The organism is Acinetobacter sp. CY73, assembly GCF_059515865.1.
In genome coordinates this window covers 1-57,671 of the sequence record NZ_JCAKMZ010000024.1, presented here as the reverse complement: position 1 = coordinate 57,671, position 57,671 = coordinate 1, and the positions used below count along the sequence as shown (strand labels likewise).

The 57,671-nt window shown below is 38.3% G+C and carries 42 protein-coding genes, 1 tRNA gene and 1 pseudogene (1 of these 44 running past the window's edge); 18 read left to right on the top strand and 26 right to left on the bottom strand.

What is annotated here, in order from left to right; all coding sequences use genetic code 11:
* Together zapE and AC5YD2_RS11800 are read right to left on the bottom strand one after the other, a co-directional pair.
* Positions 1-308 carry the 5' portion of a cell division protein ZapE gene (zapE, locus tag AC5YD2_RS11805; RefSeq protein WP_496126522.1) on the bottom strand. 853 nt of this gene lie to the left of the window's left edge, so only the first 308 of its 1,161 coding nucleotides appear in the window; its start codon is at positions 306-308; its stop codon lies beyond the left edge, outside the window.
* 115 nt (positions 309-423) lie between these two features.
* On the bottom strand, positions 424-1,434 hold the full coding sequence (locus tag AC5YD2_RS11800; protein ID WP_496126521.1) for an AraC family transcriptional regulator: 1,011 nt from the start codon (positions 1,432-1,434) through the stop codon (positions 424-426).
* Positions 1,435-1,587: 153 nt separating this feature from the next.
* On the opposite strand from AC5YD2_RS11800, the gene AC5YD2_RS11795 reads away from it, so the two are divergent.
* Together AC5YD2_RS11795 and AC5YD2_RS11790 are read left to right on the top strand one after the other, a co-directional pair.
* The gene (locus AC5YD2_RS11795; protein ID WP_496126520.1) at positions 1,588-3,108 is read left to right on the top strand and encodes a flavin-containing monooxygenase; all 1,521 of its coding nucleotides are present in this window, start codon (positions 1,588-1,590) and stop codon (positions 3,106-3,108) included.
* Between the two features lie 127 nt (positions 3,109-3,235).
* Positions 3,236-4,144, top strand: a complete 909-nt coding sequence (locus AC5YD2_RS11790) for a LysO family transporter (RefSeq protein ID WP_496126519.1) — start codon at positions 3,236-3,238, stop codon at positions 4,142-4,144.
* A gap of 81 nt (positions 4,145-4,225) precedes the next feature.
* On the opposite strand, the gene AC5YD2_RS11785 is transcribed toward AC5YD2_RS11790, so the two are convergent.
* Positions 4,226-4,708: a glutathione peroxidase gene (locus tag AC5YD2_RS11785; protein WP_496126518.1), complete on the bottom strand. Its 483-nt coding sequence runs from the start codon at positions 4,706-4,708 to the stop codon at positions 4,226-4,228.
* Complete coding sequence (msrB, locus tag AC5YD2_RS11780) at positions 4,705-5,124, bottom strand: peptide-methionine (R)-S-oxide reductase MsrB (protein ID WP_496126517.1); 420 nt, start codon at positions 5,122-5,124, stop codon at positions 4,705-4,707. The genes AC5YD2_RS11785 and msrB overlap by 4 nt, the downstream gene beginning before the upstream one ends.
* A 227-nt stretch (positions 5,125-5,351) precedes the next feature.
* On the opposite strand from msrB, the gene AC5YD2_RS11775 reads away from it, so the two are divergent.
* Entirely contained in the window at positions 5,352-6,782 is a 1,431-nt protein-coding gene (locus AC5YD2_RS11775; RefSeq protein WP_496126516.1) for a pyridoxal phosphate-dependent aminotransferase, read from the top strand.
* 209 nt (positions 6,783-6,991) lie between these two features.
* On the top strand, positions 6,992-8,050 hold the full coding sequence (locus AC5YD2_RS11770) for an asparaginase (RefSeq protein ID WP_496126515.1): 1,059 nt from the start codon (positions 6,992-6,994) through the stop codon (positions 8,048-8,050).
* Between the two features lie 69 nt (positions 8,051-8,119).
* Here AC5YD2_RS11770 and AC5YD2_RS11765 read toward each other — a convergent pair whose 3' ends face one another.
* The gene (locus AC5YD2_RS11765) at positions 8,120-8,974 is read right to left on the bottom strand and encodes a tetratricopeptide repeat protein (protein ID WP_496126514.1); all 855 of its coding nucleotides are present in this window, start codon (positions 8,972-8,974) and stop codon (positions 8,120-8,122) included.
* A 169-nt stretch (positions 8,975-9,143) separates the two neighbouring features.
* Between AC5YD2_RS11765 and dnaE the strand changes: the two genes are divergently transcribed.
* From dnaE to AC5YD2_RS11740, 5 genes are all read left to right on the top strand, one after another.
* Positions 9,144-12,713, top strand: a complete 3,570-nt coding sequence (dnaE, locus tag AC5YD2_RS11760) for a DNA polymerase III subunit alpha (RefSeq protein ID WP_496126513.1) — start codon at positions 9,144-9,146, stop codon at positions 12,711-12,713.
* Positions 12,714-12,749: 36 nt separating this feature from the next.
* Complete coding sequence (locus AC5YD2_RS11755; RefSeq protein ID WP_496126512.1) at positions 12,750-13,604, top strand: RNA methyltransferase; 855 nt, start codon at positions 12,750-12,752, stop codon at positions 13,602-13,604.
* On the top strand, positions 13,597-14,409 hold the full coding sequence (gene cysE / locus AC5YD2_RS11750; RefSeq protein WP_496126511.1) for a serine O-acetyltransferase: 813 nt from the start codon (positions 13,597-13,599) through the stop codon (positions 14,407-14,409). Before AC5YD2_RS11755 ends, cysE begins: the two co-directional genes overlap by 8 nt.
* Positions 14,410-14,519: 110 nt before the next feature.
* Positions 14,520-15,434, top strand: coding sequence for an ABUW_2363 family tetratricopeptide repeat lipoprotein (locus tag AC5YD2_RS11745; RefSeq protein WP_496126510.1), 915 nt, complete (start codon positions 14,520-14,522; stop codon positions 15,432-15,434).
* 126 nt (positions 15,435-15,560) lie between these two features.
* Positions 15,561-17,585, top strand: coding sequence for an esterase/lipase family protein (locus tag AC5YD2_RS11740; RefSeq protein WP_496126509.1), 2,025 nt, complete (start codon positions 15,561-15,563; stop codon positions 17,583-17,585).
* A 329-nt stretch (positions 17,586-17,914) separates the two neighbouring features.
* Here AC5YD2_RS11740 and AC5YD2_RS11735 read toward each other — a convergent pair.
* A pseudogene (locus AC5YD2_RS11735) lies at positions 17,915-18,193 on the bottom strand (LysR family transcriptional regulator); the annotation flags it as partial.
* An 866-nt stretch (positions 18,194-19,059) separates the two neighbouring features.
* Between AC5YD2_RS11735 and mutS the strand changes: the two are divergent.
* The 4 genes from mutS to AC5YD2_RS11715 all read left to right on the top strand — a co-directional run bounded on the left by mutS (position 19,060) and on the right by AC5YD2_RS11715 (position 24,069).
* On the top strand, positions 19,060-21,699 hold the full coding sequence (mutS, locus tag AC5YD2_RS11730; protein WP_496126508.1) for a DNA mismatch repair protein MutS: 2,640 nt from the start codon (positions 19,060-19,062) through the stop codon (positions 21,697-21,699).
* 342 nt (positions 21,700-22,041) lie between these two features.
* Positions 22,042-22,365, top strand: a complete 324-nt coding sequence (gene fdxA, locus AC5YD2_RS11725) for a ferredoxin FdxA (protein WP_496126507.1) — start codon at positions 22,042-22,044, stop codon at positions 22,363-22,365.
* Positions 22,366-22,495: 130 nt separating this feature from the next.
* Positions 22,496-23,215 (top strand): D-Ala-D-Ala carboxypeptidase family metallohydrolase, encoded by a 720-nt coding sequence (locus AC5YD2_RS11720; protein ID WP_496126506.1) that lies wholly within the window; start codon positions 22,496-22,498, stop codon positions 23,213-23,215.
* Positions 23,216-23,403: 188 nt separating this feature from the next.
* Positions 23,404-24,069 (top strand): O-methyltransferase, encoded by a 666-nt coding sequence (locus tag AC5YD2_RS11715; protein ID WP_496126505.1) that lies wholly within the window; start codon positions 23,404-23,406, stop codon positions 24,067-24,069.
* 330 nt (positions 24,070-24,399) lie between these two features.
* Here the strand turns inward: AC5YD2_RS11715 and AC5YD2_RS11710 are convergent, their stop codons facing one another.
* From AC5YD2_RS11710 to cysS, 14 genes are all read right to left on the bottom strand, one after another.
* Positions 24,400-25,242 carry a universal stress protein gene (locus tag AC5YD2_RS11710; RefSeq protein ID WP_496126504.1) on the bottom strand — a complete coding sequence of 281 codons (843 nt, stop codon included), beginning with the start codon at positions 25,240-25,242 and terminating at the stop codon, positions 24,400-24,402.
* Between the two features lie 126 nt (positions 25,243-25,368).
* Entirely contained in the window at positions 25,369-26,004 is a 636-nt protein-coding gene (locus tag AC5YD2_RS11705; RefSeq protein ID WP_496126503.1) for an acyltransferase, read from the bottom strand.
* Positions 25,997-26,593 (bottom strand): IMPACT family protein, encoded by a 597-nt coding sequence (locus AC5YD2_RS11700; protein ID WP_496126502.1) that lies wholly within the window; start codon positions 26,591-26,593, stop codon positions 25,997-25,999. Before AC5YD2_RS11700 ends, AC5YD2_RS11705 begins: the two co-directional genes overlap by 8 nt.
* A 103-nt stretch (positions 26,594-26,696) precedes the next feature.
* A complete protein-coding gene (locus AC5YD2_RS11695; RefSeq protein ID WP_496126501.1) occupies positions 26,697-32,330 on the bottom strand; it encodes a type I secretion C-terminal target domain-containing protein in 5,634 nt (1,877 codons plus the stop codon).
* A gap of 333 nt (positions 32,331-32,663) precedes the next feature.
* Positions 32,664-33,851: a beta-barrel domain-containing protein gene (locus AC5YD2_RS11690; RefSeq protein ID WP_496126500.1), complete on the bottom strand. Its 1,188-nt coding sequence runs from the start codon at positions 33,849-33,851 to the stop codon at positions 32,664-32,666.
* Positions 33,848-35,986, bottom strand: coding sequence for a type I secretion system permease/ATPase (locus AC5YD2_RS11685; protein ID WP_496126499.1), 2,139 nt, complete (start codon positions 35,984-35,986; stop codon positions 33,848-33,850). Before AC5YD2_RS11685 ends, AC5YD2_RS11690 begins: the two co-directional genes overlap by 4 nt.
* On the bottom strand, positions 35,983-37,467 hold the full coding sequence (locus AC5YD2_RS11680) for a TolC family protein (RefSeq protein WP_496126498.1): 1,485 nt from the start codon (positions 37,465-37,467) through the stop codon (positions 35,983-35,985). The genes AC5YD2_RS11685 and AC5YD2_RS11680 overlap by 4 nt, the downstream gene beginning before the upstream one ends.
* Positions 37,468-37,664: 197 nt before the next feature.
* Positions 37,665-38,411 carry an LPS export ABC transporter ATP-binding protein gene (lptB, locus tag AC5YD2_RS11675; RefSeq protein WP_496126497.1) on the bottom strand — a complete coding sequence of 249 codons (747 nt, stop codon included), beginning with the start codon at positions 38,409-38,411 and terminating at the stop codon, positions 37,665-37,667.
* The gene (gene lptA, locus AC5YD2_RS11670; protein WP_496126496.1) at positions 38,411-38,974 is read right to left on the bottom strand and encodes a lipopolysaccharide transport periplasmic protein LptA; all 564 of its coding nucleotides are present in this window, start codon (positions 38,972-38,974) and stop codon (positions 38,411-38,413) included. Before lptA ends, lptB begins: the two co-directional genes overlap by 1 nt.
* Positions 38,961-39,506 carry an LPS export ABC transporter periplasmic protein LptC gene (lptC, locus tag AC5YD2_RS11665; RefSeq protein WP_496126495.1) on the bottom strand — a complete coding sequence of 182 codons (546 nt, stop codon included), beginning with the start codon at positions 39,504-39,506 and terminating at the stop codon, positions 38,961-38,963. The genes lptA and lptC overlap by 14 nt, the downstream gene beginning before the upstream one ends.
* Positions 39,507-39,546: 40 nt before the next feature.
* Positions 39,547-40,086, bottom strand: coding sequence for a KdsC family phosphatase (locus AC5YD2_RS11660; RefSeq protein WP_496126494.1), 540 nt, complete (start codon positions 40,084-40,086; stop codon positions 39,547-39,549).
* A 3-nt stretch (positions 40,087-40,089) separates the two neighbouring features.
* Positions 40,090-41,067, bottom strand: coding sequence for a KpsF/GutQ family sugar-phosphate isomerase (locus AC5YD2_RS11655; protein WP_496126525.1), 978 nt, complete (start codon positions 41,065-41,067; stop codon positions 40,090-40,092).
* A 261-nt stretch (positions 41,068-41,328) separates the two neighbouring features.
* Positions 41,329-41,404 (bottom strand) — tRNA-Gly (locus AC5YD2_RS11650).
* 62 nt (positions 41,405-41,466) lie between these two features.
* On the bottom strand, positions 41,467-42,888 hold the full coding sequence (cysS, locus tag AC5YD2_RS11645) for a cysteine--tRNA ligase (protein WP_496126493.1): 1,422 nt from the start codon (positions 42,886-42,888) through the stop codon (positions 41,467-41,469).
* 774 nt (positions 42,889-43,662) lie between these two features.
* Between cysS and AC5YD2_RS11640 the strand changes: the two genes are divergently transcribed.
* Complete coding sequence (locus AC5YD2_RS11640; protein WP_496126492.1) at positions 43,663-44,478, top strand: M48 family metallopeptidase; 816 nt, start codon at positions 43,663-43,665, stop codon at positions 44,476-44,478.
* Between the two features lie 75 nt (positions 44,479-44,553).
* Here the strand turns inward: AC5YD2_RS11640 and AC5YD2_RS11635 are convergent, their stop codons facing one another.
* A complete protein-coding gene (locus AC5YD2_RS11635; RefSeq protein WP_496126491.1) occupies positions 44,554-45,384 on the bottom strand; it encodes an SDR family oxidoreductase in 831 nt (276 codons plus the stop codon).
* Positions 45,385-45,713: 329 nt separating this feature from the next.
* Here AC5YD2_RS11635 and AC5YD2_RS11630 point away from each other — a divergent pair, with 329 nt between their 5' ends.
* The gene (locus AC5YD2_RS11630) at positions 45,714-46,724 is read left to right on the top strand and encodes a pirin family protein (RefSeq protein ID WP_496126490.1); all 1,011 of its coding nucleotides are present in this window, start codon (positions 45,714-45,716) and stop codon (positions 46,722-46,724) included.
* Between the two features lie 194 nt (positions 46,725-46,918).
* On the opposite strand, the gene AC5YD2_RS11625 is transcribed toward AC5YD2_RS11630, so the two are convergent.
* From AC5YD2_RS11625 to hrpA, 3 genes are read right to left on the bottom strand one after another with little or no spacing between them, the layout of a single operon-like run.
* Positions 46,919-47,704 (bottom strand): lysophospholipid acyltransferase family protein, encoded by a 786-nt coding sequence (locus AC5YD2_RS11625; RefSeq protein WP_496126489.1) that lies wholly within the window; start codon positions 47,702-47,704, stop codon positions 46,919-46,921.
* A 53-nt stretch (positions 47,705-47,757) separates the two neighbouring features.
* Complete coding sequence (locus tag AC5YD2_RS11620; RefSeq protein WP_496126488.1) at positions 47,758-48,873, bottom strand: beta-ketoacyl-ACP synthase III; 1,116 nt, start codon at positions 48,871-48,873, stop codon at positions 47,758-47,760.
* A gap of 47 nt (positions 48,874-48,920) precedes the next feature.
* Complete coding sequence (hrpA, locus tag AC5YD2_RS11615) at positions 48,921-52,841, bottom strand: ATP-dependent RNA helicase HrpA (RefSeq protein ID WP_496126524.1); 3,921 nt, start codon at positions 52,839-52,841, stop codon at positions 48,921-48,923.
* Positions 52,842-53,785: 944 nt separating this feature from the next.
* On the opposite strand from hrpA, the gene ahpC reads away from it, so the two are divergent.
* On the top strand, positions 53,786-54,349 hold the full coding sequence (ahpC, locus tag AC5YD2_RS11610; RefSeq protein ID WP_496126487.1) for an alkyl hydroperoxide reductase subunit C: 564 nt from the start codon (positions 53,786-53,788) through the stop codon (positions 54,347-54,349).
* A 311-nt stretch (positions 54,350-54,660) separates the two neighbouring features.
* Positions 54,661-54,870 carry a KTSC domain-containing protein gene (locus AC5YD2_RS11605; RefSeq protein WP_496126486.1) on the top strand — a complete coding sequence of 70 codons (210 nt, stop codon included), beginning with the start codon at positions 54,661-54,663 and terminating at the stop codon, positions 54,868-54,870.
* Positions 54,871-54,951: 81 nt separating this feature from the next.
* On the opposite strand, the gene AC5YD2_RS11600 is transcribed toward AC5YD2_RS11605, so the two are convergent.
* Together AC5YD2_RS11600 and AC5YD2_RS11595 are read right to left on the bottom strand one after the other, a co-directional pair.
* Complete coding sequence (locus AC5YD2_RS11600; protein WP_496126485.1) at positions 54,952-55,542, bottom strand: O-methyltransferase; 591 nt, start codon at positions 55,540-55,542, stop codon at positions 54,952-54,954.
* Between the two features lie 36 nt (positions 55,543-55,578).
* Positions 55,579-55,800, bottom strand: coding sequence for a DUF1653 domain-containing protein (locus tag AC5YD2_RS11595; protein WP_496126484.1), 222 nt, complete (start codon positions 55,798-55,800; stop codon positions 55,579-55,581).
* Positions 55,801-56,121: 321 nt separating this feature from the next.
* Here AC5YD2_RS11595 and ahpF point away from each other — a divergent pair.
* Positions 56,122-57,671: alkyl hydroperoxide reductase subunit F (gene ahpF / locus AC5YD2_RS11590; RefSeq protein ID WP_496125072.1), on the top strand; the 1,550-nt coding region annotated here is incomplete at its 3' end.

Below are 57,671 nucleotides of genomic sequence, written 5' to 3'. Positions count from 1 at the left end.
ATACGCATCTTACGGCGGAATGGAATGGAATCATAAAACTGATCCATTAGCCATGTTTTACCACGTCCTACACCACCCCACATGTACACACCTTTAGGTGGGGTTTGACGACGAAAACGGCGAAATGCCTTTTTAGAGGCTTTGTAGCGGTTGATCAACTCTTCCCATACACGATTCAACTCATGTACTGCTTCCGCTTGAGCATCATCAGGCATAAATTGCCCTGAAGATATCGCTTGCGCATATCGTTCAGACGGTGAATAAATGGTGCTATTACTCGTGTTTGGTACTGAATTTTGATCTAACATAACATTTATATACTATTTTTTGGGCTAGTGAAATTATATAGAAATAATTAAAAAGTTAAATAAAACTTTGGGCTTAGCAAAAAAGCCAATAATATTTTAAATGATCTATATTGCGCTATTTTCTATATTGGCGTGGACTGTGACCAAACCAACGTTTAAATGCATGATTAAAAGCCGAAGGCTCCGAATAGCCAAGCATTTCCGCTATACGCTCAATCGACACACTATGATCATCAATCAACTTAAGCGCTTTATGTCGAATCAATTGTTCACGTATATCTTTATAACTGGTCTTATGTTGCTTTAATTGATGACGTAAAGTGCGCTCTGGAATATTCAAGGCTTGGGCTGTCTCAGCCATACTCGGGATATATCCACGTTGAATATCTAAAAAATCACGCACACTTTCAATCAAATGAGTTTGCAGCATGTCATCAGTTTGAAATCGAATGATTTCATTCTGACACTTATCTTCGTACAATCGAAAAGTGATTGCATCTGAAGATGGTATTCCAACCTCCAAAATGGATGGCTGAAAAACAAACCCCGCGTAATCACAGTCGAAATATAACTCTTTTCCATAGTATTGCTGGAACTTAGACAGCATATCTGCATCTTGAGGCGGGGAAAATGGCAATTCCACTCTAATTTCAGGAAAACCTAAACCCGCCATCATGTGAATTTCTTGTAGAAACTTAAGCGTTCCTGAAATTTCACAATGTGCTCTAAATAATCCAAGTGACTGATCTAAAAGCTGAGATTGATATTCTAAAGCAACATAATCAGATTTTTTTTTCAATAATAAATGCCCTGACAAATGTGTCAAAGACTGATATTGAATGGCATTTTTTAATGCTGTCTCTACAGTTGAGCTGGTCAGTAATAGCATTAACAGTGACCCATATCCTGCTAGCGCATAATGTTGACCAATGTCTAATCCTAATTCAGGTGCAATATCTTTCGCGATAGCACGCAATATATCCCATTCTAAATCTGGATGAATCACAGCAGCGGGATCGAATGAATCTGCTTTTAAACCAATTTGCTTTAATCGTTGATCCACAGGTATTCCTGCTTGACGCATTCCCTGTATCAAATACATTAAACCTAAAATTGATCGTTTCATGTTGCATGAATTAAATAGGACATGACTCGTTTTAACTTAAATCGAGACCAAACGATATTGCCGAAAATATCAATTTTAACTGTCTTGAATATCATGTTGTTTTGAGCTGAGTTTGTTTAAGATACTTTAAAAGAAAAATATGGAATAAGTTTAATGCAAGCAAGCCATGACCAAAATCAATCCGTTCAAGCTCTACAAAGTACATTAACTTCACCAGAAAAATTTAAGGTGGCCATTATAGGCTCTGGTTTTGGTGGGCTGGCAGCCGCTATCAGACTTCTACAAAGTGGTATAAATGATTTTATCATTTTAGAAAAAGCGGATGATGTCGGTGGAACTTGGCGTGAAAACCAATATCCTGGTGCTGCTTGTGATGTTCAGTCGCATATGTATTCCCTGTCCTATGCACCCAAAACGGATTGGTCGAAGCGCTATGCGGAAGCCCCTGAAATTTTTCAATACATTCAGAGTTTGATCAAAGACTTTCAACTCAAACAATATATTCGCTTCAATCACGAGGTGACATCAACACGTTATGATGAAAATCTATGCCAGTGGAGTATTGAGACGAAACAAGGTTCAAACATTCAAGCTCAATTTTTAATTTTTGCTTCTGGCCCTTTGCATGTTGCACAAATTCCTAAAATTAAAGGCATTGAAAAATTTAAGGGCAAAGTTTTCCATTCTTCACATTGGCAACATGATTATGACTTAACAGGTAAAAATGTTGCTTCGATTGGTACAGGTGGAAGTGCGATTCAATATATCCCTGAAATCGCCCCACAAACCAATCAACTCTATGTATTCCAACGTACAGCGGCATGGGTGATCCCCCGTGATGAACGTGCTTACAATCCTCTCGATAAAAAATTATTTGCAAAATTTGATTGGTTCCGTAAATTACATCGTGCTCGCCTATATTGGTCAAATGAATCCCGCGTTGTTCCGATTGTAAAACCAAAAATGATGAAGGCAGGACAAAAGCTTGCTGAACTCTTTATCAAATACCAAGTGAAAGATAAAGACATCGCGGCAAAACTTACCCCTGACTACACCATGGGCTGTAAACGAATTTTAGTGTCCAACAAGTATTTTCCTACTTTTAACCGTTTTAATGTTGAACTCATCACAGATGCCATTCAAGAGCTCACCGAAGACAGTATCATCACTAAAGATGGTCAAGAACGGAAAATTGACTGTCTCATTTACGGAACAGGCTTCATTACAGATCCTAGAATTTACCTAAAATCTTTTGAATGCATCGGCGAAAATGGACTTGAACTCAAAGATGCATGGAAAGAAGGTGCAGAAAGCTTTTATGGGATAGCAACCAAAGGTTTCCCGAATTTATTTCAATTGTTAGGGCCGAATACCGTTCTAGGTCATAATTCTGTAATTTTCATGATTGAATCCCAAGTCAATTATATTGTTCAACTGATTCAAGCTGTTGAAAAATCTCGTACGCAAGCTGTTGTGGTGAAAGACAAAGTTCAAGATGATTTTAATGCACATATTCAGAAACAATTTACTGGCACCGTATGGCAATCAGGTTGCGTGAGCTGGTATCAACAAGAGGGTGGTAAAAACTTCTCATTATGGCCCTCTTATACTTGGAAATATTGGTTAAACACTAAGAAACCTAATTTAGCGGATTATCGTTATTTGAATCCTTAAGCCTAAATTTTTAAGCCATACCAAAGCTCAATATATGCATATAAATCGCATTATTATGAATAAAAAGTCATTTTGACTTAAGCATTAGTGGTCATAATAAGCAGGAATAAACTTCCTGCTTAATGATATGCAATCTCTGTGGCTTATTTTCCAACTTTTATTTTGTTTATTTTTAGGGTTCGTTTTCGCAAGACGTTTGCCGAAATGGTTTGAAGCCCTGTGCTTTAAAGTTCTACCTTATTTTACCTACTTATTATTGATCGCTATTGCGATCGAGTTTTCGCACACATTAAATAATATTGCGAGCCCCGGATTGATCTTAACTAATGCCATAACCATTGCATTATTGACATCGATCGGCGCGTTTGGTTGTTGTTATCTGCTTTACAAAATGATTGGCGTACAACCCACTCAAGGCAAGGTTTCAACGGATTTACTTTTTAAGTCTTTAATTAACATCAGTTATGCATTTATTGCATTGGGCATTGGTTATGGCATTGCAGAGATTGGCTTAAGATTTGATTATCAAATCCTATTCAGCTCGTGGAACTTACTACTCGTTTTCATGTTCTTAATTGGTCTAGACCTCGCCTACTCTCCACTGGATCGTTCATGGCTCAATTGGAAAATTTTACTGGTGCCATTCGGCTGTATCTTGGGATCACTGCTTGGCGCATTTGCATCCATGTTACTTATTCAAAATATTAGCCTCAAAGATTTGATCATGCTGTCACAAGGTTATGGCTTTTACTCTATGACAGGCATCGTCGTCACTGAATTAAGAAATGCTGAACTAGGCAGTATCGCGTTGATGAATGATCTGTTTAGAGAAATATTTGCCATTTTATTTATGTATTTGATTGGCTGGCGCTATCCACGCTCGGCAATTTCTTCAGCAGGTGCAACTGCGATGGACGTGACTTTACCCATGGTGAAACAGTCATGTGGAAATGAGTTTATACCACATGCGATGGTCAGTGGGTTTATCCTTTCAGTACTCGCACCGATTATTGTGAGTTTATTGGCTGCATTTTAAAATCAATATGTCTTGCAAAATATCATTCAACAAAAAAAATCAGCTCATTGAGCTGATTTTTTAAATTTAAATTAATACTCATTACTTCGACAAAGCTTTTTCTATATCTTCTTCTAAAGCTTCAGGCTTGGTGGTCGGTGCGTATCGATTGAGCACTTTACCATCTTTGCCAATGAGAAATTTAGTGAAGTTCCATTTGATCCCGCTCCCCAAAACCCCTTTACTGTTATTGGTCAGGTAACGGAAAATCACATGCGCATTGGCACCCTTCACATCTACTTTGGCGAACATCGGGAAAGAAACACCATAATTTTTCTGACAAAAACTGCCGATTTGGTCATTCGATCCTGGATCTTGCCCCCCAAACTGATTACATGGAAAGCCCAAAACTTCAAACCCTTGGTCTTTATACTTCTGATACAGCTTTTCTAAACCAGCAAACTGGGGTGTAAAACCACACTTGCTTGCGGTATTCACAATCAACAACACTTTCCCAGCGTAGTCAGAAAATTGTTTATTTTGTTCATTTAACAACTCAGCTTCGAACTGATAGATGTCTGTCATGGATAGGTTTCCTCATCATTTTTTTCTTGTGTCTTGAGTTCTAATGACGCTGAATTTACACAATAACGAAGCCCTGTAGGTTCTGGACCATCTTCGAACACATGCCCCAAATGCGCATCGCAGTTATGGCAAATAATTTCAGTACGGTACATGCCTTGTGTAAAATCATCTTGTTCTTCAACCACTGTCGGTGTGATTGGTCTAAAAAAGCTTGGCCAACCGCAACCACTGTCATATTTGGTTTCAGATGAAAATAACTGTTCTCCACAGCAACGGCAAGTGTAAATTCCCGATTGTTTGGTATTCCAATATTTACCGGTAAAAGCTTGTTCAGTCCCCTTCTGACGGGTAATACGGAACTCTTCAGGTGATAACTCTCTTTGCCATTCACGGTCTGATTTATTGATCTTACCCATGATTACGTCCCTTTATATCGTGCATTAAAATAGGATAATCCTATATTTACGTCATTCATTTTCAAATTTCTAGTATTAATTTTACAAATTACAAAACATATAAAAGGATTTTAAAAGCAAAAAGGAAGCAAATTAATCTCAACAAAGTAAGCAATTCTTAGTTTGAATGCTTTTTTGTGAGCAAAATAAGTGTTAATCTAGGGGCAATTCTTGCTCAGGATTAAAAAATGTCGCAGAAAAAAAGCGTAATTTTTAAAAATCTGCTTCCTGTGATTAAACAATATCAACAGGCAGGATTTACGCATGAAAAAATCGTTGGTTTACTCAGAGATGAGCATCAACTCGATTTGGTCACCACAGAGACTTTTAAAAGCTATTTATACCGTTATGCAAAAGTGACCTCCACTCAATCAGAGAACATTAAAATGCCGAACACATTTCAATCTCCACGCAAAATAAAAAAATCGTCTAAGCTCGAGCATGTATGCTACGACATCCGTGGACCTGTGTTACGTGCCGCCAATGAGATGGAAGAAGCGGGTCATAAAATTATTAAACTGAACATTGGCAACCCTGCTCCATTTGGTTTTGAAGCACCGCAAGAAATTATTAACGATGTGGCACTCAACCTTCCAAATGCGATTGGTTACACCGATTCAAAAGGGATTTTTCCTGCACGTAAAGCCGTATGCCAGTATTATCAACAAAAAGGCATCTTTGATATGCATGTCAATGACGTGTATATCGGTAATGGCGTCTCTGAGTTGATTGTGATGGCAATGCAAGGGTTACTAGACGATGGCGATGAAATGCTCGTTCCAATGCCTGATTATCCTTTATGGACTGCTGCGGTAAATCTTTCGGGTGGTACGGCGATTCACTATAAATGTGATGAAGAAGATCACTGGTATCCAGATATCGCGGACATGGAAAGTAAAATCACACCCAATACTCGCGGTATCGTAATTATTAACCCGAATAACCCAACGGGTGCAGTCTATCCACGCCATGTCTTAGAAAAAATTGTGGCACTTGCAAAAAAATATGATCTGATTTTATTTGCAGATGAAATTTACGACAAAATCATTTACGACGGTATCGAACACGTGTCTGTCGCTGCGCTTGCAGGTGATCAATTATGCGTATCATTCAATGGCTTATCTAAATCATATCGAATTGCAGGTTTCCGTTCAGGTTGGATGGCGATTACAGGTGATAAAAAGCGTGCTTCAGACTACATTGAAGGTCTAGACATGCTTGCTTCTATGCGTTTATGTGCAAACCATCAAGCGCAGTATGCCATTCAAACCGCATTAGGCGGTTATCAGTCGATTAATGACTTGATTCGTCCGGGTGGTCGCTTATACGAACAGCGAAATATCGCTTGGCAAATGCTCAATGAAATCCCAGGTGTCAGCTGTGTGAAACCTGAAGGGGCAATGTATTGCTTTCCAAAACTCGATCCAAATATTTATCCTGTTGAAGATGATGAACAACTTATGCTTGATCTGCTTCGTGCTGAAAAAGTGTTATTGGTACAAGGTACAGGATTTAACTGGCCAACGCCTGATCATTTCCGTGTGGTGTTCTTACCCGCTGAAAATGAGCTTCGCGAAGCGATCAATCGTTTAGGACGTTTCTTATCAAAGATGCGTTAATTCTATTGATTAATCTCTGGAAATGATTAAGTTCTAAAAACATAAAAGCTCTGGTGATCAAAATCAGGGCTTTTTTTGCTTTATCATTTTTAATGATCAATATTTTTTTTATATTTTCATTTTGATATATCACTTCACTGTTAATATCGTTTATGGTCGAAGTGGTACAAAAAATGCTCGGAAAGTATAGAATTTAATAAGGATAGATCATGAAAAAAACGTTAACAGCATTAACCCTCAGCTTGGGTTTACTTTTACCCATTACAAGTTTTGCTAAAAATAATGTCGTGGTGGTTGCCACTGGTGGCACGATTGCAGGTGCAGGTGCAAGCTCAACCAATAGTGCTACCTATACAGCCGCAAAAGTTCCTGTCGATCAACTTCTGACTGCAGTCCCACAAATCCAAAATCTTGCGAATGTGAGTGGCGTTCAAGCCATGCAAGTGGCTTCTGAAAGTATTACAGATAAAGAACTTTTGTCTTTAGCCCGCCAAGTGAATGATCTCGTCAAAAAACCAGACGTAAATGGTGTCGTGATTACACATGGTACAGATACTTTAGAAGAAACAGCCTTCTTTTTAAATTTGGTGGTGCATACAGATAAACCAATCGTTCTTGTAGGTTCAATGCGCCCTTCTACTGCGCTTTCTGCAGATGGCCCATTGAATCTTTATAGTGCAGTTGCTTTAGCGGCGGACGATACAGCTAAAGGAAAAGGTGTCTTCATCCTGATGAATGACAGCATTTTTGCTGCTCGCGATGTGACAAAATCAATTAACTTACATACCGATGCTTTCGAGAGTCAATGGGGAGCTTTAGGCACACTTATCGAAGGAAAATCATATTGGTTTAGACAGTCGACTAAACGCTTTAATAACAAATCAGAATTTAATATCGAAAATATCAAAGGTGATGGATTACCCCTTGTTCAAATCGTTTACGGTTCTGGCAACATGGTTCCAGATGCCTATCAAGCTTATGCCAAGGCAGGTGCAAAAGCGATTATCCATGCGGGTACGGGTAACGGCTCAGTCGCAAAAAATATTGTGCCCACTTTGACTGAGCTACAAAATCAAGGAGTTCAAATCATCCGCTCTTCACGAGTTCCGAAAGGTTTCGTACTACGCAATGCTGAACAACCTGATGACAAATACGGATGGGTGGTTGCACATGACTTAAACCCTCAGAAAGCCAAACTCTTGGCGGCATTGGCTTTAACCAAGACTAAGGATGCAAAAGAGATTCAGCGAATGTTTTGGGAATATTAAAAGATAATTTTGCCCATCAATGAAATAAAAAAGCACTTTAAGGTGCTTTTTTATTTGGATAGTTTTTGATTAGTCTTCTTGAAGTTCTTGTACTTTATTTAAATCTTTTTTCAATCCAAAACCACCAACACTATATATTTCTGACAATTTATCTTTAGCTTCTTTATGACACAGCCTAGCAGCTTTTTCATAGAACTCGGCTGCTTTCGTATAATTTTTACTAACACCCTCACCTTCAGCATACATATTCCCTAGATTATAGTAAGCATGTCCAATATCTTGACTAGCAGACAATGTAAATAGTCGTTTAGCCTCACTATAGCTTTGTTGGACACCTTCACCATACTGATAAAGTAGACCCAAATTATTTTGTGCGTCAGCATTATTTTGTGCAACAGCTAATTTATAATATTTAACTGCTTTGACAATATCTTTCGGAACATCTTCTCCCTCATCAAATAAAACACCTAGTTCAAATTGGGCAAGATCTAAACCTTGGTCTGCAGCTTTAGTCAGTAAGAAAATAGCTTTTTCAGGGTTACTCTCAACGCCATCCTCTCCCTCTATCAATATTTGTGCTAACTCATAATGTGAAAGCAAATGTCCTTTACTGATTGCTTTTGAATACCATTGAACTGCTTCCACATTATTTTCTTCTACACCCTCGCCATAATCTAATAAGTATGCGGTTGAATATTCAGCTTTAACATGACCTTTTTCTGCTGCCTTCTTAAACCATTTAAAAGCTTCTTCTAGGTTTTCTTCAACACTAACTCCATTATAATAGGCTTCACCTAAATCATACTCAGCTTGGGCTTGACCTTCTTTTGTATTTTTTAATAAATTCTCACTAAAATCTTTTTGTGCACAAGCAGTAAGTGTAAACGTCATACCAATAAAAATACTGATCAATATTTTTTTCATTTAATTTAAGTGCTCATAAATTTTATTTTTGTTGACGAAGTTTAGTCTTTACTTAATACGCATTCAAGCATTTCATTTTATGAACAGATAATTGATCTTTTTACTTTTGTTCATTACCTCAGACTAAGAGCGTGTTAAAATATTTTTTGATCTAGCGAAGGATTCATTTATGCAGTTTGTTCATCTTGGTATTCATACAGAATTTTCGATTACTGAATCGATCGTACGTATACCTGATCTCATGAAATCTGCAGTAGATGATCAAATGCCTGCTTTGGCAATGACTGATCTTTCAAACTTACACGCGGCTGTAAAGTTTTACACCTCTTGCCTAAAAAAAGGCATTAAACCTATTTTAGGTGGTGTAATTCGACTCAATGATGAGTCCCATCGTGTCACTTTACTGGCGATGAATAATACAGGCTGGCGTAGTCTGACCGAAATTATTTCCCGTGGTTTTATCGAAGGTCAGCAACTCGGTATTCCTTGCGTTAAAAAAGAATGGGTACTTGAACAGTCAAATGACATCATTGCCTTACTGGGTATGCAAAGTGATGTCGGAGAAATGCTCTGCTCGGGCAACCCACAAAAAGCCGAACCTCTGCTTGAAGAATGGATCGCAAAATTTGGGAATCGAGTTTATCTTGCGCTGACACGTACAGACCGCCCGAATGAAGAAGCATTTATACAAGAAGCTGTAAAATTAGCAGCCAAATATCAAATTGGTGTGGTCGCACATAATGACGTACATTTTATCAATGCTGAAGACTTTGAAGCCCATGAAGCACGTGTCTGTATCGCAGATGGTTACGTTCTAGGTGACAATCGTCGCCCACGCACCTACAGCCCTGAACAATATTTCAAAACCTCTGAGCAAATGGTTGATCTATTCTCAGACCTACCAAGTGCCATTGAAAACACAGTTCAAATCGCAAAACGCTGTAACGTCTCTTTGCAATTGGGTAAATACTTTTTACCCGACTATCCAATTCCAGAAGGTCATACCATTGACACCTTCTTTGCTCATTTATCTGAGCAAGGTTTGGAAGAACGTCTTGCTCATCTTTACCCTGTTGATCAACGGGATGAAGATTGGCCTGAGATTCGCAAGCCCTATGATGAACGTCTAGCATTTGAAATTAAAATCATTAACTCCATGGGATTCCCGGGCTACTTCCTCATTGTCATGGACTTCATTCAATGGTCTAAAAATAATGGTGTTCCCGTTGGTCCAGGTCGTGGTTCAGGTGCAGGTTCTTTGGTTGCATATAGCTTAAAAATTACCGACCTAGACCCGCTTCCATATGGACTCCTGTTCGAACGATTCTTAAACCCAGAACGTGTATCAATGCCCGATTTCGACGTCGATTTCTGTATTGCTGGTCGTGACCGTGTCATTGACTATGTCGCACGGACCTATGGTCGTGATGCCGTTTCGCAAATTGCAACTTTCGGTACCATGGCTGCCAAAGGGGCGATTCGAGATGTCGCACGCGTACTGGGCAAATCTTATGGTTTAGCCGATCGTATTTCGAAGATGATTCCAACCAAACCCCTCGGTTTGAACTTGCTAGAGTCGATTGAAGCAGAACCCCAACTGAAAGACATTGTGACCAATCCATCGAATCCAGATCATGAAGATGCTGCAGAGATTTGGGAAATGGCGCTCAAACTTGAAGGCATTACTCGAAATACAGGTAAACATGCCGGCGGTGTGGTCATTGCACCGACCAAGATCACAGACTTCTCCGCGGTCATGTGTGAAGAAGATGGTACAGGTCGTGTCGCTCAATTTGATAAGGATGATGTCGAATCTGCAGGTCTGGTCAAGTTTGACTTTTTGGGGCTTCGAAATTTAACGGTCATTGAAGATGCGATTCAGCATATCAATCAACGCGTAAAATTTGATACGCCTCTCAAAATTGAAAATATTCCACTCAACGATAAAGCAGCCTATTCCATCTTCGCGGATGCCAACACCACAGCAGTGTTCCAGTTTGAATCCGTGGGCATGAAAAAGATGCTGAAAGAAGCACGCCCTTCAAAGTTTGAAGAAATTATCGCATTCGTGTCGTTATATCGTCCCGGTCCGATGGATCTGATTCCTGACTTTATCCATCGTATGCATGGCGGTGAGTTCGAATATCTTCACCCATTACTTGAAGGCGTCTTGGAGCCAACCTACGGGATTATGGTGTATCAAGAACAAGTGATGCAGGCAGCTCAATATTGCGCAGGCTATAGTCTGGGTGGTGCGGATTTACTTCGCCGTGCCATGGGTAAGAAAAAGCCTGAAGAAATGGTGAAACAACGCCAAATCTTCATCGAGGGTGCTGCTCAGAAAGACATTGATGAACAAACGGCAAACCATATCTTTGACTATATGGAAAAGTTCGCAGGTTATGGTTTTAACAAATCACATGCCGCTGCCTACGCCCTCGTTGCCTATCAAACAGCATGGTTGAAAGCCCATTACCCTTCAGAATTTATGGCTGCTGTTCTGACATCGGAAATGCAAAATACGGACAGCATTGTATTTTTAATTGACGATTGTCGAAATAATGGACTCGACGTATTACCACCTTCAGTCAATATGTCGATTTACCAATTCCATGCGACAGATGAAAATACGATTGTTTATGGTTTAGGCGCGATCAAAGGTGTCGGCGAAGCCGCAATGCAATCAGTGATTGATTCACGCAAACAACTGGGTCCATTTAAAGATCTTTTTGATTTCTGCCATCGTATCGACCTAAAGAAAATCAACAAACGGACGCTTGAAGCTTTAATTCGCTCAGGCGCTTTGGATTGTTTAGGCATTGAACGCTCAAGCCTGATGGCTCAACTGCCAGAGGCCGTACAAGCAGCGGATCAAGCACGTTCAAACCGTGAATCAGGTATCATGGATTTGTTTGGTGAAGTCGAAGAAGTTCAGCGTAAGCCTGCCAAACCTGTTAAACCTTGGTCAGATGAAGTCCGTTTAAAAGGGGAAAAAGACACACTTGGGTTGTATCTAACAGGTCATCCAATTGATGTTTATCGCCCTGAACTCAAATCATTTATTTCACAAAAAATTAATGAATTGACACCTACACGTCGTGGCGTGACTACGGTATTTGCTGGATTGGTAGTCGATGTTGCTAACTTCCCGAACCGTATGATGATCACGTTAGATGATGGTACGGCACGGATTGAAGTGTCAGCCAATCATGAACGCTTCCAACGTTTCAAAGAGATCATTGTCACTGAACAAGTGGTGGTGATTGAAGGCGAAATCTATGAGCGTGAAGGTTTTGACCGCCCAATGGGACGACTCACCAAAGCTTTTACCTTAAATGAAATTCGTCAGAAACGTGCGAATTGCATTCAGATCAAGCTTGATGCTGAGCACATGAGTAAAACACTCAGCTCAGACTTACAAAAAATTATTCTCCCTTATTGTAATGTCGATATGTGTAATCACATTCCACTACACATTCTTCTCGATTATCCATATGCGACTGCTGAACTACATTTAGGGGTCAATTGGAAAGTTGCACCTTTAGATGCTTTGCTTTCTCAACTGCGTGATTATTTCGGCAAAGAAGCACTTCATGTGGAATATCAAGTCAAATCAAAAGCGGCGAAGAGTAAAGCTGCGGATCCAAATCAGACTTATCCGCTTGCACCACCTCCCAATGATGTAAGCATGGATGAAGCGATGGATCTGTATCAAGCTGAAGCCAGCCAATACTCTTAAACCGTCGCTAAACCACTGCTCAAATTTGGAATAATTATGGATATTATTGATAATGCAGCTGTTGCAGCGCATTTAAGCCATGTACGTATTGTCATGGTCAACACCACGCTTCCTGCCAATATTGGTAGCGCTTTACGCGCAATGAAAACCATGGGGCTGTGTAAGTTAGTACTCGTTTCACCGAAAACGTATCCACATCCTGATATAGATGCATTGGCTGCGGGTGCGACAGATCTGATCGATCAAATTGAAATTGTAGAAACATTAGAAGACGCGATTAAAGATTGTCATATTGTGTTTGGAACCAGTGCACGTAGTCGTACTATTCCTTGGCCGCTACTCGATGCGCGTCCTGCCGCACAGAAATCCATGAAAGCTGTGCTGCAAGAACAACAAGAAATTGCAGTGATCTTTGGTCGTGAAGACCGCGGATTAACCAACGAAGAACTGGCTTTAGCAAATTTTCATGTCACCATTCCTGTCAATACCGATTACGGCGTATTGAATGTTGCTCAAGCCATTCAAATTATTTGCTATGAAATGCGCATGGCGACGACTGAGCTGATGGAACATGAAGTGGATGATAAAGCCACCATGAAAGTCACTGAAGATGATGCGATGGAGTGGGATGAGCCATTGGTTACGCATGAACAAATGGAACAGTTCTATCCGCATATTCAAAAAATGCTGGAAGAAATTGAATTTTTAGATCCTAAAAACCCACGATTATTACCATTACGCTTGCGTCGTTTGTTCGGACGTATACAATTAGATCGTATGGAATACCATCTACTTAGAGGTATTTTCAGTCGTGTTCAAGCTTTGAACAAAGGGACATGGAAAAAATCTACTTTAGATCAAACAAAAACTGAGGATCAAACAAATGCTTAAACAGCTCAGAGAAGATGTCAAAGCTGTATTCGCGCGCGATCCTGCTGCTCGAAATACATTTGAAGTTTTAGCGACCTATCCAGGCATTCATGCACTGATCATGCATCGAGTTGCCCATAAATTATGGGTCAAAGACTGTAAAACTTCAGCGCGTATGCTTTCTTCTTTTAGCCGTTTTGCCACAGGTATTGAAATACATCCAGGCGCAAAAATTGGTAAACGTTTTTTTATCGATCACGGTATGGGCATTGTGATTGGAGAAACCGCAGAAATTGGTGATGATGTTACGCTTTATCATGGTGTCACCTTAGGTGGAACAACCTGGAATAAAGGCAAACGTCATCCAACCCTTGAGGACGGCGTTATTGTCGGTGCGGGGGCCAAAATTTTAGGGCCATTTACTGTTCATAAAAATGCTAAAGTCGGTTCAAATGCCGTTGTAACTAAGGAAGTTCCTGAAGGTGCCACTGCAGTCGGCAACCCTGCCCGATTTATTTTAAAGAATAAACCACTAGAAAATGAGCAAGAATCACGCCGTCGCGATTATGCTGAGCAAATTGGTTTCCAACCTTATGCGATGACACAAGATCAATCTGACCCAATGATCGATGGCATGCGTGTTTTATTGGATCGTATTCAACAAAATGAAATTCGCATGAACACACTTTGTCAGCGTTTATCTTTGCTTGATCCCACTTTTGATAAGTCACAACCTGTTCAACGCCCATTTAGCGAAGAAGAGTTAAAGATTATTGAAGAAGTTCGTCGTGAATGCGAAACCCAAACATTTCAATCTAAAGCTTAATGTATAAATTTTAATAACAACACTGAATTATGGTTGCATGTTGTTCTGGCATTTTTTAGACTGAGCAACATGCATTTATCAACACTTACAACAATATATCGGAAATCATTATGACCATTAAGCCTCTGGTATGTGCGATTATCGCATCAACTTTCATTGTCGGATGTAGTACATCTTCTATTAAAACGAGCAAAATAAACAATGATCCGATCTACTACACTGAACCTGATCTAAGTGCCCCTTTTTACGCACTGAATCCTTTTGACTACACCAAGCCTCCTGTATTTGAACTTGAGTTAAAAAAAGCAGCTGCTGCACCTTTAAACAAACTTGAAGTGACCGATCCTAAAACACAGAAAAAGCTGATTTTAGATACCAATAAACTCATTATTCCAACGATTAATAGCAAAACACGTGCAATGAAATATGCAGTGCTTGCCGGTCAAAATGAAATCGACATTACTGAAATTGATGATTTCTTACAAATGGTAGAAGGTAAAGCGCGTCATTATCCACCACGTTTTACAGACCGCCAAGAACGTTACGGTTTTGAAGCAAAGTTAAAACAAGTCTCTGCACAACTAGATGAGCTTGCATCGAAAGATAATGCATCTTTTGATATTTTAGTCCGTGCTTTTAAAGCGAGTGTGATGGGTCGTAATTTGGACTTAGGTTCAAGTTACACCACTAAATCTTTAAAATATGCTTCTCAAATTTTAAAATTAAATAAAGAAGATGCTGAAGCAAACTTCTGGTTTGGTTTCTCATTGTCTGAAGGTGGTGGTCAAAAAGAAGCAACCCCTTATATTGATAAAGCGATTAAAGCTGGTGTTCAAGAGGCCTATCTCGTTGCCGCAAATAACTACATTTATTTAGGTCAAAAGAAGAATGCTGTACAAACTCTAAAAAACTACAAAGTGAAATATCCTGAAGAAGGCGAAATTGCAGATCGCCTCATCAGTGAGATTGAGAAACAAGGGCGATACAATGTTTGGCAAATTCTAAACAATCCTGCTCAATCATAATTTTAAAAATTAATTTTTAGAATCCTAAAATAGACTGATTTTTCAGTCTATTTTTTTTGAATGGTCACTTTCAATTTCTAAAATTTAACGTATGATTTTAAATGACTCATTCATTGTACAAATACGATGCCAATCAAAATCATAATAAATAGCACAATCTATCAGAAAAAATTAATTGTCCTGATTGCCAGCATCCCACTTTTCATCAGTGGCTGCCAAGTTGTCAGCGTGAAAAATCAAGCACTGAATGTCTCCATTGCCAATGAACGTGACAGTATTTTAACGCGTAAAAAAATGAGTGAAGCAAGCCTCAACGTATTGTCCATGACAGGTGGTGAAGCAGATGTTTGTACCGATGATCCTGAAAAATGTACGACAGAACTTAAAAAAATTCCTCAAATTCAAGATGAACAACTTCTTTCAACAGCGAGTGAAGCCTACCTCACCAAAGCATTAGCATTGAGTCAAAAATCCGAATGCTCCATAGGTTTAATCAATAAATATCAATCTGAAGAGAAAAAGGCTGCCCATCAGAAAACCTATAATGCCTGTCTAGATGAACAACTTGCATTATTAGATCAAAGTATTCGCTACAGTTATGCTTATTTGTTTAAAACCAAACGCCACCCGAGTGAACGTCTGTTTGATAACCGACAAGTACAAATCCGAGATTTTTATAACCAAGCTTTGGCCAAACTGATCACCAACTATGGTCTAAGATATACCCAAGAACGTGTACCCAAAGAGATTAAAGTCGGTAAAAGCATTTATAAAGTCAATTACAGCGACTATCCACAAATTGCCAATACCAAACTCGATAGCTTAATGTCGAGTTATAATCTGAACTTTTCAGGATTAAGATCAACCAACCGTCGTGATGGTTTCGGTTCTGAGTTTGTTGCCACACTTCCTGCACCGAATAATGACGATGTAGGTAAATATATTGTTGATCCGATGAATCACCAATATAAAAATGGGGTCAATCCAAATATCCATGAACCTCGTTATTTATCCGTCACGATCACAGCTCAACCACAAGTCAGCAACACCATTGATGACATCTTATACAATCCAAATTTTCAGCTGAATATCTTTGACCCCTATAGTATTGAGCAACTAAAAATTGGGAATAATACCTACCCTCTGGCGGCGAATTTCTCTGCGCCTTATGGATTATGGCTTGCTGAAAATAAGCTCGGCGCAGCCGCTTATTTGAGTTTGATTGACCGTGACAACAGCATTACCATGCCGCAATTGTTTAAACTCGAACCTTATAATCCGAACAAAAAAATTATTGTTTTAGTCCATGGGTTAGCGAGTAGTCCTGAAGCATGGATTCGCTTGACCAACGATATCATGGGCGATCAAATCCTTCGTGAACATTATCAAGTGTGGCAAGTCTTTTATTCGACCAATATGCCTATTTTAGAAAGCCATTTTCAAATTGATGCTTTAATTCGACAATCTTTCGCGACTTTAGATCAAGATTCTCCTTCTACCAAAGATGCAGTTTTAATTGGTCATAGTATGGGCGGGATTATCTCAAGATTATTGGTGAGTCAAGCCGATTTGACTCAACCTGCTTTAGCCTTGTTCAAATCTCAACAAATTCAAAAGTTCAAAAATGAACCTTTGTTTAAAGCACGCCTTACGATTGATCCCATTCCAAACTTTGATCGTGCCATTTTTATCGCAGCCCCACATAAGGGAACAGCTTTTGCTGACCGCTGGTTTACCAAAGCAGCACGTAGAATTATCAAGCTTCCAGGTGCATTCCTTGGCGCATTTGCCGATACCTTGACTGATCGCAATGTGAATGTAAAAGACTTTGTGAAAGATTTAGGTCATGGCTTAATTCAAAATGGTCCCAGCGATTTAAGTCATAATTCTAAATTTACTGAACTCACTGAAAATGTTGTGCCAACGAACAAGATCATTTTCCACAGTGTGATGGGTAATATCACAGAGAGTAAAGACCCTAAAATTATGAGTGACGGAATTGTCCCTTACGAGAGTGCACATTTAAAAGGTGCAGCGTCAGAATTGGTTATTAAAGGTGGTCATTCTATTCAAGAAACGCCTGAAGCCGTTTTAGAACTACGACGTATCTTAAGACTGCATTTAACAGAACATGCTCTTTTTAAACCTTGATTTTAATAAGCCTCTAGTAGAGGCTTTTTTATCGCATTCAACAATTCATGATCTTTTCCTACGAAATCTTGTAATTCAAGAAATCGAATCATGACTTTCTAAAGCACGTACTCATTAAAAGCACAGCATGCTTATATTCTAATTAATATTAAATTTGATAGTGTGATCTCAGCATAAATTAGGAGCACTCAAGATGTTAAAAACAGAACATAAATTATTTGAATGTGATGGTGTGGTGGTTATTCTTTGTTTGTTTAAAGACTGAATTCATCCGTTTGAAAATGGGGTAAAGGAAGATCAGCAGAAGCCATGAAAATAGTTTCGTGCTTAGACCCAGAAAACTCTGCAGCCAAAGTGTATAAACCACCTGCTAGATTTAGAATCATTTTACATTCCAGCATGACTTTTTTACCAATCTCTGTTACAGATAATCCTTTTGCGTGTTGACGGATAAAAAGTTGAACTTGTAATTCTGACTCTATATGTGCAATGGCTGCTGAAATTGATGGCGAAGAAACATGAATTTTTTCCGAAGCAATACTAATGCTACCGCTTTCTGCGGTGGCGACGAAATATTGCATTTGACGTAGTGAAATTCTGTTTAACACGATTAAATCCTAGTTAGGCACTCAGTGCAGTTTTATTCACACCTGATTACACCGTAACTGAAAAGCATAATGAATTCATTGCACACAGATTGACCCGCAACTTTCGATTCATATCTTCTACAACGCTGGTTTAATTACTCATCGGTAATCAGCTCTCCAAGTAATGATAGGTTGTTCAAGTTTCTCGGAAACTTAAGATCCTATGTAACGAACCAATCCAGCATCTCTGTCTATTACTCAATCTGCTTATAATGAAAATCTTCACTTATAAGATTTCTTGCACCAATAACATGCCTGAATGCACTATAAGTGAACATCTAATCTGAACTTTCTAGTGAACACATTTGGTGTTACATCCAAATTAAGAACTATAAATTTTCTATAATCTAGAAACATAGTGTTTTGCACCAATTCAGCGAATGACTAATGGGCTAGACTATATTTGCACATGTATAAAGCAAAAAGTTTGCCAAGTATGGATTGTTTAGGCTTTTAAAAGCACAAGCTTTAAACATATTCCTGAATGAATGCATTGTGTTACAACGGCTAGAAATGAAAACCTTAGTGCTCGATCGAATTGCACTGTTTGGTAACAGTGTACAAGATTCACTAGATTTAATAATTCAAGTCAGCCTGCCATACATTTACGCTCCACATCCTTTTAACTATGGCATTAGGATACTGCTATGAGTCGATTTCATTCATCAAAATAATCATTTTTTTAGACAAAGATCAAAAACTTCTCGATCAAAATTTTTAAATATTTTAAATGCGTTGTTTTTGGTAAGATCTAATACTGAAAATAGTCTAAATCGCTTAGGCTATTTAAGTATTATCACTTTTTTAATTTTTTGGATCTTAACTCTATGAGCTTTATGGAAAACATGACTGATTTCTCTACGCTAACACCCATGATGCAGCAGTACATGTCCGTAAAAGTTCAACATCCTCATTCGCTCATGTTCTATCGCATGGGAGATTTTTATGAGTTATTTTTTGATGATGCGCATAAAGCAGCCAAATTACTGGGCATTACTTTAACCCACCGTGGTAAAGCCAATGGAAATCCAATCCCAATGGCAGGCGTGCCCTACCATGCAGCTGAAGGATATTTAGCTCGCTTGGTCAAAAAAGGTGAAACCGTTGTCATCTGTGAACAGCTTGGAGAAGTCACAGGTAAAGGTCCTGTTGAACGTGGTGTCGTACGGATCATCACGCCAGGTACACTGACCGATGATGCTTTGCTCAATGCACACCAAAGCTCGAACTTAGTCTCCATTGCCATCCATCAAAATCAAATTGGTATTGCATTACTTGATTTAAGTGCAGGGATCTTTAAAGTACAACAACAAGAATATAAAGCTGAACATTTACCACTTGAACTTGCGCGTCTTATGCCAAGTGAATTGGTGATCAATGAAGATATCCAAGATCAAGCTTTAATTGAACAAATTAAATCACTGATTGAATGCCCGATAACCAAAAGACCAAATGTTGATTTTAATTTAAACAATGCCCAAAAAACGCTCTGTGATCAGCTTGGGGTGTCAACACTTTCAGGCTTTGGAATAGATGAACTTCCCCTTGCAAAAGTGGCTGCAGCAGCACTGATTCACTATGCAAAAGAAACTCAGAAAACGGCTCTTCCGCATATTCGCTCGATTAAGTTAGAACAAAGTAGTGACTTTATCGCACTTGATCCAGTCACTCGTCGTAATTTGGAAATTATCGACCCTTTATTTGAACACGGTACCTCACTTTTTAATTTAGTGAACGATTGTCAAACAGCCATGGGGGGGCGTTTATTGGCACGTACCTTGATGCAACCCTTACGAGATACAGCATTGCTAGATCAACGTCTAGATGCGATTGAGGTCCTACTCAAAGGGTACCATGAAGCGCCTATCCGATTAATTTTGAAAGAAATTAGTGATATTGAACGTGTATTGAGTCGTATTGCTTTAGGCAGTGCTCGCCCGAGAGATCTGGTTCAACTCCGTCAAGCTTGTGCACAAATTCCTTTTTTACGTCATGCATTACAGCCCATTGTCTCTCAGAATCAATCAACCCTTATTGAACAATTGAATGCTGAACTCGGTGATTTTAATGGGCTGCATTTCAGATTAATGAATGCCATTGTAGAAAATCCACCGGTTCTACTTCGCGATGGCAATGTCATTGCTGAAGGTTTTGACAGTGAATTGGATGAGCTTCGTCAGATCAGAGATCACGCAGGACAATTCCTGATTGATCTTGAAAAAAGAGAGCGTGAAAATACGGGGATTAATACCCTCAAAATCGGTTACAACCGTGTCAGTGGCTACTATATTGAGTTAACCCGTGCTCAAGCCGAGCAAGCACCTGATTCTTATATCCGTAGACAAACCCTTAAAAATGCCGAACGCTATATCACACCTGAACTGAAATCATTTGAAGATAAAGTTCTGTCTAGTGAATCACGTGCATTGGCGCGTGAAAAAGCATTATTTGAAATGCTACTCGATGAACTTCGACAAGATATTGGCAATTTGCAGATGATGAGTGCAGCCATTGCACAACTCGATTTAATCAGTAATTTTGCTCATCAAGCACGTTTGTATCATTGGAATCGTCCTGAGTTTAGCCCTGAAATTGGTATTCAAATTAAAGCTGGGCGACATCCCGTCGTCGAGTCATTAATTAAGACACCTTATACACCAAACGATACGCAACTTGATTTCAATCATCGTATGTCGATTATTACAGGCCCTAATATGGGAGGTAAATCGACGTTTATGCGACAAACGGCCTTGATCAGTTTACTCGCCTACTGCGGCAGTTATGTCCCCGCTCAATCAGCAAAACTAGGTCCAATTGATCGTATATTTACTCGTATTGGTTCTGCAGATGATCTGTCTTCTGGAAAATCAACCTTTATGGTAGAAATGACTGAAACTTCGCAAATTTTACATCACGCAACCAATCAGTCATTGGTACTGATGGATGAAGTCGGTCGTGGCACCAGTACTTATGATGGGCTTTCACTGGCTTGGGCGTGTGTCTTAGACCTCACCAAACGTATTAAATGCCTATGTCTTTTTGCAACGCATTATTTTGAATTGACGGAATTGAGTCACGAACCATGTATTGAAAATTACCACGTCACCGCTAAAGAAATTAATGGTCAGTTGATCTTGTTACACAAAGTACAGCATGGTCCAGCCAGTCAGAGTCATGGTTTACAAGTGGCTAAACTGGCCGGTATTCCTGAAAGTGTGATTAAAGATGCACAACATCGTTTACGTATTTTAGAGAAACAACAGCATCAACCTGTGATACAGAAAGATTTATTTGAGCAAGATACTTTTTCTGAAATTGAAACTGTAGAACAGGTCGTTGAGAAAATCGTTGAAGTTGAAAAATCATCCCCTGCACTTGATGCTTTGAAAAATTTAGACGTCGACGATTTAACTCCTCGCCAAGCACTTGAACAGCTTTATCAACTGAAGCAATTATTGAAAGCATAATGCGCTTATTTATAAAATTCGTGAAATTTAAGTTCTATCCGAATGCTTGACTCGCCCAAGGATTTTGTTCGATTGCTTGATTCTTGAACTTAAGATTAGTGATAATGTTCAGAGTGGATCATTCTTTTTATACCGAATATCACACGATACATTTGATCTATTTGGATTATTTAATAACTTGCATTATCAATTTCATTAGCTCATTGGTCAATTTGTATAAATAAAATTGATTTAGTAGGTTCTTCTATATTAATTATCAATAAAAGGAATTGTTAGTTTGCTTCATTTTCCCTAAAATACAGCATTCGATATTAGAACCATATTTTTTAGGTAGCTGACGCCATGACCTTCGTTGTCACTGAAAATTGTATTAAATGTAAGTACCAAGACTGTGTGGAAGTATGTCCAGTTGACTGTTTCTATGAAGGTCCTAACTTTCTAGTCATCAATCCAGATGAATGTATTGACTGTGCTTTGTGTGAACCAGAGTGCCCTGCAAATGCAATTTTCTCCGAAGATGAGCTTCCAGAAGGCCAAGAAGTCTTCATTGAACTCAATGCTGAACTTGCTGAAAAATGGCCGAACATCACTCAAATTGGTGATCAACCAGCAGATCGTGAAGAATGGAATGGTAAGCCGAACAAATTAGAGCTTTTAGAAAAATAAGTGTGAAGAAGATCAGCTTTAGCTGGTCTTTTTTTATACCGAAATGGTACATTTTTTTGCAATTTATGCCAAATTCGTCCTTAAATTTAGACTAAACTAGATGCTTAGTTAAACTCAGTAAATACATATAATGAAACAAATTTTGAAGGGATTTGTAAGCCTCAGTATGATTTCACTGATGCTCATCGGATGTACATCTTCTCCTAAAAAAGGTCCAACCATACTTACGCAAAATGGTCAGCGTATTTATATTCCACAAGAAAAAATATTTTTGGATCGACCAGTAAAACCTAAAGTGATGCCTCAATCTTATAGTTCTTGGCTCATGCAAGGTAATAATCAATCACGTGTGCGCGAATATGAAAGATTTTTAGAAAGTCATGATGTTGGTAACATTGTGCCAAGTTTTGAGCTGCTTAAATCTGCACGAGATTGGCAGAAATGTGGTAAATCAGAATATATGGTTCCTAGCCGTGAAATATGGGCCAATCAGCTTCCAACATTAAAAGTATTTAAATATTTGGTTGCCTCAAAAGTATTAACTGAATTTGAGGTCACCTCTGTTTATCGTGACTTACCTTTAAATCAGTGTGCTGGTGGTGCGAGTTCATCACGGCATCTCTACAATTCAGCGATAGATTTTAGAATTGGACCTGAGTTTCCACAATCTGGTGATTATGCTTTTATTGAAAACTCCAAATTCAAGCTCTGTCAATTTTGGCAAAACCATGGTCAAAGTTTAAATATGGGGCTAGGCTTATATTCTTCAGGTCAGATTCATATAGATACTCAAGGTTATCGTACTTGGGGGCCTGATCTGACACGTAATACTTCACTCTGTCATTTCTAATGTCTAATTAAAAAAAGAGGTCTGCTGACCTCTTTTTTTATTTTGAACTATATTTTAATGATTTCAGAATTTATATTCTAATAAAAACGCATTGATCAAAGTTCAATAATCATTCATTAAGTTCTACAAAAATTGCACTCAGAATTTAATCGACTACAATGCACATATCGCAAATCAGGTAATCAACAATGCAACAACAATGGTCAGATATTGATGCTTATATCGAATCACACTTAATTCCAGAAGATCCCATTTTAACGCAGACTTTAAAGAATACTGCGGATAAAGGCTTCCCTGACCATTTGGCTGTAGCTGCGAATCAAGGTATGTTGTTACAGATGCTGATTCAAATGAATAAATGTAAGCGTGTTCTTGAACTTGGTACTTTTGCTGCTTACAGCACGATGTGGCTTGCCCGTGCACTACCTGAAGATGGTTATATTTTAACAATCGAAGGTCGTGATACCCATGCTGCACTTGGACAAGAAAACATAGATAATGCTCAATTACCCCAAACAGTTGAACTCAAGGTGGGTCGTGCAGCAGATGTTTTACGTTCACTTCCAAAAGATTTTGAACCATTTGACTTTGTTTTTATCGATGCAGATAAACAGAGTTATCCTGAATATCTCGAACTCAGTTTACAATTTTCACATTCGGGTACGATCATTGTCCTTGATAATGTCATTCGTGCAGGCGATATTTTAGATCCAAATAATGTAAAACCGAGTATTGAAGGTATTCGTGAGATGTATCGTTTAATGCAAAATCATCCACGTTTGTTATCAAGCACTGCACTACAAACGATTGGTAGTAAAGGTCATGATGGTTTTGCGATTGCGATTGTGAAATAAAAAATTTTCGCTTTATTGACACCCTATTTTTTTTAAAAAAGCCACTTTCATCAGTGGCTTTTTTTACTTCTTAAATTAACTGATATATTCTCATCAAGTTATCCACGAATACTGTGAGCATACTTGTGGATAAGATCAAAAAAAACTCATAACACAATGTTTTAACTCATTTAATTTAAATAGAACATAAAATAATCTAAGCGATTAGCTACATATTTTTTGATAAGTATGAAGCTTTTATCTCGATCAAAAATATAGACTATTCAAGTAATATGACCTTTCAAATGATCTCAATAATCCATTCTTATCTTGCTACTCTATTTTGCGACTCTATTTTGCAACTAATAATGGAACAGGTGAATTCCGGAAAATATTTGTGGTGATGCTTCCTAAGAAAAACTGTCGAACCTTACTACGGCTATAAGCCCCTAATACAATCAATTGAATCTGATGCTCATTTTGATAATCTAAAATATTTTCTGCTACATCACCATAACGATATTCAACCACGACATTCAAACCAGCATTGAGTAAAAATTCGGTTGGGATTTCGAGTACCTCTGGATGATCCCCCACATAAAGTAAGTGACATTGTAATTGTCTCAGCAAATCACTTTTAGCAACACGTTTCATCATATCTTTGCATGTCGGAGAATCTTCATAGGCGAAAATAAAACGCGTTGGTGGCTTAAAGGTTTCTCCAACAGTCATTACAGTGCATCTCGCCCCTCGGATAAAGTTTTCAACATTGCTGCCTATACCTTTATTTTTTTCTGCGGAACGTTCACCGACTCGACCAATTAAAACAATATCTTGTTCATTCAACACATTGAAGCTTTGTTCTAAAAAATCGCCTTTTTCTTGAATTTGGGTGGCTTTAAGTCCGTAATTTTCCTCAATACGTTCTGAAATATGCCCTAATAAATTGTTGCTATAATCCAAGGCGAGTTCACTTTGTTTTTGCTCAAGTTCAGCCAACTCCTTAAGTAACATTGCATTACTTTCAAAACCAATCACGCCACTAATTTCACCGAGGTGATAACTTGCAGGATAATAATCGAGCACTTGTAGGAGCACTAACTCTCTTTGGGTTTGTTGTGCGATCCATGCTGCTGCATCTGCGACAGCATTAATACATGGGGATGAGTCAATACAAGCAATGACACGATTCATAATGCCTCCCTACAAGCTCAGGTGTTTTTTTATATTAATTTTAACTTAACATAAGTTCTCAAAGAATTAAGCTGTTTTGTGTAATTCTTTTTTAAATCATTTAATTAGATAGATATTTTTTTAAAATCATTCTCTTAATCGAATAAACTTTGCAGGGTTACCTGCGACTATTTCATGATGATTGACGTCTTTGGTTACCATGCTATTCATTCCTACCACAGCATGATCACCGATTCTAATACCGTCTTTAATCCCTACATGCGCACCTAGCCAAACGTCTTGACCGATTTCGATACCTTGCGATCGAACAGCTTGCTTATAAATGGGTTGATCCGCTTGCATACCATGGTCAAAAGCATATAGATGACAATAGGCAGCCAATCTCGCTTGATCATGAATTTTAATCCCTACTCGCCCCCCATCTAAAATACAGTGATGATTGATGGCGACTTCATTTCCAATTTCTAGGGGCCCATGTAAAGTACAATCTGCTGCGATGAAAGTGTTATCCCCAATAATAATTTTTCGACCTGGTTCAGCAAAAATATGTGCTAAAGGCGAGATAAAACTATTTTGACCAATCTCAACTGTTTCCATATCCATCAAATAGGCTTGATACTCTTTTTGCCATTGCTCAGCCCAAACTCGATTCTTGGGTTTTAAACTCCAATACAGCCATGGCATATAATTCAGTCGATGCTTATGCTGTTCACGGTATTTAAGTAATCGAGATTCCTCAGCTTGAATGTTCGTTTCATCCATTTTCTGCCTCCTCGATTTTTAATTGTTCGCGTCCGCGTGTGACATCTTGTATTTTTAATTCTAAGACCGGAATCTGATGAATTTGTAACTTGGCCATCACTTCAACGCCTTCCCCCGTATAAGCTTCTTGAAATTCAATATTCTGTTGCCTAAGCTCATATTGGAAAATTGACCATTCATTAAATAGACATTTAAAACGTACTATTTTTTTTTCAATCAGCTCAACTTTTTCGGCCTGCATCAGACATTGTCCTGCACAGCCACCATACGCTCGAACTAATCCACCTGTCCCCAGCTTGATACCACCATACCATCGATTAACCAGCACAATCACATTGGTTAATTCGTTGCCCTCAATCACGGCAAGTATAGGTCTACCTGCTGTTCCTGACGGCTCACCATCATCATTAAACCGAACTGTATGTCCTATTTTCCACGCCCAACATTGATGAGTTGTCGAAATATCTTTATGTCGCTCTAAAAAATCTTTTATTGCCTGCTCATTTTCAACGGGTGCTGCAATGGCTTGAAACCGACTTTTTTTGATCTCTTCTTCAAAATAAATTTCATTTTCAAGGGTAAAAGGCATTTATATAAGGCTAAATAATGGAACATATTTACATTATAAACTCTATTCTTACTATGAAAAAAAATCTCCTATAAATAGGAGATTTTTTTATAAAAATTAGAGTTTAATAAATAATTTGATTGTTTTGTAGCAACTGCTCAAGAGAAATATCTTTCCCTTGTAAGATGATAAGCTGAGTCGAATCGAACTGGTTAGCAATTTCAACTTGTTGGCTATTAAAAGCTTTTGCATCACGATCGATTGAAATTACCGTGTTACCATTTTCAGATTCAACTGAAATATAATCGGTCAAGTGACCTTGATGATTTGAAATCAACAATTCAGAAATATCAATGCGATCGTTTTGATCAAAGTCCACCCATGTATCTGTTCCGTTTCCACCTGTTGCATCACTTGTATTCAGTAGATCAAAGATAATCGTATCCGCCCCCTCTGACATAAAATAGACATCATTTGAGGCACTGCTATGTACGACATCATCTACGTAAGAGCCTTGAATGTGTTGAGCGACTTCAATTTCTAGAGTTGATTTATCACGATCACCTGTTGGTGAAATTAACTCATACACAAAGATTTCTTTACCTGCACCTTGACCATTGGCTTGATAAGTATAATGTCCATCTGTTTTCAAAGTGAGCACGCCATATTGACCTGTCACTTTAATTTCAGTTTGAGTCAGATTCGGATCTAAAGTAATGGTCTTGTTATTGATCTTAAGTACAGTATGTGGTAACAAATCCTGATTGAGTTGATCATTAGCCAATAGGTTACCTTCAATCACAGGATTGTCCTGTTCAGGATCTTGAGCCCATTGATCATTAAACTGATTGAATACTTTGACATCATAACCATAATAACGTAACGAACCCGCCTTGCCCGGCATATTCAACTGAAGGCTATACTCACCGACGGCCATATCATGTAATTCTAGATTCAGCTTAGCTTGTGTCGTTTGAGATATTGAGTCGCTGTGCACTACTTGATTCACGGTTTTGCCCGTATGATCCTTGACCATAATTAATTGGTAAGATAAATCAATCTTGGCTGATGAAATATCCGCCAGCCCCTCGAAACTCAATTTAAGACCTTTAGACTGTCCGTCATCCAAAATATTAAAGTGAATTTTCTTAGAAAATTTATCCAGTGCTGTTGCCTGAACACGATTCGATTTTGATAAAAGTGATGTTGAATCGAAAACAGCAATTGATTCATCGAATTTATTGGTCATGGCAGAAAAAACAGCTAAGTCTTCACCCTGCGCATCAACCAAATCAGCTTGTGCATCAAGTGTTGCTAATTTGATATTTAAAATAGCAACTTCATTTTCACCTGTCACTGTGTTGGTTTTCACATAACTGAATGTGTCGACTTTGCCATACTGCGGTGGCTGAATAGCGTTATCTACTTCATAACGATATTGACCATTTGGCTGCATGGTCAACACACCATATTTACCTTGAATCACAAGATTCTGTTGTGTTATAGCTTGATCATTGAGAGCAGAAACAATTTGATCACTTTCCATTTCAACCGTCGCTTCAATAACGCCTGAATATTGCTCGACTTGGTTATAGTCATATACTGTCATATGATCGGCCGTGAGGGTGTTTCCACCAATCACGCTTACACCGTTGGTCGTCAAGTACGCAACATATTCTCCTTCAGGGAACATGACTTGTTCAGGTTTGTTGTAGATTCCCCCTAAAGGAATGCCTAATAATGCAATCGGCACAATCAGGAAGCTTTCACTGCTGTGATAGAGCTCGTACTCTCCTGTGAGCGCATTTTTCTTATAAATGACTAGGTCGGAGACATTTCCAAGGCCGACCACAGAAGTTCCCGTTGCACTGAACTGCATCGAAACCAACTCACCTTGACCGACCTTAATGCTCAGACCAGGCTTACTTGAAATGACATCAGCCGATAAAACATCTCCAAGACCTATACCGACGACCCCAAAACCTGTAGTTGACTTCTTGCCTGAAGTGACTGAATTGCTTGCAGCTAGATTTGAGTAATACGTCTCGCTCGGGTCAATCTCTAGATTCACATTCACAGTATCCATGTCTGGATTAAAATCGTTTAAATCAAGCGTGATCGTCAGTTCAGCATGTTGTAGTTGATCTAATATTGGGTCATAAATGCTGTAAGTAAACGTTTCTTGATCACCATAATTAAAACGTTTCTCATCATAAGCTGTATAAACATAATGGCCATTCGCAAAAATTTCTAAGGTGCCATATTGACCCTCCACAGTCAGTCCATTATTAAGCTGATCCTGAACAAGGGTCTGACCATTGAGCGCAGTCAAATACAGCTTATCAAGGTTCGGGCTGTAGTCTTTACTGCCCAAATTTTGATTAATATCATGGATGACATTGCCTGTAGCTTGTCCATACACTGACAGTGGCTCACGATAATCAAGCAATAAATCTTGTGTGGTTTTAAGGGTATACCCATACAATGCATTAATACCACGATTTGGTTCAATCATCGCAATATATTGACCTGCATCTAGAGTGATGGTCAACTCGTCTGATACCCCACCCAATAAAGCTACACCAAACCAATCGGCATGCTGCTGATATAGTTCATATTGCTGGAATTCAGCATTCCATTTGTAAATAAACAAATCAAAATCTGTCAGCACTTGCACCCCACCCGATTCAGCTTTCAATTGAATCTGGCGCTGAGTATCGTGTGCGACATCAAACTGCAACACATTATCAAATTGAATGGTATTGAGATCGAGTACACTGCCTAAACCAATATATGCTAAACCTCCTGCTGTAACACTTTTCAAATCTTGGCTGACGACTGTCGGATCAACCATTAAATTCAGATACTGTTCATCATTTACAGCCGATAAATGATATTGATCTTGACCATTAATTTTAATCTGGAATTCAGTAACTTGCTCGATATTGTTTTGACGCACCGTATATTTAAAGAACTCTACCGCATTGATATCTTTACTCGATGCACTCGCGAAATAGCTGTACTGACCATCGGCACCAATTATCAAAGTACCATATTGCCCTTTAATCTCAGTTTTTTGATTAGGTTCTATATCAACAATTTGATATTGATAGCCATCAAATACACTGACTTGCGTTAATATAATTGAAGGATCACCCGCAAAATCATTTTCTAATACGTTACCTTGGACTGGCGTCGTGGTCACATAACTTTCACTATAGCTAATATTAAATTCAATATTTCTCAGTAACTCTAAAGTGTTGGTAACCAAAGGAGCAACAACCGAATCTACCAATTTATCCAGCACACCCAGAATTTCTCGTAAAATCGGCAAATCAACCAAACGATCTAAAATATAAGAGATGGGTACGGTGACTGTGTTTAATGCTTTTAAAACTCCTTCAACAATGTTCATCAATTCAATTGTCGAAGGATTTTCTTCACCCAATGCTTTAGAAACCGCTTGAAGTAAAAAATCTTGGTTTTTCTGACCCAACAACGTGCCGTCGGAACCCAATTCTTTAAGTTCGATATCGGTCAGTAACTGGGTTAATTCACTCGGTACGATATAAGTCGATACTCGATAATCACCTGCATCTAATCCATCAAAGGTTAAAGTGCGATTCCCATTTTGATCGATTGCACCTAATGCATATTGGGTACCTAAAGATGCCACAACCCCGTCAGTGTTCAACGATGCAGCCATATGATGTTGCCACTGACCTTCCTCATCTAATTTTTGCAGTGCAATCCCATAAGACTTTGCTACAGAAAGTAGTGACATATCCTTGTAGCTCAGAACAATTGTTCCTTTTACATCAGAGTTGACTGTGTATTGAGTTGGCTCTGTTGAACTACGCCCCATACGTGACCCAGCATCTGGATTTTCTGCAATCGAAATAGAGGTTCCATTTTGAAGTTGAGTATTTAATTGATTCGAAACATTTAAAATGTTGAGAAACTGTGTTGAGCTCACAGTTTCAAGGACATATTCATTTTGAACGGTTTCAAAATTGACCTCAGCCGCATCCGGTTGAGCGTAACTCAATGCAATTTCAAAAGGTTGTACACCCGTACTAAGCGTCGCTTGATTACCCGCATGGTCTTGAATATATGCTTGGGCTGTGACCTGTGCTTGACCACTTATAAGTTCAAGCGTCTCTAAAGGAATTTGGGCTGTCCATGAACCATCCGTATTCAGCTCAGCTGCATCCAGTGTAATACTGATCGATTGACCTAAATGTTCAATGAATAATTCGACTTCGATGTGGGAGACATAATCGTCAGACGCTAGTCCGGTGATTTGCCCTTTCACTGTTAATAGTTGATCATCTATTTCTCGATTCGTAACTACAAAGTTTTCACCCTCGATTTGAGTGATCTGATGATCTCCCGATTCAAGTGATGCGATCCTAGTATCTACAGTAAATGAGAAATCTGGTGTAGGTAATGACTGCAAACCCGATGGACTTTGTTGCACAAATGAAAAATGATGCAACCCATCATCTAACCAAGGTGATTCAACTTCCCACGTTCCCTTTGCGTTTACCGTAGTGGTAGCTACAAGTGACCCATCTGCGTAAACCAGAATCATATATCCAGCTTCACCTTGACCTTTTATGGTGGGTTCAGCATCATTGGTCACGCTTAAGTGTTCAATTTCTTCAATGCGTGGTAAACCATCTGCCTCCTGTCCATTCCCGACATCATCAAAAAAGACAATTTGTGAAGGTGTCGGTGTGATTTCAGGCTGCTGCTTTGAATAGTTATTTAGTGATGTGATATTAAAATCGACTGCATCATTACCACTTTCATCTTGGATGACATTAAAATCATTTTGAGCACTTGGATCTTTATAATCCAAACTTACAGATTGTCCCATATAAACGGGTTCATCGAGTTGAATTGTAATTTGACTATCTTCAACTTCAATTGTATCAATCGTGGCATTTGTTTGATCTACTACAATATTAAATAACTCAGGACTAATATAATTAATCTCATCTAGTTTTTCATTAAAAATGAGAACCAGTCGACCTTCACTATCAACATAATGATCAATTAAATAAGGCGGTATATTATCAACGACATTTTCTTTATGAATTGTTTCATTACCAGAGTAATCCTTTGCAATGATATAAATATATTCTGTAGGCCGATTAAATATAAGATTAAAATCAGTGGTGCCATTGGCTTGAACTGAACCTTCAGCAATAACATTATCTTCATCATCTAATATTCTAACAACTACAGTTTCATTGCTTTGAATTGTAATTTGCTTATCTTGGAGTTTATATTCAATGATAGGTGCAATCGTATCTATTAAAAATGGTGATATCGTTTGCTTTAGCGGATTCGATGGGATCGTCGATAAGGGTTGGATCTTATATTCTTCAGTACTAAACTCTATTTGCAATTCATTTGATTGTTCAATTTGATTAGATTCAACAACAGCGTAAGTATACATCTCAAAATGGTTAATCACTTTGTCTTGCTCAAGAGCGGAAAACGCTACAATCGATTTTGTTTGATTTGAGTCTTGTATGACAAAGAATGTGCTTGTCTCATTGTGGTAAAGGTGATTGACTGTAATTTTTTCATCATTTTGGGTATAAACAATAATTTGATCATCTTCTTTTTGAATTTTTTTAATTACTTCAGCATCGATTAGATAATCAGCTGAATTGTCCATATTATTAAAATATTCACGCACACGATGTAATTCATGTGCTGAACTATTTAACGGCAATTTATCCATTTTAAGAACCCAATCATGCTTAATAATTGGTGAAGATAATCAAATAAATCCATTTAAACAAGAAAAAATAGACAACAGAATTTTAGATAAATGAGAAATAAATTATAAAATATAGTCAATCTTAATAATTATTATAGCTTCACTAAAAATAACATGAACAAGGTCACACATTTTCAAAATTACATAAATAAATCCGTATTTTTTTTTAATCAAAAAATTATGTTTAAACTAAAACTTTATTATACATTTTTTTTGATATATAAATTAAATTTGATCAAAAAAAACCCGACTTAAAGAAATCGGGTTTTTAAAGATCGAAACTGTGACCGAAACCTATCGTTCTCTTAGAGCTTCTTTTGCTTTATTGAATGGTTTCAACAAGTATTCAATGATCGTTTTAGATCCTGTTTTAATATCAACAGATGAGACCATACCTGGAGTAATCGCAAAAGCTTTACCAGCTTTGTTATACAGCTTGTCTGTATCAGTACGGATATATACACGATAGTAGAACTGATCTTGTTTGACTTCATCACGTAAAGTATCAGGAGAAATTACCGTTACCTTACCTTTTAACCCACCATAAATAGAATAGTCATACGCAGTAATCTTAACTAAAGCTTCTTGACCTGGATGGATAAAAGCAATATCTCGTGGAGAAATACGGGCTTCAATCAGTAATTGTTCGTCTAAAGGTACGATCGTCATCAATTTACCATTTTGTGGAATTACACCACCCAAGGTCATGACATCAATTTCTTTTACAATACCGCGGACAGGTGCTTTGAATATCGTACGATTTAAACTATCAGATTTACCAAGTATAACTTGTTGCTGTGTTTCAACATCAGTATTGGCTTTAGAGAGTTCTTCGCGTGCTTGTACATAATACTGATTACGCACGTCATTCATTTGATTTTGTAAATCATTTGCAGAACGTTTTAGACGTAAAACCTCTACCTCACTCGCAGCACCTTTTGCAACCAAAGGCTCGGTCATGCGAAGCTCTTGCTGAACCAGTGCCAATGCTTCTTTCAAACCTGAAATTGATTCTTCCATGTTCGCACGACGTGACTGATAAAGTTGAGTCTCTTCCTGAACCAATTTAGGATATTTCAAAACCGCTTCTGGAAAAGCTAAGGGCGTGCCATTCACCTCAGCACGTAAACGAGCTGCCGTAGCTTGCGATGACATTAAAAGTGAGGTTGACTCACCTACATTAGAGGCAAAACGCGTCGGATCTAATTGTGCTAAAGTTTGACCTTTTTGAACAATATCGCCTTCTTTAACTTCAAGCTTAGTTAAAATACCACCTTCAAGAGATTGGATCACTTGTTCTTTAGAGGTTGGAACAACTTTACCCGTCCCTTGAGAAACTTCCTCTAATTTGAATAAACTTGCCCAAATTAACAGTACAAGTAAACCTATGCCCACTATCCAAATGGTCACACTCACTTTCGGTAGTGGTGGTTCAAGCTGAGTAACTTTCAGTGAACGTTCATTTTTTAATTCTTCGCTCATGATCTAGCCCCCGAATTTGAACCTTGCGCTTGCATATTATTATTTAAAATTTGATCACGTGGCCCGTCCATTACAACACGACCTTCGTTAACCACAATGATACGATCAACCAATTCGAGAACTGCACGACGATGCGTTGCGACCACCATGGTACGATGACCTAGCCAAACCTTCATATGATCGATTAATTGTTTCTCTGAAACATCATCAATTGCAGCTGTCGGTTCATCAAGGAGTAAAATGTTAGGTTCACAAATCAATAGTCGAGAGAGTAATAATGCCTGACGTTGACCACCAGAGAATCCTACACCACCCTCAAGAATAATATGATCTAGACCTTCTTTCTTTTCTTGAATGAAGTTAATTGCACCGGTCACGGTTAATGCTTTGATTAAATCGTTATCTGTTGCTAATGGTGCACCCAGTGTTAAATTCTCGCGTACAGTTCCATAAAACAAATGTGCATTTTGGTTCAATAATCCTACATCACGACGTATATCAGAAGGATCAAGTAATGTGATATCGATATCATCTAACTTCACTTTACCTTGAGTGGCTGTTTGCATACCTGAAAGCAATTGAAGGATCGTCGATTTACCCGCACCATTCCGTCCAAGAATTGCAATTTTCTCACCTGGATTGATAACCAATTTAGGAATAATCACACTTGGTTTAGGATCATCTTCGCCGTATTTAAAGACCACACCGCTTAATTCGTATTGACCATTCAGCACTTGACGTTGAATCAGTTGCTGACGATCGGGATGGTCAACTGGTTTTTTCATCAACTCATCAAGACCTTCCTTCGCAGTTTTAGCTTGTTGATAGCGACCCAACACCCCTGTAATTTGTGCAATTGGCGCTAACATACGCGAGGATAAGATTGAACAAGCTACCAATGCACCTGTGGTCATATCACCTTTCATTACTGCAAAACAACCGACTAAAACAACAATAGCAAATGTCAGGCCTTGAAGCTTTTGAGTCCATAAACTCAACACGCCCACAATTTTGCGTTGTTTCATACTGACCGTAGCAGAAACGTCATTCATGTGGTTCCATTGATTCTGAAAACGAGATTCAGCACGTAACAGTTTGATGTCTTCAATACCTTGAACGGCTTCAACTAAAATAGCGTTACGTATCGAAGATTCACGCATACCTTCTTGTGCCAGCGCAGCAAGTTTTTTCTGAGCCAGCAATCCAGGAATGATCATTAATGGAACAACCACTAGAATGACCCAGAATAGGTTGCCACCAATCAGCCAGAAAATTCCTAAGAACAAGAAGAAAAATGGTAAATCAGCAAAAGCTGTAATAGTCGTCGATGTAACTAGTTCACGAACCCCCTCAAGCTCACGCACTTGAGAAATGAATGTACCTGTAGATTTTGATCGTTCACTATTTTTAATTCGTAGCGCGTGACCAAATACTTTGTCCGAAATACGTAAATCAGCACGTTTACCGATCATATCTGACAAAATTAAACGAGAATATTTAAGTGCAAATTCAAAAATTGCAGCGATTAAAACACCGCCCGCTAATACCCATAATGTAGGAATGGATTGCGCAGGAATTACACGATCATACACGTTCATTGAGAATACAATCGTGGCTAACGCTAAAATATTTGCCAACATTGAGGCAAACATAATATCGATATACCGTTTCCAGTCTTTTAAAACAATTTCCCAGAACCAGCTTTTTTCATAAGGTTTAATGTATTCATCGATACGTGCATCTGGAACTGAAGTCTCAGGACGTAATACATAAACTCGGTCAATGATTTGGGACAACATTTCAGCACTGAATGTTTGTGCTAAACCTTCATCACCACTCAATTGAACACTGACTTTTCCAGTTGAATCAGCCTTGTCAATAACACCGACTTGACCATCTTTAAATCCCACTAAAACGGGCAAACGCCATGGATTTAAAAGATCTGAATTAAATTCGACTTTACGAAGATGCAGGCCGACTTGGCGAGTCATCAATGCTAAAACATCATCAATACTCTGATTTTGATTCCAATTAAGCTCTAAACGTATTCTTTCAGCAGAAGTTTCAATACGGTAATGCTTTGCTACAGTCAAAACACCCTGTAACCATGGTTGATAATTTATTCTTGTATTCATGGTTGTATCTCTACCCCTTGAATGGAAAGGTTATTAAGCTGATAGACATCTCGGGATTTACCTGCGGCAGAAACATACTGCACTAAATTGTCATAAATATCGTAACGTGCTGATTCTATTTGTGTATTTGCACTATGAATAGCTTGTTCAGCATTCAATAAATCGACTGCTGTACGGGTACTCAATTTATATTGTTCTTGGTACAACTCTTTGGTTCTCACTGAAGTTGCCTGTTGGGCAACCAATGTTTTCATTTGTCTTTGTTTATTCTCAATTTGTTCTTGGGCTAATCGAATATTATCAATGGTTTCTAAATAAGTAGCATTGACACGTGCTTTTGCAGCTTCTTCGGCATAGCTTGCAGCTCGAGTTTGAGATGCTACTGCACCACCTTGATAGAAGTTACTGGTGGCCTCTAACATAATCGAACTATCCGTTCCATCATCTTTATTGTTATTAGGATTAACCCCATTAATTGCCTTATTTACCCCACCACGAACGCTAATCGTAGGATAACGCGTTAAATTGGTTTGTCTTTTTTCAGAAGCGGCTACATCAACTTGCGCTTTAGCCAGCATCATTGCTGGAATTTTATTAAACTCAGGATCACTGTAGATATTTGATCGAGAGATCAAGCTTTCAGGAATATCAAATTTAACCCCTGTAATATCTGAACCTAAAAGCGTTTTTAGACGTTGTCTATAAAGGTTTAATTGGGTTTCTTGAACAATTAGGTTAGATTGGGCTGCTTCTAAATAAGATTGCGCCTGAATCGGATCGGCTTGACTACTAATCCCTGCTCTAGCACGAAGATTGGCAATTTCAGCTATACGAGATATACCTCGAATCTGTTCCTGCGCAATTCGCGTGACTTCCTCATAACGTCTGATATTCACAATCGCATTTGCAACTTCAAGCGCAATTTGATCAATCGCAACCAACAATTCTGCTTGTGAAGCCATTAAACGAGCTTCTTGTATCGTTACAGCACTTTTAACTTTGCCAAAATCATAAAGCATTTGAGTTGCATTGAGATTGATTAATTGACGACCACGTTGATCACCACTGGTCATATCACCGGTTGAAATACCGGCACTCAATTGAGGGTAGTAACCCGCTTTAGCAACATCTATATTGGCATTTTGTGAAGCAAGTGCTGAAATACTTTGAGAAATTTCAGGATGTCTCGATACGGCAATTTGAACTGCATCAAACAGTGATAATCTAGTCCCTGTAATTTTTTTAGAGGAATCAGCAATCCCTTGGGAATGACTTGAAATCAGCGGTAAATTTTGAACTTGATTTGGATCATATTCAAATTTACTCAACTCATTGAGTTGAACTTTCCGATAATCTTCTGAGGATTTTGGTGTAAAAAGATTTTGAACGTTATCTTTTACAGTTTGAAAATTAACCTTGGATTGCTCTGCATAAGCTTCTAACGAATGTAAACTTAACAAAACCACTGTCAAATGCAACATTCTATGCCGTTTTAAGCTGTTTTTTTCCACATTTTTTCTCATTTTAAATTATTTTGAGACTAGCACCATATAAGTTGGCTTATTCTACATACTATTATAATATTTCTAAACACATTATAGCTTTGAACACTTATTTTGGTAATTTACAGTGTAAACACTTATAAAACAATATATTTTATAAGTGCTGAGTGGTTATTTTAAACGGTAAAATCTTCACCTAAATAAACTTTTCTCACTGTTTCATCCGCAAGAACTTCTTCCGGTGTTCCTTCTGCAATCACAGCACCTTCACTCACGATATAAGCATGTTCACAGATCGCTAGTGTTTCGCGAACATTATGATCTGTAATTAACACACCAATTCCACGATCTTTTAAATTGCGAATAATATCTTTAATATCACCAACAGAAATAGGATCAACCCCAGCAAAAGGTTCGTCTAAAAGCATAAATTTTGGATCAGCCGCCAATGCACGTGCAATTTCAGCACGACGTCGCTCACCGCCCGAAACACTCATACCCAATGAGTCCTTGATATGGGTAATTTTAAAATCTTCTAATAACTCTTTTAGACGCTGTTGACGTTGTTGCTTGTTTAGATCTTTACGTGTTTCCAAGATCGCCATAATATTATCAGAAATGGTGAGTTTTCTAAAAATTGAGGCTTCTTGAGGCAAATATCCAATGCCTTGACGTGCACGTTCGTGCATTGCCAAATCAGAGATATCTAAATCATCCAAATGGATTTCACCTTTATCCATTTGAACAAGGCCAACCACCATATAGAAACTTGTTGTTTTACCAGCTCCATTGGGTCCCAACAAACCGACAATTTGTCCACTTTGCATTGCGAACGAAACATCTTTGACAACCCAACGTTTGCTATATACTTTTGCAAGATGTTTGATTTTAAGCGTTTGAATTTGATTTTCTGGGGTTTGCATTAATCACGCACTCCAGGTGTACCTTTTGAAGCTGATGGAGGAATGATAATTTGCACCCGACCTTTAGAACCTGTTGCACTAGACCCACCTGAAACCTCAATATCGCCTTTATTCATACTATATTTGAGGGTATTACCACGAATACTTGCACCATCTTGATACAAATAAGCGTTACCAGATAAATTTAAAATACCTGTTTCAGCGTTATAAACAATTTTTTGTGCTTCACCACGTGCAATGCCACGATTGGTTTCAAGTTGCTGTTGGAACTTTGCGGGAGTACCTGTTGCTGTAATGGTGCTAATCTGTTTATTCGAATTCAAATTCGCAACGATTGCAGCAGCATTCAATTTCATGGTGCCTTGCTCAATCACAACATTACCGGTATAGGTCGTAATTCCCGTTTTATCATTATAAGTCGCACGATCCGCCAACAATGAAATAGGTTGATTACGATCACTTGGCAATGCATAGGCAAAAACTGACAATGCACTTAATCCCACTCCAAGGACCGTGTTTTTAAAATTAGATAAAATCCAAGAGTGTTGTTTATTTTGGTGCATATGTTCCTCGAATATTAAAGAATTCGTATTGCCCTGTAGTTAAATCCGCTTGTAAACCCTGACTCATAAATTGACCATTCGGCGCGTTAACCATCACTGGATGCTTGGTCTCAATCGTCCGTGAATCTGGATAAGCAGTCAACTCATCCGTATTAAATACTATTTCACCCTGTGGGCCCAACTGAGTTGCTTTTACATCTTGCGAAAGCACAACTTTTTTATTGTCGTCATAGCCATGCACTTTTTTTGCATGAAAAGTAGAATCCACCTTTCCAGCATTGTAAATAGATGCATTGAGGTTATTCAATTGCGAAGACTGAGTTTTCATGTCTTGCTGAAGATCATCTACAGTCGCTTTTACATAGAGATGACCTTGCTGATCGGTTTGCAATAAATGAACACCCTTCGCCGAATAAGTCATAGACTGCCCTGAAGCAACATCTAATTTATTGCCTTTACCACTGTAATAATAGTATCCGCCGCTGATTGCGGCAATCAATACTGCTGTGACATATAAGACTCGAGTATCCATAAATCATCTACTTTATTGAATATGTCACGCTAAGACATTATTAATGCGGTACTGCTGCATATTTTTCAAGGAGTTCTTGATAAACACCTTTCGATGTTAGAAGCATATCGCAAATTTCACGAACTGCACCACGTCCACCATAGGCTTGAGTCACCAGATCCGCACGACGTCGAACTTCAACATGGCCATTTGGCACAGTGACTTTCATACCCGCTATGGCAAATGCTGATAAATCTGGCCAATCATCACCCATATACAAACAATCTTCAGGAGAAATACCAAACTGAGCACAAGCTTCTTTTAAAGCAACACCTTTATCTTCACGTCCTTGATAAACAAGATCCACACCCAAATCAGACATTCGTTTTTCAACAATATGACTCTTACGACCCGTAATGATGATCACTTTGATACCCGCTTGCTGAACAAGCTTCATGCCTAACCCATCTCGGATATCGAATGATTTAATTTCATCACCTGAATTTGTTAAAGTTACAAATCCATCACTCAAAATACCATCTACATCTAAAACCAAAGCTTCAACATGACGTGCTTGTTCTAACAAAACATATGATGCCATTACTTAATTTACTCCAGCCTGAATTAAATCATGCATACCAATAACACCGATCACTTGATTGATTTCATTGACGACAACAAATTGATTAATTTTTTTCTCATTCATTTGTTCAAGCGCCACAACTGCTCTAGCGTCTTGCGAAATAGTCATTGGACTACGAATCATCACATCAGATACAGCTAAAGTAACATCAAAACCTTGCTGTTTATCGATTAAACGGCGCAAGTCACCATCCGTAAAAATACCCAGTAGAACGTCATTATCATCGACAATTGTGGTCAAACCTAGACGTTTATTAGAGATTTCGTATAAAACTTTATTCATTGGTGTATCTGGAGATACTTTGGGTAACTCATCACCTGTATGCATTAAATGCTTCACATGCAGAAGTAAACGTTTTCCTAATGCACCTGCTGGATGAGACATGGCAAAATCATTTGCTGTAAATCCACGTGCTTCTAACAATGCCACCGCTAACGCATCACCTAATGCCAATGTTGCCGTTGTACTTGATGTCGGTGCCAAACCCAATGGACATGCTTCTTGGATATTACCCAATGTTAAAGCCACATCAGCATTTTGTGGCATCGGACCTTTATCATCACCAGAAATTGTAATGAGCGGCACGCCTAAATGCTTGATTAATGGCATCAGCATCATGATCTCATCACTCTTACCCGAGTTAGAAATTGCAATCAGTACATCCCCCCGAACAATCATGCCTAAGTCGCCATGGCCAGCTTCACCTGGATGCATAAAAAATGAAGGTGTGCCCGTTGAAGCAAAGGTAGCCGCCATCTTACGACCAATATGTCCTGATTTACCCATACCTGTAACAACAAGACGCCCGCTACATTGCAAAATGATTTGACATGCTTGAGTAAAGCGATCATCAATTTGCCCAGCAAGAATCTCCAATGCTTTTTGTTCAATGGCCAATGTTTCAATCGCAACTTGCTGGAAATCAATTGGATTGGGCATATTTTCTGAATTCAATTTCTCAACCTTTAGTCAGAACTGAACGATCTGATGCAAATAAATTTGTTGTGTAATTTTATCATATCTATAAAATATACATGATCAAAAACTTATATTTTTCACAAAACTACAGTCAAGATTATTATTGCCAAATATCTTAAACAACATCAGCAAAATCACGTTTATCCAATCCCAATAAAGACAACTTTATTTTATTCTGCATAAAAAAAGTCCTCATCTAATGATGAGGACTTTTTCGTATTCTGGAGCGGGAAAGGAGACTCGAACTCCCGACCCCAACCTTGGCAAGGTTATGCTCTACCAACTGAGCTATTCCCGCAATGAGGTGAATTATAGAGAATTATATGGTGATGTCAACTCTCTATAATTTTGTTTGATTAATTAATCAGCACGACGCCAAATTGTGCCTTGACGAGTATCTTCAAGCACAACACCTTGGTCTAACAATGACTGACGAATTTCGTCAGCTTTGGCGAATTCTTTTGCCTTCTTCGCATCTTTACGCTGTTGAATCAGATCTTCAATTTGTTCAGCACTTAAACCTAAAGCTTCTTGACCAATATCTGACTTTAGGAAGTCATCTACATTATGCTGAACCAAACCTAAAATATTGGTTAAATGACGTAAAGTTGCATAGTAAACAGCTGCTTGCTCTGCCTGCTCTTCTTTAACAGATGTATTTAATGCTTTGTTGATTTCAAACAAGACTGCAATGGCTTCAGAAGTATTGAAATCATCGCGCATTGTAGTATTGAAACGCTCAACAAATGACTCATCCAAAGTATCTACAACTTTATCTCCATAAACTGCTTGATATGCTTTAAATGAATGATAGAAACGCGTCAATGTAGTCTTAGCTTCCTTAAGTGCAAAATCAGAGAAATTAACAGGACTACGATAATGTGAAGACATAACAAAGTAACGAATCACTTCAGGATGGAATTTTTTCATTACATCACGGATGAAGAAGAAATTGCCAGTTGATTTAGACATTTTCTCGCCATCAACATTAATGAAGCCTACATGCATCCAATAGTTTACATATTGTTCGTCTGTTGCAGCTTCTGATTGTGCAATTTCATTTTCATGGTGTGGGAATGTTAAATCTGAACCACCACCATGAATGTCAAAATGATTTCCTAAGCAGCATGTCGACATTGCTGAGCATTCAATATGCCATCCCGGACGACCATTGCCCCATGGTGAAGCCCATGAGGGTTCATTTTCTTTCGCATGTTTCCACAGTACAAAATCGAATGGATGCTTTTTTTCAACTTCTACATCAACGCGATCAGATGCGCCTGCTTGCATATCTTCAAGTTTACGACCTGATAAACGACCATATTTTGCAAATTTTTCAACTTCAAAATAAACATCGCCATTTGCTGATGGGTAAGCTGTACCTTTGTTGACAAGCGTACCAATCATATTTTGCATTTGATCGATATAGTCTGTCGCACGTGGTGCTTCATCTGGATGTAAACAGCCTAAACTTTCAGCATCTTCATTCATAGCTTTAATGAAGCGGTCTGTTAAAGCGGTAATGCTTTCTCCATTTTCATTTGCGCGTTTGATAATTTTGTCGTCAATATCAGTAATATTGCGAACGTATTTAACACTCCAACCTTGACTACGTAAGAAACGAATAATGTAGTCAAATGCAACCATGACACGCGCATGACCAATATGACAATAATCATAGACTGTCATACCGCAGACATACATATCGATATGTCCTTCTTTGCGGGGAACAAATTCTACTTTTTTACGTTGCTCTGAGTTGTAAAGAACAAATGGTTGCATAGGTTTTCTAAATGCTAAATACAAAGATGGCTCATCTTAACCTAAGCACTATTTTTCATAAAGTTTTCAGGAAATTTTTTATCCATATAGCATAAGCTTTTAAATTAGTCTTTCGGTCGATATTGATATATCCAGCCAAAAATTCATACTTCTTAAAATCAGCCCCTTCATCATTTTTAAATATTTTAAATATGAAAACCAAATGTGATCAAAGTCACACAAATAAACAAATTCTAGAATTCTTATTAAGTTTGAATGAAAATTAAAAAACCATCAAAATATAAAAAATGTGATTCAGTTACCATTTTAAAATAAATTATTCTAAAATTTAGACTAAAGTATCATCAATATTAAAATATTTATAACAGAATCACCAAATACCAAAGAATTTAAAAAAACGTAGATCTAAAAACCACACCATTAAATAAAAATTAAAATAAAAATCATTAATATTTTTCAAGTATCATCTTATATATATTTTATTTAAATTTGTTTTTTAATCAAAATAAAATTATAAATTAATATTAATATTCATGTAGTTAGAATAAAAACAAGAAGCATTATTACACCTCATCAACTAGAAATTAAAATAATACAACAATCGAGAAGTTAATCACACTTATCGACACAGATATAAAACACATCAAATTTATTATAAAAATAAAGTTTGTTTAAATTAAATAAACACTGGACAATAATCATACAAGTTAATCATATCTTATATTAATTACCGATTCTCAAATGTCATTAACTATCGATCCAAAAGGTGTGTTCATGAAGTCTTTAACTCTTGGTGTATTAACCACATTATCTTTGGCATTTACAGGATGTGTTAGTACAACCTCTGTCGGAACTTTAGGCGCTGAACGCAAACAGTTAATGATTATTCCTGAAGGTGCATGGAATAAAATGGCAGATCGTAATTTCAAAAAATTTGAGAAAAAAGCCAAAGATAAATCATTGTATATCGTGGATGAACGTTTGAATAATATCTTGTCTCGCTTAATTCCACATGCAAATCAATATGTTGAAAATCGAAAAAAAACAATCAATTGGAAAATCAATGCTAATTTAAGTAGCAAACTCAATGCGCATTCATTTCCAAGTGGTCAAATTATTGTCAACACCTCTGTATATATGTTTGAAGATTTAACCGATGATGAACTCGCGACTTTGATTGCACATGAAATGGCACATATTTTGCGTGGGCATAGTCGTGAAAAAGCATCGCTCTATACAGCGACAAATGTTGCTTTATTAGGTTCAACAATGGGCGCTGGTTATGCCTTAGGTTTAACTGGTGGAGTGAGTGGAAACTTTGGTGTATATATGCCCCATAGTCGCCAACTTGAGCATGAAGCAGATTTAATTGGTTTGGATTTGATGGTACGTGCGGGTTATGAAGCAGATGCATCCTTATCTTTCTGGGAAAAGTTTGAAGCGAAACTTAAATCTCGTAATATAGACAATAAAACGCCGACATTACTTGCAAGCCACCCTCAAAGTGAACAGCGTAAAGAAATGTTGCAAGATCATATTTTAGCCATTAAAAGCCAAAAAGTTAGCCCGACTTTGAGTGCTAAAAACTAATCTTAGATTTTCAAACATCTAACAAACACAAATCAAATAAGTCCACATATGCGGACTTATTTTTATGATGATGTATTAAGGATCGATGAATAAATCTACCATTAATTCATCATCGGATGGCTCAACACGGTATTGATCAAAATCAGCAACACCTCTTTCTCTTAAAATTTCTTCATCAACGAGTAAACGACCAGTCAAACTGCGCTTCTCACTGATCATAATTTGATAAGCAGCATCTGCCATAATTGCAGGTGTTCGTGCTTTGGTAAATAATTCACGACCGCCTAAAGAAAACTCAATCGCCGCGGTTGCAATAATAGTCCTAGGCCATAGAGCATTTACACTAATCCCATAATGACTGAATTCTTGGTTCATCCCAACCGTCAGCATACTCATTCCGTACTTGGTAATCGTGTATGGAGAATGCACAGCAAACCATTCTTGTTTCATATTCAGAGGTGGTGACAGGCTAATAATATGCGGATTTTGACTTTTCTTTAAATAAGGCAATGCAGCTTGACTACACACCATCACTGCACGCGTATTGACTTGATACATCAAATCAAATCGATTTGGATCGAGACTCTCTACTCCATTGAGATTGATCGCCCCTGCATTATTAATCAAAATGTCAATGCCACCAAAACGCTCTGCAGCCTGCTTCATTGCTTCAGCAACTGCGGCTTGATCTCTTACATCCAGCTGAATGGCGAAAGCCTGACCACCTACTTCTTCAATCTCTTTCGCAACAGAAAATATGGTACCGCCCAACTTTGGATGTTCTGTGGTCGTTTTTGCTGCAACCACAATATTTGCACCATCTTTTGCTGCCTTCAATGCAATTTCACGACCAATTCCACGGCTCGCGCCTGTTATAAATATGGTTTTTCCTTTTAATGACATCATTCCCTCTGCTTTATGATTGTTTGAATACTTAAATTTGAATGTACAAAATAAAATGCCCTATGCAAAACGCTTTTTTGAACCTTAGAGTCGTCCACATAAATATAATGCTATTTTCTTTCGACCTTTAGTTTGCTAGTGAAAACGACCAAACACCTAACTTATTGTTTCTTAATTCTTTTACTTCTGATTAATCCATAGCAATTTATACCATCAAATATGCAACAGTGTTTTTCATAAGCCTATACAGCAAGTTTCCAAATAATATGCTTCAATCCACTTAGAGAAGTTCAACAATAAATTTGAAAATCTAAACAAGATTGGAGCCCGACATGACAAATCCAGCCATTTATAAAATAGAACCCATTGAATTCCGCTTAAATCTTAAAGATCCTTTTTTATTTACGGCGCATCATATTGATCACTTTCCAGAAGGGAATGATCAACTCGGTCCTACACGACCTTCGACACCTGAAAAACCCTATCAAATGTATTATGGAGACGTTGTTCCAGGTTTCCCTGAACATCCTCACACTGGCTTTGAGACCATTACATTGGTCGAAAGTGGCTATGTCGATCACTTTGATTCGCTAGGTAATAGTGGGCGTTATGCTGAGGGTGATGTGCAATGGCTAAGTACAGGTAATGGGGTAGAACACTGTGAAATGTTCCCCCTTGTTCATCAAGATCAAGAAAATCCATTTGAATTGTTTCAAATTTGGTTTAACTCATCACCAGATGAGAAAAAACAAAATGCAGATTATAAAATGATGTGGCGTGAACAAATTCCGCATGTCATCCAAACTGACATGAATGGCTTTAAATCTGATGTACGCGTCGTATCGGGGCATTTCTTAGGTCAAGATGCAATCGCTCGTCCACCACATTCATGGGCAGCTTCACCAGAAAATAAAGTTAATATCTATATGATCAAACTGGATCCACATGCTGAATTAAACATTCCAGCGACCACAGCCAGCTCAACACGATTTGCTTATTTTTATCAAGGCCCTGAATTATTGATTGAAGGTGAGTCCATCCCCTTTAAACATTTAGTTGAATTAAAACCTGACCAAGCTATTCATTTGAAAAATACAGATCAGCCCGCGCATATCTTGTGGTTAGAGGGTGAACCAATCAAGGCACCTGTTGCCATGCGAGGTCCATTTGTATTGAACTCGGATGAAGAACTCAATGTTGCTTTTACACGTTACCGCCAAACGCATTTTGGCGAATGGCCTTGGCCAAGCCCTGCGCCCGTCTTCAAACGTGAGCAAGAGCGGTTCGCAAGTTACGATAAAGGATCGATCGTTGAATATCCTGAGCAGATGAACAAGGCATAAATTAAAAAAAAGCCCAAAGAGGAGTACATTCTTTGGGCTTACTAAACTTTATCTTGTATTATTAATATACATTAATTTTAAATAATAAAAACTAGTTTTTTTAATTTTTTTTAATAAATTAAAAAATTACAACCACTTAAATAAAATATTAAATTAATTTTTCATGTGAATTATATCATTTGGTCTTATTTAAATTAGCATTCATGATCAGCTTGCTCAGAAGCCCTCATGTGCTTTAAATCCTCTATACCACTATAAATTTGTTGCTGTAACTTATTTCTAAAATCTTGAAGTTCTGTTTTAGAGCTTAAACTGGATGTGGACAATCGAGGTAAAAACTTAAAATAAAAAGGTATTCTTCTCGGAATAATATTTCGAGGTATAGAAGGAATCACGTCACCCTGTCTTAAAAACTTCCCTAAAGTAGGTACGCTTAATACTTTTTGAAACCATTTTTGGTCTAATAAACTATTTGCATCATAAGCAAGATCAAATACATCATCCCCACCCAATGCAACAAAAGGTGCAATATCATAACCATACTCTTGGGCAAGTTCTAAAAATCCGTAGCGCTCTTTCCAAATCAGTTGATACTCTTCGCCTTTACGCTTAACGACTTCACGTCCTCCACCAGGGAAAACCAGAATCGAGTAACCCTGACTCATCGCTTGACGTGCATTCTCTCTTAATCCTTCCACAGCTCCCATTCCTTCAACCAATTTACGCCATACAGGTAATTTAAAATGGAGATGATCACCAAGACTCACAATGGCAATTTTATGCTCAGTGAATAGATAATCTATGAGAACGGGTGAATCCATGACTCCATAAATCGTATGATTTCCCACATACATTGCAGGTTTAGAGGCTTGAATATTTTCAGTACCTAGAAATGTCGGTTTAAAATAAAAGCGTTGTAACAAACTTCCTAATCGAATCAGTTTCGAATTATGCCGAATGTACAACGCTTCATTTTTCATACTTTACTCTCTTATAGGAGTTTTCATCATTGAACTAGAGTTGAGTCCAGCTTTTAAGCAACATGCTTTTGAACCAATACAGAACCGACAGAGTACCCTGCACCGAACGAACAAAGCACACCATATTCACCGTCATTCACTTGATCAGCCGTACGATGTAAAGCAATGATCACGCCCGCAGATGAGGTATTGGCAAATTCATCCAAAATAATAGGTACGAGTGCTGGATCTGATTCTGCAACTTCTTTACCCACCACTAATTTTAAAATCAGTTCATTCATTGACGCATTTGCTTGATGTAACCAAAAGCGTTTCACATTTGCAGGCTCGATTTCATTTTTTTGCAATTGCTTGGTAATCATCTTCGCAACCAATGGGCATACTTCTTTAAACACTTTACGACCATCTTGGCGGAAGCGCTTGTCATCGGCATTGGTTGTTTCACTTGGATTCAGGAAACCAAAGTTATTACGAATGTTATTCGAGAATTGAGTAAAGAGATTAATATCTAACACTTCAAAACCAGATTTTGTTTCTGTTTCTTCAATAATCGATGCAGTCGCAACATCACCAAAAATAAAGTGACAATCGCGCGAACGGAAGTCGGTATGCGCGGACGTAATTTCTACGTTCACCAATAACACACGGCGAGCGCCCGCTTTGATTGCATCATACGCTTGTTTGATACCGAAAGTGGCAGCTGAACATGCCACGTTCATATCATAAGCATAGCCTTGGATACCCAATGCAGTTTGAATTTCAATCGCGACAGCTGGATAAGCACGTTGTAAATTTGAACAAGATAGAATTACGACATCGATATCTTCAGCCGTTACGCCAGCATTTTCCATCGCTTGTTTAGCCGCAATCACACCCCATTCAGCTTGAAGTGAGATTTCATCATCTGCACGTTCACGTAAAATTGGACGTAAACGATTTGGATCTAAAATACCTGATTTCTCTGAAACATAACGGCGTTTAACACCTGATGCTTTTTCGATAAATTCTGCACTTGAACCACGACGAGCTTCTACTTCGCCTGCTGCAATTTTTTCCGCATTTTCTGCATTGTACAGTTCCACATAAGCATTTAAACCTTCGACTAACTCTTCGTTGGTAATGACATTTTCCGGATGATACAAGCCAGTACCAGTAATACGAATGCCCATGTAAAACTCCTTCTTTCAATTCACTAAAATTTCAAATTAACGCTATCTTAACTGATTCCCAGACGTTCCCACAATTTTTGTAGTCTTGTTGGTGAAATAGGCATCTTGGTCTTCATCGGTTGAGAAAACAAAGAAATACGTAATTCTTCAACCATAAAATACAGTTCTTGCAGTCGTGCATCATTTTTATACTTAAATAATTTATCCATCCAAGGATCAACCTGTTGAATGGCAGCATCATCTCTTGACAAATTATGCGGTAATCGCTCCAAGCGCATAATCAATGCCTTTAGGAAACGTGGATATTCAACCCAAACGTCAACTGGCTTGCTATAGACAAAATCGGCGAGATTCATTAAATCTAACTGATCTTCGATATCATCCATATTTTTAGCAAATACGGATTGATCAAGCACCATTAAGCGACGACGAACATCCTGCCATTGAATATAAATATCACTCATATGTTTTAGTGCTTCTTGTCCATGCGTTAAAAACTCTTTTTTAACTTTCACAAGCAGATGATGGTATTCGGCTTCATTAATGGGCAGTTCTTGAACCGACATTTGCAAGGTTGCATAGACCAACATCTGCTCTAACTTGGCTTTATCACCCAACGGAGAATATGCCAGAGCCAAAGGTTTAGAAATTTGTTTTTTCAACTGTCGAATCAAATCACCCAGCTGCATATAAATCAGGCGTATGACACCATTACGATGCTGGCGAATCGCTTCATTTTGATCATTAAAAGTTTGAATCACAATGCCCGATTCATCCTTGCTTTCAAGCTGATCGAATGGTTTCGTTGGGACTAATGCTTGATACTGTTTAACCACCACACCTGTGACTTTTTGACTGGCTTCGAATACAAATGATTCTGGGAAAGTTTTAAATTCACCTTTCAGTTGTTTCACTGGGCTATGCGTTTCAGAGCGACAACGCGCTTTAAGTTCAGCTAAGTCACGTCCCTTCTCAATCACTCGCCCTTTTTCATCAATCACTTTAATCAGTGGTAGTAAATACTCTTCTACCCGATCAAAAGAAAAGTCTTTTTCCGAAATCTGTTCGCCACGGAGTTGAAAGCCTAAATAGCTAAAAATATGTTGGTTCAAATGCACGGCATCAATTTTAGCCATCAGCTTACGTGCAGTATCTGGGATCGGCACTAAATTACGTCGTTTATCTTTAGGCAGCGCTTTGAGCAATGCTTCTATCAATTCCTGACGCCAACCCGGAATTCCCCATGACCAAATATTTTCATCGACTTGCGCTAAAGCTTGTACTGGAATTTTAACTGTCGCACCATCTTCATCATGACTTGGATCAAAACGGTAACTTGCTGCCAAACGAAGTTCACCATTTCTCAGATAATCTGGAAATTGTTGCGTGGTCGGACGATCATTCATCCATAACGCATCGTCATCTACAAATAAATAACGTGGATCTTTCGGTTCTACGGTTGCACGCCAATCTTCAAAGCTACGACGGCTAGCCACCTCTTCAGGTACTTTTGAGGCGTAGAATTGATAAATGGTTTCCTCATCTACCACCAAATCACGTCGACGCAATTTATCTTCTACACGTTCAACTTCTTCAAGCTTCAGTAAATTATGCTTTAAAAATGGCGGTGTAATCCCGAGATTACCTGTGGTTAAACCATCACGCAGGAAAATCTCGTGCGCAGCTGACTGATCTACTTTTTCATAATTCATTAAACGCTTAGGCTCAATGATTAATCCAAATAAAGAAATTTGATCATAAGCATTGACCACACCTGCTTTCTTCGACCAGTGTGGCTCGAAATAGTGATGTTTGAGTAAATCACCAGCTGCCAGTAAAATCCACTCAGGTTCAATTTTTGCCAGTGTTCGAAGATACACTTGAGAGGTTTCAACCATCTCAAATGCCATCACCCAAGGTGTATTGGTTTTATGTAGAGATGATGCTGGGAAAATACGTGCTTTTTGCTGACGAACAGCCATAAACACATTTCTTTCATCTGTTTTGTTGGCAATAAAGGACAATAAGCCTGTCAATAATGCTCGATGCAGATTTTCATAATCTGCTTTTTTCTCATTAAAAGACAGTTTTAAGCCTTTTGCTAAATCCACCAATTGTTCATGAGTTTTTTTCCATTCACGCAAGCGTAACCAGCTCAAAAAATGATTTTTTGCAAAGGTTCGACGCTTGTTTTCGCTCATGTCGCGATTGGCAACGAGTGTTTCCCAGAGTTTGATGTAAAACAAGAAATCAGAATCATCTTCACGAAATAACGCATGTTTTTGATCTGCCTGCATTTGCTTGTCGGCAGGACGCTCACGCGGATCTTGCACAGCCAATGCAGCGACAATAATCAGTACTTCATTGAGTACACCAAAATGTGCACCACCTAAAATCATACGTGCGAGTCGTGGGTCAATCGGCATTTTCGCCATTTGTTGACCGATTTTAGTCAGTTTATCTGCGCTTTCTGATTGCGGTTTTTTATTGTTTAAAGGTACTTTAGATTCTTTAGGCTTTATCGTTGCCGAATCATTTTCTAAGTTGGGTTTCAGAGCATTAAATTTCTTTTCAGTCATCGCTCCTAGTTCAACGAGAAGCTTGCGTCCATCATTCACCAAACGATGATCTGGTGGTTCAATAAAATCAAAATCTTCCAATGAGCCTAGACCTAAGCTCTGCATCTGTAAAATCACAGACGCTAAGTTGGTGCGCTTAATTTCAGGTTCTGTAAACTCTGGGCGACCTAAAAAGTCATCTTCAGAGTACAGTCGAATACAAACACCCGGGGCAATACGACCACAACGCCCTTTACGTTGGTTTGCCGCTGCTTGTGAAATCGCTTCAATCGGAAGTCGTTGGACACGTGAACGATAGTTATAACGTGAAATACGTGCAAAACCGCTATCAATCACATAACGGATATTCGGAACAGTTAGAGCGGTCTCGGCAACGTTAGTCGCGATAATGATTCGACGACCACTTCCACCCGGATTGAAGATTTTTTGTTGCTCTGCAATCGCTAAACGGGCATATAAAGGCAAAATTTCTGTGTGCTTTGGCCCAAACTTTTGCAAGGTTTCTTGTAACTCACGAATCTCTTGTTCAGTACTTGCAAAAACGAGGATATCTGCATGTTCAGGATGCCCTTTTTCTTGAGCATCTTTAAAGCATTCCTCTACCGCGGTCACCACAGCACGAGGCAGATTTTCTTCAAAATCATCAAACTCATCATCATCACTGCCACCGACACTCATTTCTGAGATCGGACGATAACGTAACTCTACTGGAAAACTGCGGCCTTCAACTTCAAATACAGGAGCATCAAAGAAGTAACCACTAAAACGATTTACATCTAATGTCGCTGAAGTAATGATCACTTTTAAATCACGACGTTTATGTAGAAGTTGTTTGAGATAGCCCATGATAAAGTCAATATTGAGTGAGCGTTCATGTGCTTCATCAATAATGATCGTATCGTATTTGGTCAAAAATCGATCATGAGCCAACTCAGCAAGCAAAATCCCATCAGTCATCAAACGAACGATTGAGTCCTGTGACCCTTGCTCATTAAAACGTACTTTAAAGGAAATCGATTCACCCAGTTTCTCACCGACTTCTTCAGCGATACGTTGTGACACAGTGCGTGCAGCTAATCGACGAGGTTGTGTATGACCAATTAAACCTGTGAGTCCACGACCTGCCATCATGGCGATTTGAGGGAGCTGTGTAGTTTTACCTGATCCCGTTTCACCTGCGACAATGATCACTTGATGCTTTTGAATCGCTTCAACGAGCTTTGATGCATACTGCGTGACTGGAAGGTCTTGATTGAGTTTGATATTGGGAAGACGACTGAGTCGTTGACGAACCTTGGTATTTGATTTCTCAAATAGTTCTAGATACTGTTTTTCGTTTGCATCTTTTCCCTTTTTCAGCCGATTTAAACGCTGACGGTCTCTCGCCATCACAAGTTGATCTACATTTAAATGACTCGACACAGACGCATAACCTTCAACACAAAACAGAACCTGATATTCTAAGCGCTATCGTCCAATAGATAAAGTTAAAGGAAATTAAGTTTGTCCAAATTTCATGAAATTTAAAGGGTTAAAGGTATATTTTAATCTTTAGTTTCATGAAATATAAAAATCAGATTCGATATCCAAAACACACATTGCCCTATAGCCCGTATAAGTAACCCTACAAGTAACCAATAGTTTCCGCAGTACTCCATATTGACGAAGAAAATTTCAAGCATACTCCCCACTAAATCATGGACAAAACAATAGATTGAACAAGCGACAATGAGAGACAAATTAAAAAATATCATCCGCGATACTAAGCAAATAATAAAGGCAAAAAAAAAGAGTATTGTTTAAAATGCAAAAAACCCAAGCATTTCAGGATCTTTCACTTACCTTCAAAAGCGTCCTCCCTGTAGCTGCTGATAATATGTAATGGTATTTTTTCCAATATATTCATATCAACCTGCACGAACGTCACTGACGCATGATTTTTAGAGAGGAAACCAGTCAGCATAAAACAGCAATAAACCTAATCGTTTGCTTAACAAACATGATTGAAGTTTTAAATGATTAATCGACCATCTTATCTGAATAAATTTTAAGCTATTAATATATTTTTATAACTATTTATGAATCATTGACTTGAAATTCATCATCACTGGCTTCATTTTAAAATCGTTAGATGAAAAATGATCTTTTGTCATTCAGCGTTCATATTTAAGATGCTAAATGAATATAAAGGAATGATTTCTTGAAATAGTTGACGTAAATTTCTCAAATTCGGTTTTTCCGATTTTTGTAATGTAAAAATACTGTTTCAGCAATAACAAAAGTTTCGATACTCTATTGGAAATTAAATACAAACCTCAATCATGGAGACAATGATGAGCTTAATTAATACTGAAGTAAAACCATTCGCAGCGACTGCTTACCACAACGGTCAATTCGTTGACGTTACTGAAGCTGATCTTAAAGGCAAATGGTCTGTAGTGTTCTTCTACCCAGCTGACTTCACTTTTGTTTGCCCAACTGAACTTGGCGACCTTGCTGACAACTATGCTGAATTCCAAAAATTAGGCGTGGAAATCTACGGTGTTTCTACTGACACTCACTTCACTCACAAAGCTTGGCACGATACTTCTGAAGTTATTGGTAAAATCCAATACCCACTCATCGGCGATCCAACTTGGACTCTTTCTAAAAACTTCGAAGTTCTAATTGAAGCTGCTGGTCTTGCTGACCGTGGTACTTTCGTTATCGATCCAGAAGGTAAAATCCAAATCGTTGAAATCAATGCTGGTGGTATCGGCCGTGATGCTTCTGAACTTCTTCGTAAAGTTAAAGCAGCTCAGTACGTACATGCTCACCCAGGTGAAGTTTGCCCTGCGAAATGGAAAGAAGGCGAAGCGACTCTTGCTCCTTCAATCGACTTAGTTGGTAAAATCTAATTTTTAATTAGATCAAACTGATTCAAAAAAACCACGCGATTCGCGTGGTTTTTTATATGTGCTAATAAAGTGAAATGATCCTGAACTTGAGCTTTTATACGCAAATCATTAATCCAAAATTAACGTTCAACGCTTCATTGTTCACTCTCTCAATACTAATCAATTATTCTTCTACAATTCAGACAATTAAATCTTAAAATCTGATGATGAATGGTTAAAAAATCTGTTATACATAATATTCAGATGAAAAATTACAGAAAAATACTTCCGAGTTTTCATTTGAAAATAACAATCTGATTCAAGGAGATGCTATGGGAACAACCCTTACCGTAACGACTTGGAAATACAATTCAACTTCACGCTACTTAAAAATTTTTTATAATAATGGCTCAGGTGAGCTCTATCACCCCGTCCCTCAATTCGTTTATGACAACTTACTGCGTTGTAGTGATAAAACTGCTTTTGTGCATAAATATCTAGAGTACGACCTTCATTTTTCACGCGTCACATTACAGTGTTAACATATTCATCTGAAAGCTAGATTCTTAGAATCTTTAGCCTTAATGATTCAAAAAAATCAGAGAAATTTCTCTGATTTTTTATTAAATAGCGGTTACAAAGAGTAATCCCGCACCAATGGGAATCGTTTGGTACATAAAGCGCCGATCCTGATCAATTATATTGATCAATTCTGCCACATCTTGTGCATGTGAAATCACATTATCCACCACTAAAACACGGCCCTTTCGATTCAACATATTCGAAAGGTATGGCCAATATTTAATATATTCGCTACGTTCAGCATCCAACAAAATAAAATCATAAGGCTGATGTGATGACTTTAAAAAATCTAATGCATCTTGATGATGAAATGCTATACAGTCTTGTAATCCCAATGCATGAGCATTCTTTTGAGCTATTTCAATTCGACTCAGATCTACTTCGACTGTGTCAACATGACCTTGAGTACTTTTAACTGCATGTGCAAGCCATAAAGTGGAATAGCCTGTAGATGTTCCTATTTCAAGGACAAATTTTGAGCGTTGTATCCTAATTTGCAGTGCAAGAAACGAGGCTGAGTCTGGCTCAATATTTCGGTAACGCTGAATACGGTCACTTTGAACAGCATCGTAAGCACTAAACTCAGCATAAATGTCTTTCATTTTAGCTATGAAATAATCGTTTAAACTCATATTTTTGCCTTATTTTTATTCGTTTTATAACAGATATTAGATCACTTCTTGAATCAACTTAAAACGTTCGACTTCACGATCATCTGGCGTGGTAATTGTTTCAGTGAACATGTTCAACGGTCTCACCCAAATTGAATAATCTCCATATAGGCATTGATATACCACCAATTTTTCTTGTGTTTCACTATGTGTTGCCACATTCATCACTTGATAAAGTTGACCCTTATAATGTTGGTATATTCCCTTTTTTAAAGTCATGTTATGCAACCCCACTCAATGATGTAGTTTAAAGTATAACATTGCCCTTTTATTTTATAAGAATTTAACAGTTTTATCTTTTTTAAATAATTTCCCGATCTTTTTTATTCTATTTCATCCCATTATCACTTGAATTTTCCTATACTTAGCCTCATTGAAGCGTTCAATATCCATTTGATTGTGCTCATCGAGAAATTTATAACTAGGAATTTTATTCAAAAAACCGATTGTTTATATAAAAACAAACTGTTTTACCTATTTATAAGATTTGGCTATGATTCATTTATCAAATAAACATTTACTCCTTTGGAGACGTTAGCAATGTTAGATCAAAATACTTCAGCACAACTCAAAACACTTCTTGAACGCCTTGAAAGCCCAATTGAAATCGTGGCAACCTTAAATGGCACAGATAAATCAAATCAAATTAAAGAACTGGTTGAAGAAGTGGCGGCATTGTCTGCACTGGTGACTGCGCGTTTTGACGGAACTAACAGCCGTGCACCAAGTTTCGGAATTGCAAAAGTAGGTGAACAACCACGTGTATTCTTTGCGGGTCTTCCAATGGGTCATGAGTTCACCTCTTTGATCTTGGCCTTGCTACAAGTTTCTGGTTATGCACCGAAAGTTTCTGATGAAGTGTTGGCTCAAATTAAAGACTTAGGCATTAAATCAAACTTTGATGTGTTTGTATCACTCAGCTGCCATAACTGTCCTGACGTGGTTCAAGCCTTGAACTTAATCGCGATCAACAACCCAGGCACTACAGCTACCATGATTGATGGTGCATTCTTCCAAGACGAAGTCGAAGAACGTAAAATCATGGCCGTTCCAATGTTGTTCCAAGATGGCGCACACATCGGTCAAGGGCGTATGACTTTGGAAGAAATCATTGCCAAGTTAGACACCAACGCTGCTGCGAAAGATGCGGAGAAGCTCAATGCCAAAGAAGCCTTTGATGTATTGGTGATTGGGGGTGGTCCTGCGGGCAATACCGCAGCCATCTATGCGGCTCGTAAAGGCATTCGTACTGGGATCGTGGCTGAGCGCATGGGCGGTCAAGTGATGGATACCATGGACATTGAGAACTTCACGTCAGTTCAAAAGACTCAAGGTCCTAAGTTTGCAGCTGAAATGGAAGCACATGTCCGTGAGTATGGTGTCGACATCATGAATCTACAACGAGTGAAATCGATTGTGGGTGCAGACCAAACCACTTACGGTAATGTTGAAGTGACTTTGGAAAATGGTGCAAAACTTGAATCGAAAACCGTGATCCTGTCTACAGGTGCGCGTTGGAGAGAGATGAATGTACCGGGTGAAGCTGAATACCGTACCCGTGGTGTGGCGTACTGCCCACACTGTGATGGTCCACTGTTTAAAGGCAAACGTGTTGCAGTGATCGGTGGGGGTAACTCGGGTGTAGAAGCGGCAATTGACCTTGCGGGTATTGTTGAGCATGTAACCTTGGTTGAGTTTGATACCAAACTACGTGCGGACCAAGTACTTCAAGACAAATTGAACAGCTTACCGAACACCACTGTGATCAAAAATGCCTTATCGACTGAAGTGGTCGGTGATGGCAAACAAGTCACAGCACTAAAATACAAAGACCGTACAACTGATGTTGAGCACACTGTAGAGCTTGCCGGGATCTTCGTTCAAATTGGTTTGTTGCCAAACACGGATTTCTTAAAAGACTCGAAGGTTGAGTTAAGCAATCGTGGTGAGATCATCATCAACGAGCGCAACGAAACCAATGTCAAAGGTGTGTTTGCTGCGGGTGACTGTACCACTGTGCCTTATAAGCAAATCATCATTGCAACGGGTGAAGGTGCAAAAGCGTCTCTGTCTGCTTTTGATTATATGAT

Coding starts and splice junctions, on each gene's coding strand:
- AC5YD2_RS11800 (WP_496126521.1), bottom strand. CDS start 1,434: ATGAAACGATCAATTTTAGGTTTAATGTATTTGATACAGGGAATGCGT.
- AC5YD2_RS11795 (WP_496126520.1), top strand. CDS start 1,588: ATGCAAGCAAGCCATGACCAAAATCAATCCGTTCAAGCTCTACAAAGT.
- AC5YD2_RS11790 (WP_496126519.1), top strand. CDS start 3,236: ATGCAATCTCTGTGGCTTATTTTCCAACTTTTATTTTGTTTATTTTTA.
- AC5YD2_RS11785 (WP_496126518.1), bottom strand. CDS start 4,708: ATGACAGACATCTATCAGTTCGAAGCTGAGTTGTTAAATGAACAAAAT.
- msrB (WP_496126517.1), bottom strand. CDS start 5,124: ATGGGTAAGATCAATAAATCAGACCGTGAATGGCAAAGAGAGTTATCA.
- AC5YD2_RS11775 (WP_496126516.1), top strand. CDS start 5,352: ATGTCGCAGAAAAAAAGCGTAATTTTTAAAAATCTGCTTCCTGTGATT.
- AC5YD2_RS11770 (WP_496126515.1), top strand. CDS start 6,992: ATGAAAAAAACGTTAACAGCATTAACCCTCAGCTTGGGTTTACTTTTA.
- AC5YD2_RS11765 (WP_496126514.1), bottom strand. CDS start 8,974: ATGAAAAAAATATTGATCAGTATTTTTATTGGTATGACGTTTACACTT.
- dnaE (WP_496126513.1), top strand. CDS start 9,144: ATGCAGTTTGTTCATCTTGGTATTCATACAGAATTTTCGATTACTGAA.
- AC5YD2_RS11755 (WP_496126512.1), top strand. CDS start 12,750: ATGGATATTATTGATAATGCAGCTGTTGCAGCGCATTTAAGCCATGTA.
- cysE (WP_496126511.1), top strand. CDS start 13,597: ATGCTTAAACAGCTCAGAGAAGATGTCAAAGCTGTATTCGCGCGCGAT.
- AC5YD2_RS11745 (WP_496126510.1), top strand. CDS start 14,520: ATGACCATTAAGCCTCTGGTATGTGCGATTATCGCATCAACTTTCATT.
- AC5YD2_RS11740 (WP_496126509.1), top strand. CDS start 15,561: ATGCCAATCAAAATCATAATAAATAGCACAATCTATCAGAAAAAATTA.
- mutS (WP_496126508.1), top strand. CDS start 19,060: ATGAGCTTTATGGAAAACATGACTGATTTCTCTACGCTAACACCCATG.
- fdxA (WP_496126507.1), top strand. CDS start 22,042: ATGACCTTCGTTGTCACTGAAAATTGTATTAAATGTAAGTACCAAGAC.
- AC5YD2_RS11720 (WP_496126506.1), top strand. CDS start 22,496: ATGAAACAAATTTTGAAGGGATTTGTAAGCCTCAGTATGATTTCACTG.
- AC5YD2_RS11715 (WP_496126505.1), top strand. CDS start 23,404: ATGCAACAACAATGGTCAGATATTGATGCTTATATCGAATCACACTTA.
- AC5YD2_RS11710 (WP_496126504.1), bottom strand. CDS start 25,242: ATGAATCGTGTCATTGCTTGTATTGACTCATCCCCATGTATTAATGCT.
- AC5YD2_RS11705 (WP_496126503.1), bottom strand. CDS start 26,004: ATGGATGAAACGAACATTCAAGCTGAGGAATCTCGATTACTTAAATAC.
- AC5YD2_RS11700 (WP_496126502.1), bottom strand. CDS start 26,593: ATGCCTTTTACCCTTGAAAATGAAATTTATTTTGAAGAAGAGATCAAA.
- AC5YD2_RS11695 (WP_496126501.1), bottom strand. CDS start 32,330: ATGGATAAATTGCCGTTAAATAGTTCAGCACATGAATTACATCGTGTG.
- AC5YD2_RS11690 (WP_496126500.1), bottom strand. CDS start 33,851: ATGAGCGAAGAATTAAAAAATGAACGTTCACTGAAAGTTACTCAGCTT.
- AC5YD2_RS11685 (WP_496126499.1), bottom strand. CDS start 35,986: ATGAATACAAGAATAAATTATCAACCATGGTTACAGGGTGTTTTGACT.
- AC5YD2_RS11680 (WP_496126498.1), bottom strand. CDS start 37,467: ATGTTGCATTTGACAGTGGTTTTGTTAAGTTTACATTCGTTAGAAGCT.
- lptB (WP_496126497.1), bottom strand. CDS start 38,411: ATGCAAACCCCAGAAAATCAAATTCAAACGCTTAAAATCAAACATCTT.
- lptA (WP_496126496.1), bottom strand. CDS start 38,974: ATGCACCAAAATAAACAACACTCTTGGATTTTATCTAATTTTAAAAAC.
- lptC (WP_496126495.1), bottom strand. CDS start 39,506: ATGGATACTCGAGTCTTATATGTCACAGCAGTATTGATTGCCGCAATC.
- AC5YD2_RS11660 (WP_496126494.1), bottom strand. CDS start 40,086: ATGGCATCATATGTTTTGTTAGAACAAGCACGTCATGTTGAAGCTTTG.
- AC5YD2_RS11655 (WP_496126525.1), bottom strand. CDS start 41,067: ATGCCCAATCCAATTGATTTCCAGCAAGTTGCGATTGAAACATTGGCC.
- cysS (WP_496126493.1), bottom strand. CDS start 42,888: ATGCAACCATTTGTTCTTTACAACTCAGAGCAACGTAAAAAAGTAGAA.
- AC5YD2_RS11640 (WP_496126492.1), top strand. CDS start 43,663: ATGAAGTCTTTAACTCTTGGTGTATTAACCACATTATCTTTGGCATTT.
- AC5YD2_RS11635 (WP_496126491.1), bottom strand. CDS start 45,384: ATGATGTCATTAAAAGGAAAAACCATATTTATAACAGGCGCGAGCCGT.
- AC5YD2_RS11630 (WP_496126490.1), top strand. CDS start 45,714: ATGACAAATCCAGCCATTTATAAAATAGAACCCATTGAATTCCGCTTA.
- AC5YD2_RS11625 (WP_496126489.1), bottom strand. CDS start 47,704: ATGAAAAATGAAGCGTTGTACATTCGGCATAATTCGAAACTGATTCGA.
- AC5YD2_RS11620 (WP_496126488.1), bottom strand. CDS start 48,873: ATGGGCATTCGTATTACTGGTACTGGCTTGTATCATCCGGAAAATGTC.
- hrpA (WP_496126524.1), bottom strand. CDS start 52,841: ATGGCGAGAGACCGTCAGCGTTTAAATCGGCTGAAAAAGGGAAAAGAT.
- ahpC (WP_496126487.1), top strand. CDS start 53,786: ATGAGCTTAATTAATACTGAAGTAAAACCATTCGCAGCGACTGCTTAC.
- AC5YD2_RS11605 (WP_496126486.1), top strand. CDS start 54,661: ATGGGAACAACCCTTACCGTAACGACTTGGAAATACAATTCAACTTCA.
- AC5YD2_RS11600 (WP_496126485.1), bottom strand. CDS start 55,542: ATGAGTTTAAACGATTATTTCATAGCTAAAATGAAAGACATTTATGCT.
- AC5YD2_RS11595 (WP_496126484.1), bottom strand. CDS start 55,800: ATGACTTTAAAAAAGGGAATATACCAACATTATAAGGGTCAACTTTAT.